Raw genomic sequence first — 51,444 nt, 5'->3', positions numbered from 1 at the left:
AAGACCAGTAAATGGGAGTACGACGAACTGGGGCGCCTGGTGCAGGCCAGTAATGCGCTGGGCGAGAGCATCCAGTACGCCTACAAGGCGGGGCAGTTGAGCAAGGTCACCCATGCGGACATGACCGAGGAGCGTTTCGAGCGCGATGCCGAAGGCCGGTTGCTGGCCCATGTCGATGCGCTGGACCGTTGCACAACCTGGAGCTATACCCGCGCCGGGATGCTCGCCGAGCGTGTCGATGCGCTGGAGCACAGGCTGCGCTACCGCTGGGACAAGCTCGGCCGGTTGGTCAGCCTGGAGAACCAGAACGAGAGCCGCGCCAGCTTCGTTTACGACCTGGCCGGGCGCCGCCTGGAAGAGACCGGCTTCGATGGCCTGACCACCCGCTACCAGTACGACCCGAGTAGCGGTCGGCTGGCGAGCAGCCAGGTCGGCCAGCGCCGCATCGACCTGCGCTTCGATGCCATGGGGCGCCTGGTCGAGCGCTGCGCGAGCCAGGGCGATCAGCAACAGAGCGAAACCTTCGCCTACGATGGCAACGGCAAGTTGATCCAGGCACTCAATGCCGTCAGCAAGCTGCAGTGGTTCTACGATGACGCCGGCAACCTGACCCGCGAACATCAGCACTACCTGATGACCGGCGACCCCATGGTGGCCGTGTGGCGCCATGAGTACGATGCGCTGAACCGCCGCACCGCCACCATCCGCCCCGACGGGCACAAGGTCAGCTGGCTGACCTACGGCAGCGGCCACCTGCTGGGCATGACCCTCGACCAGCACGAGATGCTCGCCTACGAGCGCGATGACCTGCACCGTGAAGTGGTGCGCCACCAGGGCAACAAGCTCATGCAGATGCAGCGCTGGGGCAAGACAGGGCTCCCCGAAGAGCAATGGCTCGGCAGCCATGACGGCAAGACCGCCCTGCTCAAGCGCCAGTATGAATACGACACGGTGGGGCAGTTGACCGATATCCACGACAGCCGCCGTGGCCAGCTGGCGTATCAATACGACCCCCTTGGGCGCCTGCTGCAGGCCAATAGCCGCCTCGGTGTCGAAACCTTTGCCTTCGACCCTGCGGGTAACCTGCTGGATGAAACCCAGCAACTCAACCGCCCGCTTGAGCAGGACGACAGGCGCAACAAGGTGATGGACAACCAGTTGCGATCGTATGCTGGGAGCCATTTCAAGTACGACGAACGCGGCAACCTGACCCATCGGTTGGCAGACGGTGTCCAAGCGCACTTCACCTGGGACATGTTCAACCGTTTGGCCAGCTACAACGACGACAGGCTCAAGGTCGAGTACAGCTACGATGCGCTCGGCCGCCGCTTGCATAAACACTCGGTCGCGCACTATTGGAACAAAGCGGAGGCGGGCACTGGCTGGAACGACATGCAACGCGCCAAGCGCCAGCGCGAACTCGGCTGCGGCTTCACCTTGTTCGGCTGGGATGGCGACACCCTGGCCTGGGAAAGCTCTCCACCACGGGATGAGGGCGACACTGGCCGCACCGTACATTACCTTTACGAACCCGGCAGTTTTGTACCGGTCGCCCAGGCCCTGCGCAAAGGCCCGATCCGCCTGCACAAGCAGCCAGACTGGAGCTTGCGCGAATACGATTTCGACCAAGACCCGCTGTGGCACACCGAGGTCAAACCGCAGGCCTTCGATGCCATTGCCTGGTACCACTGTGACCATCTGGGCACGCCACAAGAGCTCACCGATGAGCAGGGGAACGTGGTCTGGAGTGCGCAGTACACGGCGTGGAGGAAAATACGCGAGGAGCGTACGGTGCAAGCCAGATTGCAGGGGCTGAGCAACCCGATTCGCTTCCAGGGGCAATACCAGGACCCGGAAACGGCGCTGCACTACAACCGCTATCGGTATTACGAGCCGAAGATGGCGCGGTATGTGTCCAGGGATCCGATCGGGATGCAGGGTGGGATGAACGTCTATAGCTACGTGAGTAACGCGCCTGTCATGCGCGCGGACCCATTGGGGCTGTGGGATGCACCATTTGCCAACATGCCGGGCGTGCAAGAGCGTGCTTCGTTGGGCACTCATATGATGAAAAATGGCGAGACGCCCGAAGCGATTGCTAAAGCGATGGCGCCACCACCCCCCAAACCCATAGCGACAGGCGAGTGCCGTGCAGCTGGTACCGCCGCGGTGGGAGCAGGACTCTCCGTGGGGTTAAGCGAGAATGAAGTTTCTGGATTTGGCTCGCAGCTCAGTGTTCCCGTGTCAACGGTTGCGTTGCGCGCGGCTGCGAGTTGTGGTTTGAAAATCGCAGATCCTGACGCTAAGCCGCTTAAGGCCGGTGCCGGAGTAGGTATGAGTTTTGGAATCATTTCAGTAGAGGTCGGGCAGACGTCTACATGGCCGGAGATTTACTTTGGTATTGGACTAGGTGCTGGGCCAGAGTTGAAGATTCCTGTGCACCCCAATATCTCTATTCCACTTAATAAGTAAGGATGCGTTATGTGTGTTTGGCTGAATACTGTGATTCAGGTGTTTTTTTGGGGCGCATTTTTTACGTTATTTTTCACGGTTTTTTACGCGAACGCCTATTGCAAGAGAAACGGAATAAATATGAACACGTTTCCAGGTCTTTTTGAGATGTATCGTCGGGTCTTTAGGTTTGAGAACAAAAGGCTTTCTTGGATAGTTCTTTTGACTGTTTATGGGGGGGCGCTTGTTGGGATTTTTATGATATTTTTGGTTTTTTATGCTAGGTCGCAAGGGTGTGTGGTAGATATGCGGGTTGGTTTTAGTTGATCACTTAATGGCGCGGTATGTGTCCAGGTACCCGATTGGGATACAGGGTGGGATGAACGTCTACAGTTATGTGAGTAACACGCCTGTTATGCGCGCGGATCCATTGGGACTGTGGGATGCACTCTTTACCAACATGCCGGGCGTGCAGGAGCGTGCTTCGTTGGGCACTCACATGATGAACAATGGTGAGTCGCCGGAGGCAGTTGCTCGTGCGATGGCGCCGCCGCCGCCCAAGCCGATTGCGACGGGCGAGTGTAAGGCGTCGGGGGCGTTAGCAGTAGGGGCCGGCTTGGCTGGACATGTGGCTATTAACGAAGAGTCAGGTATGTCTAAATGGGGTAGCTTTCAAACGTCTGCAGTGGCTGCACGGGCAAGTTTAAGTTGCGGCCTGAAATTTTCCTCATCAGGTAAGGCGCTGCCAGTTGCGGGCGGGATAGCGTTAGGATTGGGATTTTTGAATTTAGAAATTACACAAGCATCGTCATGGCCAGATATTTATATGGGTATCGGGCCTAGCATCGGGCCGGAATTCAAGGCGCCGATGAATCCAAGTGTCAATATTCAATTTTAAGGTCCTTTATGTGTGATGCTATTTATTACTACAAGGAGTTCGTGTTTTATTTTGCAATGGTTACAATTTTTATTGCAGTGATTTACATGTCTCGATTTGCCAAGAGTCGCGGAATTGATTTTAATTCAATTTTTGGATTGCTTGAAGTGTATCGTTTGGTGTTTTCGTTTAAATATAAAAAGTTATCGGCACTGGTTTTGCTCGTCATGTATGGGAACATGCTGCTGTGGCTGGTAGCGTTGGGCCTTAACCATTGGGGCGGCACTGAAGGGTGCATTTCAAACTAAGTGGAAAGCTAGCTGGCGATTAGAAAACCTGTTGCAATTTTGTTATATACAGCCGCTGTCGTTGTTGCGAGTTCAAGATGGGGCGGAATGTATCTAGGTACCCGATCGGGATGCAGGGTGGGATGTACGCCTGTAGATATGTGGGTAACAAACCGGTTAAGCGAGCGGATCCCCTAGGGTCTGTATGAAAAGTCTTGAGACGAAGGTCAGGCAAGGCGAAAACAGCCGAGGAAGCGGAGTTTACGGGTTGTAAATGAGCATTCCGAGGCTGTTTTCAACGCAGCATCACCGAGTATCAAGGCTTTTCATACAGAGCCTAGGGTTTATCAATATCGAGGCTACCCAGACTTCAACTTATCCTGAAATCTATATCGGTTTTTGGTCGGGTGTTGGTCCAGAAATAAAAGCACCCCTAAATCCTAGTTTGAATGTGGCTTATTAAGGTTTTTGTATGTGTGATGGAATTGATATCTCAAGGGAGTTGTTGTTTGTGCTTTGCATGCTTATGCTTTTTCTGACTATCGTGTATATGGCTACTTATGCGAAAAGGGAGAAAATTGATTTCAATACCGTAGGTGGTTTGCTTGAGGTGTATCGGCGTGCGTTTGCGCGTGAGCATAAAATGCTATTTTGGGTAGTTCTTGTTGGAGTGTATGTGAATACGTTGATTTTGCTTTTTTCATTTGGGCTTTATTACTGGGGGCTCTCTGAGGGCTGTGTCTTCAAGCTGAGCGGTAGATGGTCAAACCTGTAGGACTTCGGTGTATTGCAGGTGCTTTGGGCTGATGATTTCGACCGCGTGGTCCTGTGATAAACCGAATAAATACCACAGGACTTCGACTTCATTGCCTGGTACCACTGCGACCATCTAGGCACGCCACAAGAGCTCACCGATGAGCAGGGGGACGTGGTCTGGAGTGCGCAGTAAACGGCGTGGGGGGAAATACGCGAGGAGCATACGGAGCAAGCCAGATTGCAGGGGGTGAGCAACCCGATCCGCTTCCAGGGGCAATACCAGGACCCGGAAACGGCGCTGCACTACAACCGCTATCGGTATTACGAGCCGAAAATGGCGCGGTATGTGTCCAGGGACCCGATTGGGATGCAGGGTGGGTTGAACGTCTATAGCTATGTGAATAACGCGCCTGTTATGCGCGCAGATCCATTGGGACTGTGGGATGCACTCTTTACCAACATGCCGGGCCGCAGGAGCGTGCTTCGTTGGGCACTCACATGATGAACAATGGTGAGTCGCCGGAGGCAGTTGCTCGTGCGATGGCGCCGCCGCCGCCTAGGCCGGTAGCAACGGGTGAATGTAAGGCGTCAATTGTTATTGCTGCTGGAGCTGGGATGTCAGGAAGCGTGGCTGTGAATGAGAAAAGCGGTGTGTCGAAGTGGGGTAGTTTCCAGACATCGACTGTTGCGAGCCGTGCGAGTGCAAGTTGCGGTTTGAAGTTCTCTGCTGAAGACGCGAAGCCGTTACCTGCTGCATTAGGATTTGCTTTTGGTGTTGGTATCTTTAATGTAGAGGTGACCCAGACATCTTCATGGCCAGATATTTATATGGGTTTGGGGCCAGGGGTGGGGTATGAGGTAAAGTCTCCGCTGAATCCATCCATAAACTTCCAGTGAGTGAGTTTCTAGTGTGTGAATATATACATTATTTTAGAGGGTTTTCATTTTATTTGTTCGTGTTTAGTGGGGCGTTGCTTGTATTTTCTTCTGCTGAATATGCTAGGCGCAAAGGTGTGGATTTCAATTCTTTCTTTGGAATGATGGATATCTATAGGAGGATATTTCAGTTTGAAAGTAAGCGCTTCTCTCTAGTGTTTTTGTTGGTGATGGGTGGAAATATGATTCTATGGTTGGCTTCTATAGCGTTGTATTACTGGGGTGTTAGCAGGGGTTGTGTTTTTTAGGGGGATTCTGAACAACCTCCTCTAATCCCGGAATAACCAACGACCCAACGACGCAAGTCCGATTTTTCAGCCTTCAAACGCTTCAGGATCAGGGATTTTCCCTAGTTCTTGTGCGCTACAGGCGCACCTATCATATCAGCAAGCTGCGGATTAAAGTTGCTAGATCCTGACGCGAAGCCACTGAAATCAAATCTGGGGCAGGGGATAAATATGGGGATTTTTGTTGTGGAAATTGGGCAGACTTCAACGTATCCAGAGGTCTGCTTAGGGTTGGGGGCAGGGGCGGGGCCAGAATTGGAGCTGCCATTGAGTCCGAATGTTTTTATTCCGATTGAGTAATGGGTTTGTTTATGTGTGAAAATCTTAGCAAGTTGGCGTATTTGATATTTTGGCTTTCATTTTTCTGGATTGGCCTGTCTGCGCTGTATGCCAATTCTTACTGTAAGAAGAATGGGGTTGACATGAGTGCGTTTCCTGGCTTGTTTGAGCTATATAGAAGGGTGTTTAATTTTGAGAGCAAGAGACTTTCAGTTGTGATTTTGTCAGCTATTCTGGGTGGGGCAGCACTGGCTGTAGGAATGAGCTTTTTAATATCTTATGCCAAGGGGGTAGGCTGTATTATAAATATAAGAACCTGAAAGGTAGCGGCGGAGCGTGACGCTTTAAGGGGGCTCGAAAATGGAGCAGATTAAATTTGCCTGCTCCCTTTTAGGGGCGAGCAGGGAGAAAGGACAGATTTATTCTTTCACTCTAATTGCTGCCTGCGCGAAGGCGAAGGGTACGGAGTTCATTGTGTATGTGTGATTGGATTGACGTTGCAAGAAAGTTTTTGCTTGCACTTTGCATGCTACCGGCAAAGCATTGCCCGCCGCAGGCGGGATATCGTTGGGATTAGGAATATTGAGCATGGAAATTACGCAAGCCTCTACGAGGCCAGACGTCTACATAGGTATTGGGCCGAGCATTGGGCCTGAGATTAAATCGCCACTCAACCCAAGCATTAATATGCCATTCTGAGGCAGTTCGATGTGTGATGCTATTTATTATTACAAGGAATTTGCATTTTATTGTGCGTTTATTACCGGCGTGTGCACGGTAATTTATATGTCGCGTTACGCCAGAAAAAAAGGCATCGACTTCAATTCTGTGTTTGGACTGCTTGAGGTTTACAGGTTGGTTTTTGCGTTCAAGAATAAAAAGCTCTCATTTGTAGTGTTGCTGGTTATGTACGGCAATTCATTGTTATTGTTGATGGCTTTTGCTCTTCATTACTGGGGGATGTCTGAAGGGTGCGTATTTAAACTGAGCGGCAAGTGGGCGGATAACTAGGTCTTGTACGAAAAGTGTGGTCATTCAACGTTGTGGGAGCGGCGGTGCGCCAATGCGACTTGCCCCGCGATCTGCCGCGACGCGGCAGCAAAGCCTGAATTCGCGGCATCTTTGACACTATTTGATATCGGGTACAGGAGCGCTTCGCACTCCATCGCGGGGCAAGCCCGCTCCCACAAAACTTTTCGTACAGAGCCTAAGAGCACAGCCACGAAGGCCGTCCGCCGCTGCGATTTGCCGACGATGGGCCGGCACAGGCAATTCCGGCCAGTCACTCCCACTCCGATCATATCGACCTCAAACCATGCGCAATCCTTGGTTAGCCAGCAATCCCCCTCACTTGCTCACCAACAACTCCGGCCCCAGGTAATCGTTGATCTGGTCGATATCATCATCCCCCAGGCTACCCACCGACGAGGCCAGGCGAAGGCGCGACATCAAGTAGCGCAACTTGGCCTCGAACAGGTCATGCCTGGCCACGAACAACAGCTCCTCGGCATTGAGCACATCGGAGTTGGTGCTGATGCCCCCCTCCTTGAAGCCCTTGCGGGTCGACAGCAATGAGCGCTCGTTGGACACCACGGCCTTCTCCAGCGCGCGGATGCGCAGGGCGCCACTCTGCACGCCGCGAAACTCCCGGGTGGTGCCGGTGATGACCTCCTGGCGGGTGGCGTCGAGTTCGTCCTGGGCCTTGGCGCTGTTGGCGCTGGCCTGGCGGCTGAGGGCGCTGACACCGCCGCCGCTGTACAACGGGATGTTGATTTCCAGGCCGATCGAGCTGTAGTGGTTGCGCTGGTTCAGCTCCGACAGCGACTGGCTTTCGCCGGCGGTATAGCCAGCGACGAAGTCCAGGGTCGGCCAGTGGCCGGCCTTGGCCCGTTTCACTTCCTCTTCGGCGATCTCCTGGCTGTGGCGGCGTGCATGGATCAGCGGGCTGTCGGCCTGGGCCTTGACCAGCCAATCCTGCAAGTTGCCGGGCAGCAGCGGCGGGGTGGCGAAGCCCAGTTGCAGGGTGGTCAGCGATTCTGGGGTTTCACCGATGTACTCGGCGAGCTGGCGGCGGGCGTTGACCAGGTTGTCCTGCGCCTCGATCAGCTCGGCCTCGGCCAGGTCGCGGCGCGCGGCCGACTCGTCGATGTCGGTGATGGTGCCGTCGCCCAGTTCCATGCGCCGTTTCGCCGAGGCCAGCTGCTCGTCGAAGGCGCTCAGCTTGGCGTGGGCCAGGCTGATGGTCTCGCTGGCCAGCAGCACGTTGAAGTAACTCTCGGCCAGGCGTACCGCAGCGTCCTGGCTCTTGGCATCGAACACCGCCACGCTGTAGTCGGCACGTTGCTGGCCCTGGCGGTACTCGGCCATCTTCTGCTTGTTGAACAGCGGCTGGCGCAGGCGCAGGTTGGCGCCGGTGGAGTCGTAATCGAGGTCGTTGTTGATGCCGTTCTGGCGCTGGTTGCCGTTGACCTTGTTGGTATAGGCCGAGGCGTTGATCTGCGGCAGCAGGCCTGCTCGGCCGATGGCACGGTTTTCCATGCCTGCCTCTTGTTCATGCACGGCGGCGCGGTACACCGGGCCCTGGTATTGCAGCAGGTCCCAGGCTTGCTTGAGGTCCATGGCGCCGGCGGGCAAGGCCAGGCCCAGCAGGCACAGGCACAGGCAATGACGGTTCATATCATTGCTCCTTGAAGGCGCTGTCGACGCGCTCGATCATCGGCTTGAGCAGGTAGCTCAGCAGGTTGCGTTCGCCGGTCTTGATGGTGACGCTGGCCGGCATGCCGGGGCGGATATGGTTGCTGCCCAGCAGGGCCATGCCGTCCTGGGTCACCTCGACCTGGGCCAGGTAGAACGGCTGCTTGCTCTCTTCGTCCAGCAGCCGGTCGGCCGAGACGGTCTTGACCCGTCCGGGGATGTTCGGGGTCTGGGCGTGGTTGAACGCCGGGAACGACAGGTCCACCGCAAGCCCCGGGACCATCTTGTCGATAGCCTGCACCGGGATCATCGCGTCCACCTGCAGCGGTTCGTCGAGCGGGACCACCTCCATGATCTTGGCGCCGGGCTGGATGATCCCGCCGACCGTGGCGATGCTCAGGGCCTGGACCATGCCGTTGATCGGCGAGCGGATCACCGTGTGCGCCACTTCATAATCCAGCGCGCGCAGGCGGTCGGCCAGGGTGGTGCTTTCCTTGGCGATGTCGGTCAGCTGCGATTGCACCTCTTTGCGGTAGTCATGCTGGCGCTGCAGGATGCGCAGGCGAATCTCGCTGGTCTGGCTGCGTACCCGGGCGATGTTGTTGAGGTTCTCGGCCTGGCCGGCGGACAGGTCGGCATGGCTGCGTTCCAGTTCCAGCAGACGGTTGCGCGGCACGTAGCCTTCGGCGGCGAGGGTGCGGGTGCCGTGCAGTTCCTGGTCGAGGAAGCCGATCTGCGAGGCGCGCGCGCCATACACCTGCTGCAGGCCTTTGAGCTGCACTGCCGAGGCCGTGAGGTTCTCTTCGAGGATGTCGATCTCGCCGGCCAGGCCCGCGCGGCGGGTATCGAGCAGGTGCTCCTGCAAGTCCATCGCGGCCAGCAGGCGGTGGTCGCCGGCGAAGCGGGCCAGCAGATCAGGGTCGTAAGTCACGGTGTCCTCGCCGTCACGCTCGGCCTCCAAGCGGTTCTCCACGGTCTTGCTGACGATGTACTGGGCGCTGACCGCGCCTTGTTCGGACACGGCGCGCAAGGCATCCAGGCGCACCACTTCCTGGCCTTTCTTCACCAGGTCGCCTTCGCGCACCAGAATCGCTTCGACGGTGCCGCCGGTCAGGTGCTGTACCGCCTTGCGGTTGCTGGTGACCTTGACCGTGCCAGTGGCCACCACGCCGGCATCCAGCGGCGCCAGCCACGACCACATCAGAAAACCGCCAAAGCCGGCGAGCATCAGCCACAGGCCGCAGCGGGCGGGGCGAGTGACGTCCAGGTCGATGCCGTGGTCGGGGGCGTTACGGGTGGTTTCAGTGGGCATGTTCATCTGCATGATCTGTCACTCCCGTGCCTTGACCGAGGCCAGTGGGGTCGGTGCCGCCGCGCCTGCCGGCATCACGCTGGCCTTGCGCAGCGCGGCGAACACTTCGTCGCGGCTGCCGAGCATCTGCACGGTGCCGTCGCGCAGCATCAGCACCTTGTCGACGGCGCACAGCACATTGGGCCGGTGCGAAACCAGGATCACCGTCGCGCCCCGGGCCTTGAGCTCGGCCATGGCGTCCACCAGGGCCTTTTCGCCGAGGTCGTCGAGGTTGGCGTTGGGCTCGTCCAGCACGATCAGGTTGGGCTCGCCATACAGCGCGCGGGCCAGGGCGATGCGTTGCTTCTGGCCACCGGACAGCGGGCTGCCGTCGTTGCCCAGGCGGGTGTCGTAGCCCTGGGGCAGGCGCAGGATCATCTCGTGCACGCCGCTGATTTTGGCGGCGCGGATCACCGCGTCACTGTACACCTCGCCAAACCGCGCGATGTTGTCGGCGATGCTGCCTTCGAACAGCTCCACGTCCTGGGGCAGGTAGCCGAGCCAGGGGCCCAGCTCGGCCTTGTTCCAGGTGAACAGGTCGGCGCCGTCCAGGCGCACCTTGCCAGCCTGGGTTGGCCATACGCCGACCAGCAGGCGGGCGAGGGTGGACTTGCCCGAGGCGGACGGGCCGATGATGCCGAGGCTTTCGCCCGGCACAAGGCTGAAGCTCACCCCACGCAGGATGGTGTTGCCGGTGCCGGGGGCGCCGGCAAACACATTCTCTACCGCGAGCATGCCCTGCGGGCGCTGCAGCGACATGCTCGGTGGCCGCTTTGGGTAGTCGTGCAACAGCGCGTTGAGCCGGCCCCAGGCCAGGCGGCAGGCGAGCAGTTGCTTCCACGAGGCGATCACCTGTTCCACCGGGGCCAGGGCGCGGCCGGTGAGGATCGAGCAGGCGATCATCATTCCCGGGGTGATCTTGCCTTCGATCGCCAGCAGCGCGCCGCTGCCGAGGATCAGCGACTGCAAGGTGATGCGCACGAAGCGCCCGGTGCTGCTGATCAGCGCGGCGCGGTCGGAGGCCAGGGTCTGCATCTGCAGGATGCGCAGGTGGCCCTTGAACCAGCGCTGGCTGATGGCCGGCAGCATGCCCATGGCCTCGATCACCTCGGCGTTGCGCAGGTTGTTGTTGGCGTAGTTGGCCGATGACAGCGCCGCCTGGTTGGCTTCGGCCAGCGGCTGGTGGGTGGCCTTTTCGGTGAGCCAGGCCAGGCCTACCAGGATCATCGAGCCGATCAGCGTGACCAGCCCCAGCAGCGGGTGGATCAGGTAGGCGACCAGCAGGTAGATCGGCGTCCAGGGGGCGTCGAAGAAGGCGAACAGGCCATTGCCGGTGAGGAACTGACGCAGCTGCGCCAGGTCCTGCAGGGCCTGGCCGGGGCTGCCGCCGGCGCGGCTGAGGTTGCGCTCGAAGGCGGCGCTGAAGGTGCGCCGGTTGAGGGCCATGTCCAGGCAGTTGCCCACCCGGATCAGCACCCGGGTGCGCAGCATCTCCAGGGTGGACATCAGCAGGAACAGGCCCACCACCAGCACCGTCAGCATGGCCAGGGTGGTGACGTTGCGGCTGACCAGTGCGCGGTCGTAGACCTGCAGCATGTACACGGCAGGTGTCAACATCATGACGTTTATCACCCCGCTGAAGCCTGCCAGGGCATAGAAACTGCGTCGCAATTGAAACAGTGCGTCGGCGAGCTCGGAGCGGGTGGATGTGTGCTTGGGCATGAGGCCTCCCTCCAGAAAACCGGGTGCCTTTGCGGCAGCCCAGGTAGCAGTAGGTGTGGAAGCTGATTGGCACGCAGGCTGGTCGCTCTTTTGGCGGGTAATCCGAACTCGCTGCAGTGCCCCACAAGCAGGAGCGTAGGTTGTGAGAAATATTTTGTAATACGTTTTTGCTCTATGGATTCCTCGCAAATTTCATTAAAAACAGCCAGTTGAGAATGATTAGCGGGATCCAATCTTTTTTATCGACGTAATATTGACAATTTTTTTGCCTACAACTTTAGTCTTATTCAGTTCGTCGGAACTTTGCCCGAAGCCCTGTTGTCGCCACGGCCCCGCGAGCCCCCGCTGACATTCCTGTGGGAGCAGAACATGACCAGCCCTCTGTTCTTGTACCGAGTGAATGGGCTCTACAGGACGTTATCCCCCACCTCTCGTAGTCACGGCCCACCCAGGGCCTGGGTCTGTCGCGCCTGAGCGCCCGACGAACCTGAACCTGTGCGAACTCCAGGCACGTAGCCCGCCCGGCGGGTAACGGTTTTGCGCGCCCCGTTTCGCGCCAAGAAAACGCTGCAAACCGTGCACGCCTATGAACGGGCGCGACGGGCGCCTGCGCCCCGCGCTCGCCCCCCCTACCGATCGAGGTCAACCGAAAATGGCCAATTTCAGCAAGTCCGACCTGGAGTTCATCCTCAAGCAGATCTTCATCGCCGAAGCCCATGCCAACGGCGCCAGCCTTATCGAGCTGCTGCCCAACAGCCAGGTGCCGTTCGGCCTGCGCACCGTCGACGGCAGCTACAACAACCTGGTGGCCGGGCAGAGCGAGTTCGGCGCCGCCGACAATTCGTTCCTGCGCCTGCTCGATGCCCAGTACCGCGCGGCCTACGCCGCCAGCGGCACGGTGGTCGACGCGCAGCCGCGCACCATCAGCAACCTGATCGTCGACCAGACCGCGCACAACCCGGCGGCGGTCGAGGCCAATGGCGGCGCCGCACCGGTGATCAGCCCCGGTGTGGACGGCGTGTTCGGCACTGCCGACGATAAAGAAGTGTTCTTCATCCCCAACGAGTCGCCGGATGCCGGCCTGACCGCCGGCTTCAACTCCTGGATGACGTTCTTCGGCCAGTTCTTCGACCACGGCCTGGACCTGGTCACCAAGACCAGCAGCGCCATCGTGTTCATTCCGCTGCAGCCGGACGACCCGTTGTACGTGCCGGGCGGGCAGACCAACTTCATGGTGCTGCCGCGCGCGGTGCACACTGCCGGCGCCGATGGCGTGCTCGGCACCGCCGACGATGGCCAGCTCAACACCACCTCGCCGTTCGTCGACCAGAGCCAGACCTACAGCTCGCACCCCTCGCACCAGGTGTTCCTGCGTGAATACACCCTTGATGCCGGCGGCGACCCGGTGGCCACCGGCCGCTTGATCACCAACCGCGACCTGGGTGCCGACGGCAAGTTCGGCACCGCCGACGATGGCAGTGGCGAGAACGGCGGCATGGCCACCTGGGCGGTGGTCAAGGCCCAGGCCCGCGACATCCTCGGCATCGACCTGACCGACGCCAACGTGCACAACGTGCCGCTGCTGGCCACCGATGCCTATGGCAACTTCATCAAGGGCCCCAACGGCATGCCCCAGGTGGTGATCCGCATCGGCAATGGCGCCGACGGCATCGCGGGTACCGCCGATGACCTGACCCAGCTGGTCGAAGGCAACCGCGCCGCGCCGATCAGCCTGGCCAATGCGGTGAGCACCGGCCATGGCTTCCTCGACGACATCGCCCACAACGCCGAGCCGGTCTCGATCGGTGGCGTGCTGCAGGCAGATGCCGACAACAGCATCGGCAACGCCCAGACCCCAGGCCCGGGCGGCAGCAACCTGACCTACGACAACGAACTGCTCGACGCCCATTACATCGCCGGCGACGGCCGCGCCAACGAGAACATCGGCCTGACCGCCGTGCACCATGTGTTCCACTCCGAGCACAACCGCCTGGTGCAGCAGTCGAAGGACACCATCCTCGCCTCGGGCGACCTGGCCTTCCTCAATCAATGGTTGGTGGACGATGTGGCCGCACTGCCGACCACGCCGGCCCAGGTGGCCGCCCTGGTATGGGATGGCGAGCGGCTGTTCCAGGCCGCCAAGTTCGGCACCGAGATGCAGTACCAGCACCTGGTGTTCGAGGAGTTCGCCCGCACCATCCAGCCGCAGGTGGACGAGTTCCTCGCCCCCAACGGTTACGACACCTCGATCAACCCGGCGATCCTCGCCGAGTTCGCCCACGTGGTGTACCGCTTCGGCCACTCGATGCTGACCGAGACCGTCGACCGCTTCGACCCTGCGTTCAACCCGGTGCTCAGCGACCCGAACAATCCCGACCAGCAACTGGGCCTGATTGCCGCCTTCCTCAACCCGCTGGCCTTCGCCGGCAGCGGCGCCACCGCCGACGAAGCGGCCGGGGCGATCATCCGCGGCGTGACCCGCCAGCTGGGCAACGAGATCGACGAGTTCGTCACCGAGGCGCTGCGCAACAACCTGCTGGGCTTGCCGCTGGACTTGCCGGCGCTGAACCTGGCCCGTGGCCGTGACACCGGCATCCCCAGCCTCAACCAGGCGCGCCGCGAGTTCTACCATTCCACCGGCGACAGCCAGCTCAAGCCGTACATCAGCTGGGTCGATTTCGCCGAGCACCTCAAGCACCCGGCCTCGCTGGTCAACTTCATCGCCGCCTATGGCAGCCACAGCAGCATCACCTCGGCGACCACCCTGGAAGACAAACGCGCCGCCGCCCTGGCGCTGGTGTTCGGCGGCAGTGGGGCGCCGGGCGACCGCCTGGACTTCCTCAACGGCACCGGGGCCTGGGGCAACGTCACCCTGGCCGGCAAGGACGGCGTGATGAACACCGCCGACGACGTCAGTGGCGTGACCATCACCGGCGTCGACAGCATCGACTTCTGGGTCGGCGGCCTGGCCGAGCAGAAAATGCCCTTCGGCGGCATGCTCGGCTCAAGCTTCAACTTCGTCTTCGAAACCCAGCTCGAAGCGCTGCAGAACGGCGACCGCTTCTATTACCTGTCGCGCACCGCGGGCCTGAACTTCGGCACTGAGCTGGAGAACAACTCGTTCGCCAAGCTGATCATGCTCAACACCGATGTCACCCACCTGTCCAACACGGTGTTCCTCACCCCGACCTTCACCCTGGAGGTCAACCAGGCCAACCAATACACCGGCCTTGGCGCAGACGGCCGTGCCGACCCCACCGGCGGGCTGATGATCAACGGCGTCGAGATCGTGCCGCTGGTGATCCGCGACAACCCCGACACTGTGGGCGGCGACAGCAACTTCCTGCACTACACCGGTGAGGACCATGTGGTGCTCGGCGGCACTGCCGGCGACGACATCATCATTTCCGGCGACGGCGACGACACCCTGTATGGCGACGGCGGCAACGACCGCCTCGAAGGCGGTGCCGGCAACGATGCGGTGCTGGGTGGCGCGGGCGACGACATCATCACCGACTCGTTCGGTGACAACCGCCTGGAAGGCAACGCCGGCAACGACGTGATCATCGCCGGCAGCATGCTGGCCGCCGGCAACCTGATCCTCGGCGGCGACGGCCAGGACTTCATCGTCACCACCGAAGACATCACCACCACCTTCGGCGGCCAGGGCGACGACTTCATCCTCGGCGCCAAGACCAACCTGCCGCCCACCGGCAACGAAGGCGACGACTGGATCGAGAAGGGCACCCAGGACGGCGCGCCGGGCGACAACTTCGCGCCCCTGCTCACCGATGACGTGGTCGGCAACGACATCTTCGTCGGCGGTGGTGGCTTCGATGAAATGATCGGCGAGGGCGGCGACGACATCTTTGTCGGCAGCGATGCCCAGGACAAGATGGACGGCATGTCCGGTTTCGACTGGATCACCTACAAGAACGACCAGGTGGGCGTCACCGCCGACCTGAGCCTGGCCGCGCTGGCCCAGCCCCACGGCAATGCGCCGAACCAGAACGCTGGGGTGTTCAACCCGGTCGGCGCCTCGCCGGCCTCGATCCTCGACCGCTTCGCCGAAGTGGAGGGGTTGTCCGGCTCGAAGTTCGCCGACGTGCTCAAGGGCGATGACGTCGATGCGGTGACCATCCTCAACCACGGCGGCGCCACCGGCGGTGCATTGACCAACGTCCAGCTGATCCGTGGGCTGCAGCAGTTCCTGGCCGATGCCGGGCTGCCGACCACCGGGTTTGCCACCGGCAACATCATCCTTGGCGGTAACGGCAGTGACCTGATCGAAGGCCGTGGCGGCGATGACCTGATCGACGGCGACAAGTGGATCAACGTGCGCATCGCGGTGTATGCCCCGGGCGACGTCAACCACACCGGCCCCGAGATCGCCAGCTTCGACAGCATGGTCGAGATGATCCCGTTCATGCTCGACCGCACCTACAACCCCGGCCAGCTCAAGGCGGTGCGCGAGATCCTGCCCGGCACCTCCACCGGTGGCGCGGCCTTCGACACGGCGATCTTCTCCGGGCTGCAGAGCGAGTACCTGGTCACCCAGAACGACCGTGGCACCGCCGACACGGCGGATGACGTATGGACCGTGGCCGACAGCGTGGCCGGCCGCGACGGCACCGACACCCTGCTGCACATCGAGCGCCTGCAGTTCGCCGACGGCCAGCGCGTGCTGGTGCCGGGGGCGAATGCGCAACCGACCGGCAGCCCGACCATCACCGACGGCAACGGCGGCGCGATCACCGTGGGCGACACCCTCACCGTGAGCGTGGCCGGGGTGCGCGATGCCAACAACATCGGCGCCGGCAACCCGCTGGGTACCCTGGCCAACAGCTCGGTCTCGTACTACTGGCAGTTCGAGGCCGACCCGGGCAGTGGCGTGTTCCAGGACATCATCCTGCTGCCGGCCGGCGACCTGGCGTTCCAGAGCGCCGACGGCACGGCGTTCAAGGTCTCGCCGGACCTTGCCGGGCTGTCGCTGCGGGTCAAGGCGATCTACCAGGATGGCCATGGCACCACCGAAATCCTGTTCTCCCAGCCCACCACAGTGGTAGAGCCCGGCGCGCCGGTCGTGCCCACGGCGCCAACCCCGGTGGTGGATGCCGCCGACGGCGGCGCCGGCCTGCACATGGTACGCTCGGACCTCAACTTCATCCTCGCGCAGATCAAGATTGCCGAGGCCGACGCGGCCGGGCAGGACATCCTCTCGCTGATCCCCAACATCCGCGCGCCGCTGGGCCTGCGTGCGGTCGATGGCTCGAACAACAACCTGATGAACCTCAACGGCAACAACCACACCGAATACGGTGCCGCCGACAACGTGTTCCCACGCCTGAGCGACCCGGTGTTCAATTCGGCCGAAGGCGCCCCGGCCGGCTTCTTTGGCCCAGGTTCGCCGGCCAGCCCGGCGACCTCGTACCAGCAGACCAGCGGCAACGTATTCGACTCGCAGCCGCGCACCATCAGCAACCTGATCGTCGACCAGACCTCGAACAACCCGGCCGCCTATGCCACCGCCTATGACCCCGGTGCCAACGGCCACCTCGACTTCGGCGCGCAAGGCAGTGACGACGTGCTCAAGGATGGCGTGCGCATCGTCGCCAGCCCCGGCCTGGATGGCCAGTTCGGCACCAATGACGACCACGACGTGTATCTGTTCGAGAACACCGCGCCGGATGCCGGCCTGTCCGCGCCGTTCAACGCCTGGATGACCTTCTTCGGGCAGTTCTTCGACCACGGCCTGGACCTGGTGACCAAGGGCGGTTCGGGCACCATCTTCATTCCGCTGCAAGCGGACGACCCGCTGTACGTGCCGGGCGGGCATTCCAACTTCATGGTGCTGACCCGCGCCACCAACCTGCCCGGCGCCGACGGCGTGCTGGGTACTGCCGACGATGTCCACGAGCACACCAACACCACCACGCCGTTCGTTGACCAGAACCAGACCTACAGCTCGCACCCGTCGCACCAGGTGTTCCTGCGCGGCTACCAGCTGACCGACGACGGCCCGATCGCCACCGGCCGCTTGATCACCAACCGTGACCTGGGCGCCGACGGCAAGTACGGCACCGGCGACGACAGCGAGATTGGCGGCATGGCCACCTGGAAAGTGGTCAAGGCCCAGGCCAACGATGTGCTGGGCATCCACCTCACCGACGCCGACGTGGACAACGTGCCGCTGCTGGCCACCGACGCCTACGGCAACTTCATCAAAGGGCCCAACGGCTACCCGATGGTGGTGATGAAGGGGAGTGACGGCCTGGGCGGCACCGCCGACGACGTGCTGGTCGAAGGCAACCCGCTGGCGCCGATCGACCTGAGCAATGCCGTGCGCACCGGCCACCAGTTCCTTGCCGACATCGCCCACAACGCCGTACCGGTGTTCAGCGGCGGCGTGCTGGCGCCGGATGCCGGCGATGCGATTGGCAACGCGGTGCCGTTCAACCCGCAGACCGGTGCCAACACCGCCTACGACAACGAACTGCTCGATGCCCACTACATCGCCGGTGACGGCCGGGTCAACGAGAACATCGGCCTGACCGCCGTGCATGCGATCTTCCATTCCGAGCACAACCGGCTGGTGGCGCAGACCAAGGACACCGTGCTCGACTCCCACGATGTGGCCTTCCTCAACGAGTGGCTGCTCAACCCGGTGGCGGCGTTGCCTGCCACCCAGGCCGAGATCGACGCGCTGGTGTGGAACGGCGAGCGGCTGTTCCAGGCCGCCAAGTTCGGCACCGAGATGCAGTACCAGCACCTGGTGTTCGAGGAGTTCGCCCGCACCATCCAGCCGCGGGTCGACCTGTTCTTCGCCCCGACCCAGGTGTATGACGTCGACCTCGATGCCTCGATCGTCGCCGAGTTCGCGCACACCGTGTACCGCTTTGGCCACTCGATGCTGACCGAAACGGTCGACCGCTTCGACGTCGACTTCAAGGTGATCGGCGACCCGGCCAGCGCCAACCCCGACCAGCAGATGGGCCTGATCGCGGCGTTCCTCAACCCGCTGGCCTATGCCGCCAGTGGCGTGACACCCGAGGAGGCGACCAGTGCCATCGTGCGCGGGGTGACCCGCCAGGCCGGCAACGAGATCGACGAGTTCGTCACCGAGGCGCTGCGCAACAACCTGCTGGGCCTGCCGCTGGACCTGCCGGCGATCAACATCGCCCGGGGCCGCGATGTCGGCATCCCGTCGCTCAACGCCCTGCGCCGCGACATCTATGGCCAGACCGGTGACACCCAGCTCAAGCCGTACACCAGCTGGGTCGACCTGGTGCAGCACCTCAAGCACCCGGAATCGCTGATCAACTTCATCGCCGCCTACGGCACCCACGCCAGCATCACCGCAGCGACCACCCTCGAGGGCAAGCGTGACGCCGCCATGGCCCTGGTGTTCGGTGGCAGTGGTGCGCCCAGCGACCGTCTGGACTTCCTCAACGGCAGCGGTGCCTGGGCCAACGTGACCAAGGCCGGCAAGGATGGCGTGCTGGGCACCGCCGACGACCTCAAGGGGGTGACCATTACCGGGGTGGATGCCATCGACCTGTGGATCGGTGGCCTGGCCGAAGAAAAGACGCCGTTCGGCGGCATGCTCGGCAGCACCTTCAACTTCGTGTTCGAGAACCAGCTGGAGAAACTGCAGGACGGTGACCGCTTCTATTACCTGGAGCGCACCGCCGGCCTGTCGATGAACGCCGAGCTGGAAAGCAACTCGTTCGCCAAGCTGATCATGGCCAACACCTCGGCCACTCACCTGCCGGGCCTGGTGTTCTCCGACCCTGGCTTCTACCTGGAAGTGGACCGCTCCAAGCAGTACAACGACGGCCTGGGCAACGCCGACCCGCTGGACGATAACGGCCATCAGGTGGTGTTCCGCGACAACCCGCTGACCGCCGGCCCCGACGGCAACTACATCCGCTACACCGGTGACGAGCACATCGTGCTCGGTGGCAGCAACGGCGATGACATCCTCATCGCCAGCGAGGGCGATGACACGGTGTGGGGCGATGCCGGCAACGACCGGATCGACGGTGGCGACGGCAACGACCAGCTGCGCGGTGGTGCCGGTGACGACATCATCAGCGACACCGGCGGCGACGATAACATCCAGGGCGGCGACGGCAACGATGTGCTGCACGGCGGCAACGGCATCAACCTGATCATCGGCGGCTTCGGCAACGACTTCATCGTCACCGGCGAGGATGCCAGCGAAGCCATCGGCGGCCAGGGCAACGACTTCATCCTGGGCAGCAAGGCCAACGAGCAGGACATGGGCAACGAAGGCGACGACTGGATCGAGAAGGGCACCTCGGACGGGGCGCCCGGCGACAACTTCGACCCGCTCGGCAACGACCCGATCATCGGCAACGACGTGTTCATCGGCGGCAACGAGAACGACAAGTTCAACGGTGAAGGCGGCGATGACATCATGGTCGGCAGCCTCGGCTTCGGCGACCGCTACATCGGTGGCTCAGGCTATGACTGGGCGACCTTCAAGGACCTGGCCCAGGGCGTTTCCATCGACTACAGCGACCGCTTCTTCGATGTGCCGCTGGTGCCGGGCTCGGGTGCTTCGGCGCTGGTGCGCTTCGACATCATGGAAGGCCTGTCGGGCTCGGCCCATGGCGACTTCCTGCGCGGCGACAACGAGGATGCCACCTCGCTGCCCACCGCCGGGGCCACGGGCAGCGTGCTGACCAACATCGGCCTGATCAACGGCCTGGTCGACCTGCTGGCGGCCGGCGCGACCTTCTATGATGGCGGCAACATCATCCTGGGCGGCAGCGGCAGCGACCTGATCGAAGGCCGCGGCGGCGACGACATCCTCGACGGTGACAAGTGGCTGAACGTACGCATCAGCGTGCGCGCCAACCACGATGGCACAGGCCCGGAAATCGCCACCTTCGACAGCATGGAGCCGATGGTGCCGCTGATGCTCAACGGCACCTACAACCCCGGGCAGCTGGTGATCGTGCGGGAGATCCTCAGTGGCGACAACAGCTACGACACCGCGGTGTTCAGCGGCATCGCCACCGACTACCGCATCAGCATCGAGGGCGACACGGTCATCGTCACCGATACCGTGGTGGGCCGTGACGGCGTGGACCGCCTGACCGGCATCGAGCGCCTGCAGTTTGCCGACAGCGCCCAGGCCTCGGGTGTGGGGACCGCCGTCAACAATGGCCCTGCGGGCCACCTGGCGATCCTCGACGACGCCAGCGGCGCGCGGGCCGATGCCCCGGTGGCCGGCCAGTTGCTGCGGGTGAGCAACCGTGGCGTGCACGACGCCGACAACGTCGGCGCAGGCAACGCCAGCGGTGCGGTGACCGGGCCTGTGGCCTACTACTGGCAGGTCGAGACCATCCCCGGCACCGGTGTCTATGAAGACATCACCTTTGTCGCCGCCGGCGAAGTGTCGCGGGCGACCGGCAGCACCTACCGGGTGGCGGACGATGTGGCAGGGCTGAACATCCGCGTGCGGGCGGTGTACCAGGACGCCAAGGGCACGCTGGAAATCGTCGACTCCTCGGCCAACAGCGCCCCCAGCGCAGGGCCGACCGTGACCGGGCTGGCGGCGCAGAACCAGGTGCTCACCGCGAACCTTGCGGCCATCGCCGACGCCGATGGCCTGAGCAACCCGCAGTTCAGCGTGCAATGGCAGTCGAACGTAGGTGTGGGCTGGGTGAACATCGCCGGTGCCACCGGCACCAGTTTCACCCTTGGCCAGGCCCAGGTCGGCCAGCAGATACGCGTGCTGGTGCACTACATCGATGACTTCGGCGTGGCCGAGGTGGCGACCTCCGACCCGACGCTGCCGGTGCTCAACGTCAACGACGCGCCAACCGGCGCGGTGCTGATCAGCGACACCACGCCGGACCAGGGCCAGCCCCTGACTGCGCTGACCGGTAGCATCGCCGACCTCGACGGCCTGGGCGCCTTCAGCTTCCAGTGGCAGCAGGGGCTGGGCGGTAACTTCAACGACATCGCCGGCGCCACGACGGCCAGCTTCACCCCAGGCCTGGCCCAGGGCAATCAGCAACTGCGGGTGATCGTGCGCTACACCGACGGCTTCGGCAAACAGGAGGTGGTGATCTCGGCGGCAACGGCAGCGGTGGCGGTGATACCGGGTATCGTGCTGCAAGGCACCAACGCGGCCAACACCCTCAACGGCACGGTGGGCAACGATGTGCTGCTGGGCCTGGGCGGTAACGACACGCTCAATGGCCTGGCCGGGTTCGACCAGTTGTTCGGCGGTGTCGGCAACGACACCCTCAACGGCGGCGACGGTGACGACGTGCTCAATGGCGAGGACGGCAACGATGTCCTCAACGGCGGGCTTGGCGCCGACACCATGAACGGCGGTGCCGGCAACGACACCTTCGTGGTCGACAACCTCGGCGACAGCGTCACCGAAGCGGCCGGCGGCGGTGTCGACCTGGTGCAGACCAGCCTGGCCAGCTACCTGTTGGGCAACGAGATCGAGAACCTGACCTACACCGGCAGCGCCAACTTCACCGGTACCGGCAACGCGCTGGCCAACACCATCACCGGCGGCAGCGGCAACGACACGCTCAATGGCGGTGCCGGTGATGACCGGCTGGTGGGCGGCGCCGGCAACGATACCTACGTGATCGATGCCGGCAACGATGTGGTGGTCGAGGCCGCCGGCGGTGGTATCGATACCGTGCGCACCTCGCTGGGCAGCTACGCGCTGACTGCCAACGTCGAGAACCTGACCTACACCGGCGTGGGCAACTTCATAGGCTTGGGCAACGACCTGGCCAACGTCATCAGCGGCGGTGCCGGCAACGACACCCTCACTGGTGCCGGTGGCGACGATACCCTCAACGGCAACGCCGGCAACGACACGCTCAATGGCGACGCCGGCAACGACCAGCTGTTCGGCGGCCTCGGCAACGACACCCTCAACGGCGGTGGCAACAATGACACCCTCGACGGCGGTGCCGGCGACGATGCGCTAAACGGCGGCAATGGCGATGACACCTTGCTGGGTGGGGTGGGCAACGACAACCTCGATGGCGGCATGGGTGTCGACCGGCTGGAGGGCGGTGACGGCAACGACACCGTGCTCGGTGGTGGCGGCAACGACACCTTGTTGGGCGGGGCCGGCGATGACTTCATCGATGGCGGTGCGGGCAACGACACGGTCACCGGCGGGGCCGGCAACGACTCGCTGGTGGCGCTCGACGGCAACGACGTCTTCGTGTTCGCCGCAGGCTTCGGCACCGACCAGGTGTTCGGCTTCGATGCTGCCCCGGCAGGCGGCCAGGACCGGCTGGACATCTCGGCGATGAACATCACGGCGGCGACCTTTGCCGCCAACGTGACCATCGCCGATGTGGGGGCCGATACCCTGGTCAGCTTCGCCGGTGCCACCGACACCATTCGCCTGGTGGGAGTAGGGGATGCGACCAGTGTGACGGCGGCGGATTTCCTGCTGACGTGAGAGGGCGCGGGAGAACAGGGATGTACTCCTGAGCGACTGGGGCTGCTGCGCAGCCCATCGCCGGCAAGCCGGCTCCCACAGGTACAGCGCATGTCTTGAGATCGGCGCTTGTGGGAGCCGGCTTGCCGGCGATGGGCCGCACAGCGGCCCTACTGCAGGTTGTGGTATCAGGCAAACGCCCCTTCGATGAACGCCTCCAACGCCTGAGCCTCGATGATCTCGATGGAAAAATGCCCAAAGCGCTTGGGCAGCCAGATGATCCGCGCCCCGGCCGGCGATTGCAGGTCACTGCGTGCCAGCGGCTGGCCATTCTCGTTCTCTGGCTGCACGCCGTTGGCCAGCAACTGGTCATAGGCCACTTCGATGTCCGGCGTCGAGTAGCAATGGCGGTAGATCATGCCTTCGCCGTGCTCGTCCAGCAGCACCTTGAGGTTGCCCGCCAGCGGTTGCACCAGCATGAACCGCTCCTGGCCCATGCGGGCGATGGCGTAGCGCACGTGCAGGCCGCCGCGCTCCCACACCTGGGTGGTGGAGATCTCGGCGCCGAGGATCTGCTGGTAGTAGGCGCAGGCCGGTTCGAGCTGGTTGACCAGTACATCCACGTGGCTGAACGTGAGTTGCATCGTGACACTCCCCTGGCTGAGGGGGTGGAGCATAACCCAGCCTATGGGCTCAATGGCGGACCAGGTACGCGCCCAATGGCACCCGGCCTTTGAGTTTCTTGCATTTCACCGGCGCGGGTTGATGGCCTGGCGGGCGGTCGGGGAACCAGATGCGGCATTTGCCGGGAGGTGGGCGCAAACCTCGCGGTATCTCGTTTGGCTCGCTACCCAGAGCGGCAATGGGCTGCAGCGGTGGAGCGGATGGCCTCGCGGCGATGGCGTCTTGCACGGGAACCGTCACCGCCCTGGTTGGCACAACGCCTGTGCGCTGGGCAGTCTGTGCCGCTGCGATCAATTGCAGGTTGCGGTTGCGCAACGCCTGGTTGGCGCCTATCCGCAGGTTGGAGCGGGCCGCCAGGGTTTCGGCCTGCTGGAACTGGCCCTGTTGAAGACGCAATACACCGAGGTAGTGCAGGGTGGCGGGATTGTTCGGCTGGATATGCAGGGCACGCTCCAGGGTTGCCGCCGCCTGGTCGGGATGGCCATCGGCGTACTGCTGCGAGGCGGTTTCGATCAGCTGGGTAGAGGCGTTGTTGCTTCTGGCGGTGGCTGAGCGCTCGCTGGCCAGGGGGTAGGGCGATGTGGTTGCACTGAGCAACAGCAGCAAGGCCGACAGCGTGCGGGGGCTTGGCATCAGGGATGGGCTCGACAAGGGGTTGGCTGCCGGTTGGGGGAGGGATTGGGCAGACAGGCTGGGCTGTCTGACTTGGTGGATACAGAGACGTAATCGACAGTGCGGAAGGGATGAAGTTCTGGTTTGCAAGGCGCGTTTAGGCGTGTTTGCGATGGGCTGCTTTCGACCCTGAATGGCCGACAGCACAGGCCTAATGGAGAGCATTGTTCCTGTGAGCCAATCAGCGTCTTTCGGTCCGAAATGAGGTAGGGTGCTTGAATCAGCAGGCTCAAACGCCACCCATTAAGACGTGGATCAAATAAATGTCAGTAGACCCTTTCCGTATACCTACAGACGCCGATATCGCAGAAGCTGAACGCGTACTCAAGTTTCGCTTTCCAGATCAGTATGTCCGCTTCTTGAAGGGAGGTAGTAACGTCGAAAATGCCGTGCTGGATGCTGCGTTGATAGTGAGAGGGTGTAGCTACTTAGATATATTCGAAATCTCAGCGTTTGCTTGGGATCACGCAGGTGTACCACGTGATTGGCTACCTTTCATTGAAGACAATGGTGACTACTTTCTAATTTCAGAATCTGGCGCTGTTCGATACTGGTCGCATAACGGAAGCACAGATGAGCATTGGCCTTCATTCTCTGCATGGTTTCAACAAGTCTGCATAGAGTGCCGGTAGGAATGAAATTTCGCTGTGTCTTGTTTTTACGTCTTGCTGCCCTGAGTGAAAGGCAGCTTTGGGACGAAAGCAGCCCGTGACGAGTGTCTACCTCCGACCCGAAGCAGTCATTCACGCGCTGCTATCGGCTGGGTGTGGTCAGCCGCCTTTCCTTCCGGTAAGTCCGTCCACCTTCGTCTCGGCAGCTGTCCTGCACAGCGCACAGATCCCCCAGTCATCAAAGCACACGTGCAACAATGCTGTGATTGAGCAGGCCCAGCGCGACCAGACACTGAAGCTGCTCCTTTAAAGCCGCCTGCTCCGCTTTCGATGTGAATGGATCTATGATCTGGTATTGGCGATCACACCAGTGCGTTATCTCCGACAACCAATACGTCTGCCTTGCGGGCTCGTTACCTAAAGACTTCAGCAAATACGCTACCTGCTGCCATATCGCTAACAGCTGAAGTAGTTTTTGACGACGCATGTCTGAAAGCTCGTGCCATTGATCATCCAGTCTGGCGCCCACGCCCACACTTATCGCAGCCCAGGGCAGATCGCCCAAACGGGCGATCAATACATTGAATACCTTGTCAGACGTATCATTCAGCGCGTCGAGTAGGTCACATGAACGCCACTCACCCGGTAAACACATGGCCGAAATTCGAACGGATGGATAGCCAGACGCTAGTGCCGCCCTCAACCAAGCTTCAGGGAGTTTGACACTGAGATCCCTGGCTAGGCCCAACACACCCAGCCAATCTGCCTTGCGGTTTGGTTTTTGCTGTGTCAGTTGCTCTGCCAGCACACCCGATGCATCAACCCCATATCGGGGAGCTGCCCAGAGGGCCAAATTGCGTACTGCAGCAGAGCCATTGAGCAATGCTTGTTGCAATAGAGGCTTCGGGTCCTCAAGAACAGGCAACAGTGCCCGCATTATTAGTGTACGGACTCTGGCAATCGATCGGGGAAGAGCGTCGAGTAGCAGGGCGTGGGCTGGTGTCGTCGCCAACGCCTCGCACGCATCGACAGCAGCCAGACGAACATTCAATTCACGATGGGACAGAGCCTCCCGCAGAAGGGGCTCCGGAGAATCGCTGGCATCCAAAAGCAACGCGAACAAATAGCATGCCGCTTTACTTTGTTGCGCCAGAAAGCTGGCATGGACTTCACTGCGCACATCGGGCATTTGCAGCAACGCTTGCACCTTGGCCAAGGTGACCTCGTGATCGCCCCGTCGGCGCACGGCAAGTGCCATCAGCGGGCCCAATGCAAATAACAGGGAGCTGACATGCTCACGCTTCAGATACGCTTGCATACCGATTTCGGCCAGATGGCGAACTTGAGGAACCCAGTCATTGAGTCGCTCGATCAGCGCCAGTAAGGCTTCGGGAGAAGGGCTGTTTGATAACTCTCTGACTGCCACTTCACGAACGAAACCGTTGGGATGCTGGCTAAGATCTGACCATGCGCCGCTTCCTGCGGTGCTCGCAATCAGTTCCAACGCGTGGTTACGCTGCTGATCAGCCCAAGAGGAGCTACTAAGCGGCTTGGCTTTGATCCAATTCAGCCAACTGAGAGCGCTCATTGACACAACCCTTCCATGAATATCGGCTAATGATTTTAGATATTGTGCAGTGGTACTGGAAGGCTATTAGCTCGACCTAAAATCTACAGATCTACTATTTTCTGCGTCCAGGTGAAGCCAAGCGATCTTGGTATGAATCGGCGACCACAGTCGTCGGCGGCTCTGAAGTATGGTGAGATGACCACATCTGGCCGATAGCAGTTCGCGAAGGGTAGCTACGGGTCGAAAGCGGTCAATCACAACCGGCAGCTTTCGACCCAACGCGGACACCCGCAGCTGTGCTGCAGCCCATAGCAGAGCTTAGTTCCCCATCACTTCACCCAGCGCCTGCTCAAGGGTACTGACCGTGCGCTCGATATTATTCAGTTTTTCCAGCCCGAACAGCCCGATACGGAAAGTCTGGAAGTCGGCCGGCTCGTCACATTGCAACGGCACGCCGGCAGCTATCTGCAGGCCGTGCGCGGCAAATTTCTTACCGCTCTTGATGTCGGCATCATCGGTGTAGCTCACCACTACGCCCGGGGCCTGAAACCCGGCCGCAGCCACGCTTTTGATGCCTTTGCCGGTCAACATGGCACGTACCCGATCGCCCAGCGCCCACTGTTCGTCGCGGAGCTTGTCGAAACCACAGGCTTGCATCTCGTTCATCACGTCGTTGAATCGCGCCAGAGCATCGCTGGGCATGGTCGCATGGTAGGCATGCCCGCCCTGCTCGTAGGCCTGCATGATCTGCAGCCACTTTTTCAGGTCGCAGGCAAAGCTGCTGCTTTGCGTGTGCTCGATGCGCTCGAGGGCCAAAGCACTGAACATCACCAGGGCGCAGCAAGGGGAGGCGCTCCAGCCTTTCTGCGGTGCGCTGATCAGCAGGTCGACGGCGCACTTGTGCATATCGACCCAAAGCGTGCCTGAGGCGATGCAATCCAGCACGAACAGGCCGCCCACCGCATGCACGGCGTCGCCGACGGCCCGCAGGTAATCGTCGGGCAGGATGATCCCGGATGAGGTTTCAACGTGGGGGGCGAAGACCATCTGCGGCTTGTGCGTTTCGATGGCCGCCAGCACTTCGTCCAGTGGCGGGGGCGCGTAGGCTGCCTGGCGGCCGGCGTCGACCGGCCGGGCTTTGAGCACCGTGGTGGCCGCCGGGATGTTGCCCATCTCGAGGATCTGGCTCCAGCGATAACTGAACCAGCCGTTGCGGATCACCAGGCATTGCTGGTCGGTGGCGAACTGTCGCGCTACCGATTCCATGCCGAAGGTACCGCTGCCCGGCACTACCGCAACTGCCTGGGCGTTGTAGACCTGCTTCAGGGTCTTGGAGATGTTCCTCATCACCCCTTGAAACGTCTGCGACATGTGATTGAGCGAGCGGTCGGTATAGACCACCGAGTACTCGACCAGCCCCTCGGGATCAATACTGGGATAAAGCTTCGACATGCGGTGACTCCTTTACCAGAGATGTCATTGGTATGGACCCTGTACCGAGCCCTGGCAAATGACAATGTTGACCGGGACTGCAGTCTCGGACTGCTGCCTGCGGGGCTGGACGTTCAAGTTAGCAGCCTGGCAGCTCAGATGCTTGTGGGGGCGGGTTTAACGGAACGCCGAACCACCGAGCTGTCTTTCTTGTAGCCAGGTGATTGCTCCAGGAAAGCTGCGATCAGCGACGCAACTTGCTGCTGAATAGCATCCCGCGCCCGGCCGTTCTCGCCATCCCGGCAAATGATGCCATCCCCCGGGACTTCTGCCTCGAGCACGGACTGCGCGCCCGGTTTGCACATCGACATGAAGGTGAAATGGCTGGCATCGCTGATCTCGACGTAACGACTGGACGCAGCGGGCAGGCGTTTGGCCAGGTTGGCCGACTCCAGTTCCGCGGGAAGTTCACGCGACGGTACGCCCGCTGCGATCACCAGGGCGGGTACCGGCAGGGCGGCCAGGCTTCGATCGGTCAGCCCCCGCGAAAGGCCCAGGTCCAGCGTGACCACGGCCGTGACGCGTTGGTCGCGCCAATCGGCGCCCAACGCAGCCTTGGACTCTATGGAGCCTGCAGGTTTCATCTGTGCGTAAACGGTGCAACTGGCTAACTCTGGATGGGTGTTGCAGTCCTGTTCGAAGCGCTCTGGGTCGAAGCGCGCCCCGGCGATCTCCAAGGCGGTCCAGCCGCCGAGCGAGTGGCCCACGGCTGCAATTCGGCCATCGGCAACCGCACCGAATTTTTCAGGTTGAGCGATGACCCCATCAATGGTCCGACCCAGATCAAGAGGGCGCTGCCATAACTGTGCCGCTGCTTGCGGGCTGCGGTCATGGGTCGTGCTGCCAGGGTGATTGACTGCGGCGACGATATAGCCTTTGCGAGCCAGGGCGCTGGCCAGCCAGACCTGATTGCGCCAGTTGCCCTGGTAGCCATGGGACAGCACCACCAACGGATGTTTACCGCCAGCAGGCGGTGCGTCAGGCATGGCAGAAGCACCGACAAACACCTGATTGTCGCCGATCAGTTGCGTGTCGGTGATGGCTTTGCTCGGGTACCAGACCACCACCTCCAATGCACGGTCATTGTGCGGATCCGTCAGCGTGGAGGCGCGAAAGCCGACGGAGTTGCCGTCGGCCCATACGCTGGTTGTCAGGCAGGCCAGCAACAGTGCGGCGAATGTTGTTTTCAATGTCGTCTCTTCCTTGATCAGACGCGTGCATGGCACTCGAATCCGCCACAGGGCGTATCTACCCTCCAAGGGCGTCGTAGCTAATGTGGTGGTCCTCGAAGGTGGACATTAAAGCCCGGATTCGAACCACGTCCAGGCAAAATGCGCTAACCCTTTCAGGCGGGCTGGGCCGCCAGGCTGTTGCTGACGTTACGCCCCAGCACCAGCACCGTGACGAACCCGCAGCCCACCAGTGCCGTGGCCAGGCTCAACAGCACAGAGCTGCCCAGCTGGTCGACGATCCGCCCGCCAAAGAACGAGCCCAGCGCGATGATCACCTGGAACATGGCGACGAACAGCGGCATGCCGCGTTCGACATCCTTGGGCGCCACCACGAACATCCAGATGCTGGCGCAGGCCGGGAAGGCGCCAAAGGCGAAGCCCCAGAGCGCGATCAGCATCGCCGCGCCGGTCATGCCGGTGGCGAAGTAGGGGAACAGCGCGGTGCTGATAGCGATCATCAGTGCCACCAGCATCAGCGTGTGGCGCACGCTGCGGTTGGCGGCGAAGCCGGCGAACAGGTTGCCCAGCACCCCGGCCACGCCATAGAGCAGCAGCAACGAGCCAATGGTCGGCCCATCGAAGCCGGCACTCTGTTTGAAGAACGGCGCGACATAGGTGTACGCGGCAAAGTGCGCCAGGCCGATCAGCAGTACCGCGATCAAGCCCACCCGTGCCTGTGGGTTGATGAACAAGGCCGGCAGGTCGCTGACGCGGATCGCCCGGTCCGGGTTGAGCCGCGGCAGCAGGAAGACCTGCGCCAGCAGCACCGGCACGCCCACCAGCGCGGTGGCCAGGAAAGTCATGCGCCAGCCCATCAGGCCGCTCAGCCAGGTGCCGACGGGCACGCCCAGCACGGTGGCCAGGGTCACACCGACCATGATGATCGAGGTGGCCTGGGCCACGCCCACGCCCTTGGGCGCAAGGCGGCCGCTGAGGGCAATGGCAGTGGCCCAGAAGCCACCGATGCTGATGCCCAGCAACACGCGGCCGAACAGCAGCAGGCTGAAGTCGCTGGCGTAGGCCACGACGGCGTTGGCGATGATCATGACCAGGGTCAGGCCGATCAGCAGGTAGCGGCGGTCCAGGGCGCCGATGCCCACCGACAGCAAGGGGGCGGCGAGGGCGGCCATGATGCCGGGCAGGGTCACCATCAGGCCGGCCTGGCCGGCGCTGATGCCCAGGTCGCTGGCGACATCGTTGAGTACGCCCACCGGGAGAAACTCGCTGGTCACCAGGGCGAAGGCGCCCACGGCGACCGAGAGAATCGCCAGCCACTGCTGGCTGACGCTCTGTTGATCATGTTCGGGAAGGCCCTGAGGGGCCTGGCTGGCGCTTGGCATGGTACTGGGTTCCAAGGGGGAAGGTCGCCTGAAGGCAGGCGCGGGGAGCGGGAGGCAATTGGGAGGCGATTATAAGAGCCGGTTTTGCCAACCCGACAGACGGGGCCTTCGATAGTAATCATCAGTGCAATCGATAAGACACGCCGGGCCGCCGTACGCGACCGGGCAGTGAGTTGCTATGCTGCCGGCCTCATCGGCAACGACAAGGACGTTTGGAGATGACCGCAACCCTGCGTCAGGCTTCGCCTGGTGATATCGAGCTGCTGTTCGATATCCGCACCAGCGTGAAACAGAACCACCTCTCCCGTGAACAACTGCATGCCATGGGCATCACGGCGGCCACACTCGCCGACGCCATCGGCAGTGGCCCCTGCGCCTGGATTGCCGAATGGCATCAGGAGCCTGCCGGATTTGTCATGGTCGATCACGAAGAAGGGGAGGTATTCGCCCTGTTCGTGCGCCCCCGGCATGAAGGCAAAGGCTTGGGGCGCTTGCTGTTGCAGCGGGCGGAACAAGCGCTGTTCCAGCGCCACGAGCGGATCCATCTGACCACTGACGGCAATGAGGTCATTCGGGCGAATGGTTTTTACCGGCGATTGGGGTGGACCTGCACCGAGGCGGTGGATGACCGGGATGTGCGCTATGAGAAGCTTCGCGTAGAGGGCTGATCGCAGAGACCGAGCCACTTACAGGGCGTATTGCGCGATCCCATGACCAAACGACCAGTTCTCCTTGCGCACCTCGACCAGGTTGATGAACACATCCTCCAGGCGCACCCCCGCCTGCTGGTTGAGCCCTTCGGCAATGGCCAGATACAGCGCCTTCTTCTGCTCGACGGTGCGCCCTTCGCTGAGGGTGATCTGGATGAACACCTGGCCGTCCGTGCGCTGGATGCCCAGGTACTGCGGGTCGTTCACCAGGCGGTCAGTGTCGTGCTCGGTCAAGACCTGGAAGTTGTCGTGGTCGGGCACATTGATCGTGCTTTTCATGGCGGCATAGACAACTTGGCCGATCCTCGGCAGATGGCTGGCGTCGGGGTTTCGTTTGATATCGATGCGGACCAGAGGCACGAGCGGCTCCTTGGCGAGTGGGCAGGCTGTACAGCAGCGTAGACAGGATCGCGCCGATTCACCTGCAGGATAAGCGGCCGTGCCTGCTGTATGATGCGCGCCCGCTAACGGAGCAGCCCATGGCCAAAGACATCGATAACCCCTGCGTCTCGCTGTGCCAGCTCAACAGCGAGTTGTGCGTGAGCTGTGGCCGCACCCGCGAAGAAATCCGCAAATGGCGCGGCATGAAGCGCCCGGAGAAGATGGCGACGGTGCAGCGCGCCGCCACCCGGATGAAGGCCATCGTCAAGAAGAACGCCAAACGCCAGGCGAGCGAGTAGCGCCGCGTTCAGAAGCTCTCCAGGCCAGCCTCGATGCCGGCCTGCTGCGCCAGTTCGATCATGCTGTCGACCTGGTCGGCCGCGACGATGCAGCCCACATACTCGTCGTCGCCGGTGTCCAACTGCAGGAAGCGTTTGCCCTGGCCCGCCAGCCAATGGTCGAAGCCGCTCAGCACCTGGGCCATGGTCTGTGTGCCGTTGTGTTCATAGACATAGTGTTCGGTCACACCGCTCGCCTTGACCAGGTGAGGGGCCAGGTACTCGAAACTGTCGAAACCGTTCCAGTCGACGGCCAGCAGCGCCCGCTGTTCAAGCGGCAAGGCTTTGTCCGGGGCCAGCAAGGCCAGGCTCAGCGCGCTGGCCGGCTCCTCGCCCTGGCCGTAGATGCGCAGCACCCGCCTGACCAGCCGGGCGCGCTCCTGCTCGGGCAGGTGCGCCAGCAGGGCTTGGGTGAAGGCCTTGAGGCCTGGGCGGTAGGGGTGCAGCTCGCGCATGATCGCGGCATCGCTGAGCGTCGGCTCATCCGGTGGCGGCTGGGTGAAACGGCCGCCGAACAAACGGTCGAAAAGTCCCATTCTGTGTCCTGTGTTCTCCGTGACGGGCTCAACAGAGCATAGCCACTGCCATGTACCAAGGCAGGCGCCGGTACTTTCACAGGAATAATTGGCCCGGAACAAACTGTGGGAGCTGGCTTGCCAGCGATGCGCCACGCGGGCGGCGCTCGATCTCATAGGCGCTACAGAAACACCGGCAGGCACCTGGTGGCCTTCACCCAGTCTCCCGCCATGCACCGCATGAAGTCGCGATCATGTCTCAATCAGTCGACAGCGGGTTCCCGGCCAGTGCCTGGTTGACCGCCAGCCAGCCATTGACCGCCGCTTCCCCGGCCTCGGCAAACACCCGCTCCAGCAGCTTCACCTGCTCACGGCGCAGGGCCTGTTCCAGGCGCGCGCCTTCTTCGGTCAGTTGCAGCAGGCGCATGCGCTTGTCGGCCTCGGACGGCAGGCTGTCCACCAAGCGCATCTCCATCAACTGGCGCAGCGGCATGTTCAACGCCTGTTTGCTCACCCCGAGCACGGCCAGCAGTTCCTTGACGCTCAGGTTCGGGTAACGGGCGATGAAAAACACGATTCGCTGGTGCACCCGGCCCAGGCCCCGGCGTTCGAGCATTTCGTCAGCCTTGGCGGTGAACGCCTGGTAGCCGAAGAAGAAAGCCTCCATGGCTTGTTGCTGTGAAGTTGGGTTCTTAAGGTCAAGCATGTTGACTTATCCGTGAGGGTCGTCGTAATTTCGGTCAAGCAGTTTGACTTATTTCTTCCACGCCCCGCTACCGGTGATCCCATGGCCTTTTCTGAACGTGTCACACGCTTAAAGAGTTCCCTGATCCGTGAAATCCTAGCCGCGGCCCAGCGCCCGGAGGTGATGTCGTTCGCCGGCGGCCTGCCGGCCGAGGCCATGCTGCCCAAGGTGGTGTGGGATGAAATGCCGGTCGCCATGGGCCAGTACGGCATGAGCGAGGGCGAGCCGGCCCTGCGCGAGGCCTTGGCGGCCGAGGCGCGGGCGTTGGGTATCGAGTGCCAGGCCAGCCAGGTGCTGGTGGTCAGCGGCTCGCAGCAGGCGCTGGACCTGGCGGCCAAGCTGTACCTGGACAAGGGCACCGAAGTACTGCTGGAAGCCCCGACCTACCTGGCCGCGCTGCAGATCTTCCAGCTGTTCGGCGCCGATTGCCTGGCCGTGCCGATGCAAGCCGACGGGCCGGACCTGGCCGCCTTGCGCCAGCGCCTGCAACAGCATCACCCGGCGTTCATCTACCTGATCCCGACCTTCCAGAACCCGTCCGGCCTGCGCTACAGCGAGGCCAAGCGCGACGCAGTGGCAGCATTGCTGGACGAGTTCGGCGTCACCTTGATCGAAGACGAGCCTTACCGCGAACTGAGTTTCGACGGTGGCAGCGCCACACCCATCGTCAGCCGCCTGCGCAAGGCCAGCTGGATCTACACCGGCACCGTGTCTAAAACCTTGCTGCCGGGGTTGCGGGTCGGCTACTTGATCGCCAGCCCTGATCTATTCCCATACCTGCTGCGGCTCAAGCAGGCCGCCGACCTGCACACCAACCGTGTCGGCCAGTGGCAGGTGCTGCAGTGGTTGGGCAGCGAGCAACATCAGCAGCACCTGGGGACCCTGCGTAACTACTACCGCGAGCGCCGCGATGCGTTCCAGGCCGCGCTGCAAACGCACTTCGCCGACCTTGCCGACTGGCAGCAGCCCGAGGGCGGGCTGTTCTTCTGGCTGACCCTCAAGCAGCCGCTGGATACCCGCACCTTGCTGGCGGCTGCATTGGCGGTGGATGTGGCGTTCATGCCGGGCGAGCCGTTCTTCCCAGAGCCGGACCAGCATCATGGGCATTTGCGGCTGAACTTCAGCCATGTGGCGCCGGGGCAGTTGGAGGAAGGGTTGCGACGCCTTGCGCAGGTGGTGCGGGAGGGGCAGCGGGCGAGGGCGGCGTGAATCTTCGCTGACGCTAATGGTCTCGTGGGAGCGGGCTTGCCCCGCGATAGAGTGTTGCACTTGCCATCAGGCATTTCTCGACCATCCTTCTTTCTGGCGCTCCCCCACGCTGCCCAAGGAGATTCACGGATGTTCAAGCATCGCTTCGTCCCCGCCATGCTGCTGGGCGCATTGGCCCTGGCCCTCACGGCCTGCAGCAGCATCGACGCCCGCACCACTGAATATGTCGGTGCGCCGCACCCGGCGCCAACCCTGCCGGGCAACGTGGAGATCCTGCGCAGCGAGCCGACCCGGCCCCATGTGCGCTTGGGCGAGATCGTGGTTGATGCCGGTACCGATGGGTCGGCTTCGGTCAGTGAAATCGAGCAGAAGTTGCGCAGCGAGGCTGCAGGCATTGGTGGCGATGCCGTTGTGGTTGTGTATGACCGCATCCAGCCGGTAGCGGCTTATGTCAGCGGGCCGTTGTGGGACCGCGATATCCGCTCCATCGAGGGGCGCAAGTTGAAGGGCATTGTCATTCGCTATAACCGCTGAATCGGGAGCGCGGACCATGCGCAGGCTGTGGCGAAAGTACCTCGACCTGCTTGAGGCCGACCTGAGCACCAAAGTCTTCGACAACTTCAAGAACTTGCTGGTGTGCGCGCTGCTGTTTGCGGCGGGGACCGAGGCTATTCATGGCAATCAGCAGGTTTTGCTCGGGCTGTGGGTTTCCAGCTTTACCGGGTGGGGGTTGATCCTGGTGTCGGCGTTGTTGTTGCTGCTCAATGTCAGCGATACCTTGCATCGATTGGCCAAGTTGCCCTATCACACGGTGTTGCAGGTGATCTTGTGCGTGCTTTATCTGGTGCTGGCTTCGCGGGTGGTTGAGATTGTGTGGAGTTTTCGGGCGGAGTAAGCCTTGAGTCTGGCGCAGCGTCATCAGCGCGCACCTCTGAATCGAGGTGAACTAACAAGGCGGACAGTGATGACCTTGCAGGAGTGACTGGCCCGAAACAGATGTGGGAGCTGGCTTGCCAGCGATGCGCCGCGCGGGCGGTGCTCGATCTCATGGGCGCTGCAAAAATACCGGCAGGCACCTGGTGGCCTTCACCCAATATTCCGACATGCACCTGGTGGCCATTACCCAATCCTGATTACCCAAGGCTGGCGGTGTGACGCCCAAAGGCCTGTCTTGGGGTCGCATGCGGGCCACCAGGTGCACGCCGACAAATTTGCAGCGCTCTCAAGATCGAGCGCCGCCCGCGCGGCGCATCGCTGGCAAGCCAGCTCCCACATCTGTTTCGGGCCAGTTATTCCTGATGTTTCGCCGATATATGCCTTGGTGGCATGACACGGAATCTCGGTGCGCGCTGACGGCCCCATGTCCTACATGAATGAATCGGATTTTCCCTCTTCTGCGTAGGTCCTTTCCGAAGCATGCTTCCAAGGCTTTTGCGCCATCGAACTGAGGTCTAGTCTCGCCCAGCCGCTGCAAATTCAGCGGCCGGGTCTGCAAGCCCGTGCGGGACAACTAGATCAGCAACACCATCAGTCTTCGGCTTCTGGCACCTGACTGTGCTTTATGGTGGCTGCGTGCGGGTGACCTTCGGGTCAGCCGGGCTTTCTCTAGTTGCCCCGGTCTTGCAGGCCCGTACGTAGCCGCCACCTCTTCACCTGCAAGTGATTGGGCGGCGGTCCGATAAGCACAACTAGAGACTGTCGCCATGCTCAAAATCGTCCCCGACCCACCCCATTCCCCCGATACCCCCCAATACCTCGAAGACACCCTGGTCGAAGCCATGGAGCACGCCCTGTGCGGCCTGGCCGTGGCCCATCAATCCATCACCTACCTGCCCCGATCACCGGCCACCGTCATGCTGATGACCGTGATGCACGAACTCGAAGCCCTGCGCACCCTGATGGAATGCGCGCTGGCCCAGTTGCAGCGCAGGGCACAGCCCAGCGAGCACAGGCTGCACTGAGCGCCTGCACTCACTCCCCAATCGAGGCATTCACATGAATAACGACTTACCCGAAGGCATCGGCAAACTCGGCTACACCGTCGGCTCGGCCACTTGCATCGCGGGCGTGGGCGAGGGCAAGCGGCTGTTTCGCGTAGAGCCCGGCAACTGCGCCGACCACGCCCTGGACCAGGCCAGCGAACTGCTGGACAGCGCCCGCCGGGCGTCATTCATTGGCGTGATGGACAACGACCCGGTGCTGGTCTGGGCCGGGTATTTTCTCGGCGATCTGGCCAAGGCCCTGATGGATGACGCACACATGGGCATGCGCAAAACCCCATGAGCAAACGGCCGGGCGGCCCGTTAGCGGTCGCCCGGCGGCATGCCAAGACATTCGCTGGCGAATCCCGGATAATACCCGCCATTTTCCGCCCCGCTTCCTGGTACCCCCTCGCATGGAAATCAAGGTCAATTTTCTCGACAACCTCCGTCTCGAAGCCAAGTTCGACGACTTCACGGTGATCGCCGACCAGCCGATCCGCTACAAAGGCGATGGCTCGGCCCCGGGGCCGTTCGACTACTTCCTGGCGTCCTCGGCGCTGTGCGCGGCGTACTTCGTCAAGCTGTACTGCCAGACCCGCGACATCCCCACCGAGAACATCCGCCTGTCGCAGAACAACATCGTCGACCCGGAGAACCGCTACAACCAGATCTTCAAGATCCAGGTCGAGCTGCCCGAAGACATCAGCGACAAGGACCGCCAGGGCATCCTGCGCTCCATCGACCGCTGCACCGTGAAGAAAGTGGTGCAGACCGGCCCCGAGTTCATCATCGAACAGGTCGACAACCTCGACGCCGACGCCCAGGCGCTGCTGATGCCGGTGTCGGACAGCACCACCTACATCCCCGGCAAGGACCTGCCGCTGGAGCAGACCATCGCCAACATGTCGGCGATCCTCGCCAACCTGGGGATGAAGATCGAGATCGCCTCGTGGCGCAACATCGTGCCCAACGTGTGGTCGCTGCACGTGCGCGACGCGCAGTCGCCGATGTGCTTCACCAATGGCAAGGGCGCCACCAAGGAAGCCGCGCTGGCCTCGGCGCTGGGCGAGTTCATCGAGCGCCTGAACTGCAACTTCTTCTACAACGACCAGTTCTGGGGCGAGGACATCGCCAACGCGCCGTTCGTGCACTACCCCAACGAGCAGTGGTTCAAGCCCGGGCCCAAGGATGCGCTGCCAGAAGAAATTCTCGACCAGCACTGCCTGGCGATCTTCAACCCCGACGGCGAGCTGCGCGGCTCGCACCTGTACGACACCAACTCGGGCAACAAGGAACGCGGCATCTGCTCGCTGCCGTTCGTGCGCCAGTCCGACGCTGAGACGGTGTACTTCCCGTCCAACCTGATCGAGAACCTGTACCTGAGCAACGGCATGAGCGCCGGCAACACCCTGGCCGAAGCCCAGGTGCAGTGCCTGTCGGAGATCTTCGAGCGGGCGGTCAAGCGCGAGATCCTCGAAGACGAGCTGTGCCTGCCGGACGTGCCGCAGGAGGTGCTGGCCAAGTACCCAGGGATAGTCGCCGGTATCCAGGGGCTGGAAGAGCAGGGCTTCCCGGTGCTGGTCAAGGACGCTTCGCTGGGCGGTGAATTCCCGGTGATGTGCGTGACCCTGATGAACCCGCGCACCGGCGGCGTGTTCGCCTCGTTCGGCGCCCACCCAAGCTTCGAAGTGGCGCTGGAGCGCAGCCTCACCGAACTGCTGCAGGGCCGCAGCTTCGAAGGCCTGAACGACCTGCCGCAGCCGACCTTCGACAGCCTGGCAGTGGCCGAGCCGAACAACTTCGTCGAGCACTTCATCGACTCCAGCGGCGTGGTGTCGTGGCGCTTCTTCGGCGCCAAGCCCGACTACGAATTCGTCGAGTGGGACTTCAGCGGCCATGGCGAGGACTCCAACGTACAAGAGGCCGACACCTTGTTCGGCATCCTCCAGGACATGGGCAAGGAAGTGTACATGGCCGTGTACGACGACCTCGGCGCCACCGCTTGCCGCATCCTGGTGCCGGGCTACTCGGAGATCTACCCGGTCGAGGACCTGATCTGGGACAACACCAACCGCGCACTGGGTTTCCGCGCCGACATCCTCAACCTGCACAGCCTCGACAACCGCTCGCTGAAGCTGCTGCTCAAGCGCCTGGACAATGCCGAGGTGGATGACTACACCACCATCACCACGCTGATCGGCGTGGAGTTCGACGACAACACGGTGTGGGGCCAGTTGACCATCCTCGAGCTCAAGCTGCTGATCCAGCTGGCGGTGCAGCGCTTCGAAGAGGCCAAGGAACTGGTGGAAATGTTCCTGCAGTTCAACGACAACACCGTTGAGCGCGGGCTGTTCTACCAGGCGCTGAACGTGGTGCTGGAGGTGGTGCTGGACGACGAGCTGGAGATGGAAGATTACGAGCACAACTTCCGTCGCATGTTCGGCAACGAGCGCATGGACGCGGTGCTGGGCTCGGTGGATGGCAGCGTGCGCTTCCACGGCCTGACCCCGACCAGCATGAAGCTCGAAGGCCTGGACCGCCACCTGCGCCTGGTGGAGAGCTACAAGAAGCTGCATGCGGCGCGGGCGAAGGCGGCAGGGTTGCAGGGCTGATCAGCGAAAGCTGGCGCGATCGCCGGGTTTGGTCTTAGCTGTCCCGGGGCCGGCGGTTCATGCGTCGGCCATACCGAAGGACAGACCAGGACCAAGGAGGTCATGTTGAAAGGCAAACTGCTGGCGGCATCGCTGTTGCTGTGGATGTGCTCGATGACGGCGTACGCCGATTGCGCGGTGCTGGGGCCGCAACCGGACCCTTGCGCGGGGCCAGTGCTCGGCCCCACCGAGTGCGTCTGCCCCTGAGGCAAACAAGGAATGTTCGAAAAAGACCAGGAGGTCGAAAATGAAGAAGGTGCTGTTGGCTGTGCTGTTTTCCCTGGGTTTCTCGCTGACCGCCCAGGCCTCGTGCCCGGTGTTCGGGCCGGGTAAGGATCCGTGCGCAGGGCCGGTATTCGGGCCGTCTACCTGCCAATGCCCGTGAGTTCTGCATGGTAAGAATGGGGCTGCTTCGCAGCCCTTTTCTGGATGGTCCAATATTCCTTGGCAAGTTTGTAAAGCGTCCCAGCATAGCGCTCACCCTCAAAGCAAACCCGCCTACAATATTCAATTATTTGTGGCGTGCCGAAATAGACCATGCATGAAAGAAAATCATAATCAGTGTGCCGGCATTTAGCACTATTAGGTCCCGATAAAAATTGTCACCATAATCAATTTCCACGAAAAATGTCTTATCATCTTTCAAGATCAACATATAAAATGCCCCCATTGCAAAGCCATGCAAATGAGCTAGCACTTCCCGAAATACACTGCTATTTGCAGAGTGCAAATGCCGTCGAAGAAGTAGCGTTGATGCTACATCCGCCAGGGTCACTAGCGCAAATTCAAAGATGCTCACTTCTTAAGCTACTCATTGAGCTATTGTGTGGTCGCGCCATTTGTAAGTCCCTCCATAAAAACTGCAAATATACTCATCTGTTCCACTGCCATCTTTTTAGCAACGGAATAGTACTTGTAGAGCCTCAATGCATCCGCTTTTAGAGCAGGCCGAAGCAACGCCCCACCGACAGCGCTGCATCGGCAGACAATTAGGCTGGCGTACCCTCCCGCTCGGTACGCCCTAAACTTTTATAAACTTCACGATAGTCTTTTCTGGGCGGTCCCTGCATGCCATCTCCTCCTTCGTGGAATTATCTTGCATTCCCACGAAACGCCACCATGTCCTTGCTATTCGGCTGTGCCCAAAACTTTGGGTCAGTCAACGTTTCGTGAGGTCAAAGCCCAAATGTGGAAAAGGAACATTGCCGCAGTAAGGAAAACCACAAGCCAGAAACCGAAATCAGTTATAGAGTTATAGGGGAATCGGATAAGTCCCTCTCCGCTCATCATTTCAATATAAATGCCCCCCATGAAACCATTGAATAATGATGACCCTAAAAACTGCAGAAATTTGTCCAGCTTCTTGAAAATGAATCTATTAAGCAGCAAGCTGATTGCGATATCGCATGTCGCAAAAAGCCCCAGAAGCAGCAGCTTCATTCTTTGTACTCATCCACCCATTGCTTAATGGTCAGGCCAGATGTGGAAAGCTCGACTCCAAGCCCTCCCTTACCTAGCTGTCTTATTTTTCGCTCTTTGTCAGCATCCATATATCGATATAGCCGCCATGCATCTCGCTTTGGAACCTTTCGCCACAACGCCCGCCCCGACAGGAAAAGATCCGCCGTGTAGTAAGCGAGATTGCCATCCCGCTCGCTGTACCCCAGGCTCTTGGCCGCATTCTGATAGAACTCCCTCACAGGCCCGACCACATCAGTTCGACCTTCGTAGAGACCCCGGGCATTTTCGTAAAGGTTGTTACCTCCATGCATGATCAACGGAGCCCCGTGAATCACGCATGTGGAACCAAGACTCCCTATGCAGCTCCCTAACCCCTCAGCAAATTGCGAGACACCGCCAGCCATGCCTCCCAACTGGGTAAATATCCGCGACGCCTGCGAGTAAAGACTCTTCTTCTCGGCCTGAATCCGCTCAAGCCCTTGCTCCGGGGTGATGCGTCGCTCGTACACATCGTCCATCACCCGCCGCGCGTAATAAGCCAGTTCACGATTGAACTGCATCCGCAACCGCCGATCGCTCAGGTGTTTAGCACTAATCCCACAGCCATAGCTGATCAACCGAGACGCCGCCGCATTCACCTCCCAATACGCCTCATCCAGCCGCCCACCATATTCTTCGGCACGCTGGCTCATAGCTGCTCACCCCAGCTGGCGTACCCGGTGGTACCGGCGGCGTGGTGAATCCAGCTGATGGTCCGATAGCTGATCAGCAGCCGCTCCTCGGCGTCCTGATCGGTCAAGAGCACCGCATGGGGCACATCCATTTCCTGGCTGACGATCACCGCGCCCTCCAGCCTCACCGAGAAGTACTTCTCCCGATGGCCCGCCGGATGAATGCGGTACAGCTGGATATCGCAGTCGAGCACTTCCCGGCTGTCCACGGCCTGGGCCAGCAAGGGCGTGGACTTGTCGATGAGCTTGGTGACCTCAACGGGCTGGTGGGTGCCGCGCTGGGTGTTGTCCGGGTTGGAAATGCCGTGGCTGAACGACATCACCATGATCTCGTCCTGGTGCGCGACCTGGCACCTGTTGCCGATGGACGCCTGGGTATTGCAGCCTGACGAAATCAAACCTTGCCGCTTGCCGGTGATGCTCATGTATCCGTTGAAAGCCATGGGCTGCACTCCTTGTAGAGAAAGGATTGCAGCCTACGAAAACACTCAGGGCGTGTATGCCGGGCGCCTCTGAATTATTCGGCCTTCGCGGAACGCTTTGTTTATCGAGCCTGGGTGCTGCGGGCTTCGCCCGTGTTCGCGGGTCAAGCCCGCTCCCACAGGGATCGCGCTAGCTTTAGCAGTTGAGCAAGACAGTTGCTCCTGCAGGGGGGCTTCTGGCCAAGGGTTATGTCGCTCCCCGTCACCGCGCACGTCGCATTCAGACAAGCACGCGTCTTTGCCAATCTGCTCCCGCCACCGGCAAAGCCGAATAATTGATCCATCGGTCAACCCTGCGCCACGGGCTGGCTGGCGCGACACCTACGAGTAAGCAGCCTCGTCTCACAATTCCAACGCTGCGGCGCCCCGTGCCCCGGACCACCGGCAGGCATACATAACTAGAAAACCCGAACAACCCCCAACGTGTGCCTTGCCGTCGACGGCCTGCGTGCGCGTGCTTGTGAGACTTGACTGCCATGATCGCTACCACCGTTTCTGCCGCCGATTCGTCGGGCGGCCACCGCAATGCGTTGCTCGTCGCCCATATCGCTGCCGTGCTGTTTGGCCTTACCGGCATCCTTGGCGCACTGATCGAGGCCGATGCCAGCCTGATCACTTTCGGCCGCGCCACCTTCGCCTTCATCGCCCTGGGCTTTGTCGCCGGGCTCAAGGGCACGCGCCTGCTCGATGCGCTGAAGTGGCGCAATCTGCCGGTACTGGCCGTGACTGGTGGCTTGCTCGCCGCCCACTGGCTGACCTTCTTCGTGGCGGTCAAGGTCGGCGGCGTGGCCGTGGCCACGCTTGGCTTCGCCAGCTTCCCGGCGTTCATCGCGCTGATCGACGTGGCGGTGTTCCGCGAGCGCATCGGTGCGGTCGAGACCCTGTTGCTGCTGATGGTCACGGCCGGCCTGGTGCTGGTGGTGCCCTCGTTCGACCTGCTCGACAGCGGCACCGTCGGCCTGCTGTGGGGCCTGGCCTCGGGCCTGGCGTTCGCCCTGCTGGCGGTGGCCAACCGCCGTCGCCCGGCGGGCATGAACGCCCTGCAGGTGTCGTTCTGGCAGAACCTGGTGGTGGCGATCGTCGTGGCGCCGCTGGCCTTCAGCCACCTGGCCACCAGCAGCCTGAGCGCCTCGGACTGGATCAACCTGGCGCTGCTGGGGGTGTTCTGCACCGGGCTTTCGCAGTTCCTGTTCGTCAAGAGCCTGGACGGGCTCCAGGCGCGCACCGCGGGCATGATCATCGCCCTGGAGCCGGTGTACGCCATTGCCTGCGCCTGGTGGCTGTTCGGCGAACAGCCGTCGCTGCGCATGGCGGCGGGCGCGGCGCTGATCGTGCTGGCCACGGTGTGCTGCGCCTGGCGCAAGGCACCTAGCCACTGAGCCGGCAATACCCTCTACCTGCCCGGGCGCGCATGGTTTATGGTGCCAGGCTGCAATCTGGAGGGTAACGACATGGACATCGACAAACTGCACGGCCGCCTGGAGTTCCTGCGCCAGGCGGAGCAACTCAAAAGCGTGCTCAGAAGCGCGCACACTTCGTCCGGGCGGGCCGAGAGCACCGCCGAGCACACCTGGCGCCTGTGCCTGATGGCCATGACCTTCGCCGACGAACTGGCCGGCCTGGACCTGCTCAAGGTGCTCAGGATGTGTGTCATCCATGACCTGGGCGAAGCCATCCATGGTGATATCCCGGCCATCAGCAAGCATGCGTTCCCCGACAAGAGCGAGCAGGAACGCACCGACCTGAAGACGTTGCTGTCCAGCCTGGACGCGCCGCTGCAGGCCGAGCTGCTGGCGCTGTGGGAAGACTACGAAGCCGCCGCCTCGCCGGAAGCCCAGGCGGTGAAGGCGCTGGACAAACTCGAAACCCTGCTGCAGCACAACCAGGGCCGCAACCCGCCGGATTTCGACTACGCCTTCAACCTGAGCTACGGCAAGCGCTACACGGCGGCCACCCCGCTGTTCGCGGCACTGCGCCAGCTGATCGACGCCGACACCCGCTGCAATCTGCAGCTGAACCTCAACATCCGTGACGAGCAGCCCGGCGATATCGACGCCATCAGCCGGCTGACCGAGGCGGCTTTCGCCAACGCCGAACATAGCAGCCACACCGAGCAGTTCATCGTCACGGCGCTACGCAAGGCCGGGCAGCTCACGGTGTCGCTGGTTGCCGAGGAGGGTGGGGCGCTGGTCGGCCATGTCGCCATTTCCCCGGTGACGATTACATCCGGCGCCAACGGTTGGTTCGGCCTGGGGCCGATTTCCGTGGCGCTGTCGCGCCAGGGCCAGGGCATTGGTACGGCCTTGATGCAGGCCGCGTTGGCCGAGCTGCGGCGTCTGGGCGGCCAGGGCTGTGTGGTGCTGGGTGATCCGGCTTACTACGGGCGTTTCGGCTTCAAGGCCGAGCCGGCGCTGGTGCTGCCCGGTGTGCCGGCGCAGTACTTCCAGGCCCTCGCCCTGGCCGGGCCGGTACCCAGCGGTCAGGTGAGCTATCACCCGGCGTTCGAAGCACAGGCCTGAGCGCGCCCGCGCAGGGTGGCACGGGCTTCGCCCGTGTTCGCGGGGCAAGCCCGCTCCCACAGGGATCGCGCTAGCTTTAGCAGTTGAGTAAGACAGTTGCTCCTACAAAGAACATGCAATGCCTGCGAGCGATCAGCTGCTTCCCATGGCCGATTGCTGCAACCACTCGATCAGCACCTGCAACCGCCGTGGCATCGGCTCGTGGGGCGGGTGCACCAGGTAATAGCCGCAGCGGTCCGCCGCGACGAAGTCGCCAAACGGCAATATCAGCTCGCCGTTGCCGATACGTGTCTTGACCAACTGTTCACGGCCAATGGCGATGCCGGCATGGTTCACCGCCGCCAGGCTGCACAGGTCGGAGCGGTCGAAGGTGAGGAAGCGCTCCGGCAGCGGCACATCCAGCGCCATGCGCTGTAACCACGCGCGCCACTCGGCATCGTGCGCCGCGTTGTCCCAGGCCGCGACATCGTGCAGCAAGGTACAGCCGCCCAACCCCTGGATACCGCCCTGCAGCCCATGGCGCCGGGCGTATTCGGGCGAGCACACCGGCGCGATGCGCTCCGCCATCAGCGGCGTGCTGACCAGCCCCGGGTAATGCCCGTCCGAATAGCACAGCGCCAGGTCGACCTTGCGGGTGCGGTAGTCGATGCTCTCGTTGCCGACGCGGATGTCTAGCTGGATATCCGGGTACTGCACCGTGAACTCGGCCAGCCGCGGCACCAGCCAGCACTGCGCCACCGATGGCCGCACATACAAGGTCAGTTGCCCGGCCACCTGGCCATGGGCGCGCTCGCGTACGGCTTCAGACAGCGCATCCATGGTGCGCTGCATGATCTGGAACACGCGCTCGCCATCCTCGGTAAGCGTGACCTTGCGCGGCAAACGGTGGAACAGCTTGAGCGCCAGCTGTTGCTCCAGCCGGCCGATCCGATGGCTCACCGCGCTGGCGGTCAGGCACAGCTCGTCGGCCGCCCGGGCAAAACTCAGGTGCCGGGCCGCCACCAGAAAGGTGTGCAGGTTGGCCAGGTGCGCGCCATTGAGTTTCGGCGCGAGCGGGTGGGCGGGGGCGGGCATGGGCGTTCCTCTTCAGCTGCGCGCTTTGGTGAGGTAAGCGGCATATTCGTCGGCAGGCACCATGCTGCCGCCAGTGCCCCAGACCAGGTGCGTGGCCTTGGCCATGCGTGCAGGCGTCAACCCATTGCACTGCAGGTACTGCGCCGCGCCCAGCACCTGCAGCAGGCCCGGCACGCCGGCCAGCGCCGAGGGCTCCAGGCGCGCCTGCTCAAGGTCGTGGGCCAGGGCCAGCAGGCGATACAGTTCTTCATCGGTGACGGTGTAGTAGCCATCGATCAGCCGCTGCATGGCCTTGCCGACGAACCCGGAAGGCCGGCCCACCGCCAGGCCATCGGCGGCGGTGAGGTTGTCGATGCCGAAGTCCTGCACGCTGACCGCGTCGTGCAGCCCGGTGTACACCCCCAGCAGCATGCACGGCGAGTGGGTCGGTTCGGCGAACAGGCAATGCACATGATCACCGAATACCAGCTTCAAGCCGAACGCCACGCCGCCAGGCCCGCCGCCCACGCCGCAGGGCAGGTAGACGAACAGCGGGTGTTCGGCATCCACGCAGATTTGCGCTTGTGCGAACTGCCTGGCCAGGCGCTCGGCGGCTACGGCGTAGCCGAGGAACAGGTGCGGCGAGTTCTCGTCGTCGACGAAGTAGCAGGCCGGGTCAGCTTCGGCTTGTTGCCGCCCTTGCTCCACCGCCACGCTGTAGTCCGAGGCGTATTCGATCACCGTCACGCCATGGCTGCGTAGTTTGTCCTTCTTCCACTGACGGGCATCGGCCGACATATGCACGGTCGCCTGGAAGCCCAGCCGGGCGCCCATGATGCCGATGGACAGACCCAGGTTGCCGGTGGAGCCGACGGCCACTTTGTACTGCCCGAAGAACGCCCGGGCTTGGTCACTGGCTAGCGCCCGGTAGTCGCTGTCCAGGGTGATCAGCCCGGCAGCCAGTGCCAGGTTTTCGGCATGCTTGAGCACTTCGTGGATACCGCCACGGGCCTTGATCGAACCGGAAATCGGCAGCTCGCTGTCGGCCTTGAGCCACAATGCGCCGCTGGGCGGCAGGCCGGCCTCCTGCAGCAGGGCGCGCTGCAGGTTGGGCAGCGGGCGGATCGGCGACTCGATGATGCCGCCGCTGGCCGCCGTTTCCGGGAACACCGTGGCCAGGTAGGGCGCGAAGCGCGCGAGGCGGGCGCTGGCGGCGGCAACGTCGCTGGCGTCCAGGCCGACATCGTGCAGCGCCTGGGCGGCCGGGGCGATGCCGGGGTTGAACCAGCGGGTCGGCTGCAAGGCCACCAGTTCGCGGATCAGGGGGTGGCTCTGGCACCAGGCTTCAAGCGTTTTTCCGAGAATCATGGGTAGTTCCTGGGTTGTTCCGTGCGAGGTGTCGTTATTCTCGCGAATTAGAGCGTAGCGCCACGGGGCCGGACAAACGATCGATCGTCAGGCCATGCATGACCGGGTGTCATGTGTCAGTGGTGGTCAAACCACCGCCTTGCGTAGCGGCACTTCACGCAGCAGCCAGCTCAGTGCGAAGGCCAGGCAGGTGACCAGGCAGGCAACGAGGAACACCCCATGCATCGCCCCGGAGAAGGCGGCGAGGTAGGCCTGTTGCAGGGGCGCGGCCAGCGCATGCACCTGCTCGGGGGACAGGCTGGTCGGCGCCGGGCTATCGGCCGGGAACGCCTGCGCCAGGCGTTCGAGCAGCGCATGGGAGAACAGGGCGCCGAACACCGACACGCCGATGGCGCCGCCGATCGACCGGAACAGCGTCGCCCCCGAGGTGGCCACGCCCATGTGGCGCGGCTCGACGCTGTTCTGCACGGCCAGCACCAGCACTTGCATGACCATCCCCAGGCCCGCGCCGAGCAAGCCCATGTACAGGTTCATCACCGCCATCGGCGTGTGCTCGTCGAGCCGGCTGAGCAAGGCCAGGGCAATCGCCTGCAGCAAGGTGCCGAGGATCGGGAACATCCGGTAGCGCCCCCAGCGGCTGATCAGCCGCCCGGTGATGGCCGACACCACCAGCAGCCCGCCCATCAGCGGCAGCATCTGCAGCCCGGCACTGGTCGGCGTGGCGTTTTTCACCACCTGCAGGTACAGCGGCAGGAAGGTCACCGAGCCGAACAGCGACATGCCGACGATGAAGCCGATCAGCCCGGCCAGGGCGAAGGTGCGGTGACGGAACAGGTGCAGCGGCATGATCGGCTCGGCGGCCCGGCGCTGTTCATGGATGAAGCCCACCAGGCCGATCAGCGCGAACAGCGCCAGGCACAGGATGTCGAGGGAGCCCCACGCCAGCAGGTTGCCGCCAAGGCTGGTGATCAGCACCACGCAGGCCAGGGTCAGGGTGAGGAAGCACGCGCCAAGGTAGTCGATCACATGCTTCACCCGCGCCACGTGCGGGCGGAACACGCTGCCGATCACCAGCAGCGCCAGCAGGCCCAGGGGCAGGTTGATGTAGAAGATCCAGCGCCACGACAGCTGCTCGACCAGAAAACCACCGATCAGCGGCCCGACCACCGTGGCCAGGCCGAACACGCCGCCGAACAGGCCCTGGTAGCGACCACGCTCGGCGGGTGGGATCACATCGCCGATGGCCGCCATCGCCACCACCATCAGCCCGCCACCGCCCAGCCCCTGCAAGGCGCGCAGCAGCACCAGCTCGGTCATGTTCTGGGCCATGCCGCACAGTGCCGAGCCCATCAGGAACAGCACGATGGCCACCTGCAACACGCGCTTGCGGCCATACAGGTCGCCGAACTTGCCGTAAAGCGGCACCACCACGGTGGAGGCCAGCAGGTAGGCGGTGACCACCCAGGACAACCAGCGCAGCCCGCCCAGTTCGCTGACGATGGTGGGCAGGGCGGTGGAGACGATGGTCTGGTCCAGCGCAGCGAGGAACATCACCAGCAGCAGGGCGCCGAGCAGCAAGGGGATCGGCGGGTGGGCATCGCGTTCGAGCGCAGTGGATGAGGTGGTCATGGGTTGGCCTGGGCGAGGGGAGATTGGCATGGGCATCGGTTCAGCGACCTTGGCCGGCATCGCGCAGGCCGGCGAGGGCGAAGCGGTAAAGCTGCTCGCAGACTTGGGCGGGGGGCATGCCGAGGATTTCCTGCACGGCCCCGGAGCCGCCACGCGGGCCGATCAGCAGCATCGCCCAGGGGGCGGTGACGCAGAGGATGCAGCGGGTCAGGGCTGGGTCGTCGAGGGCGAGGCCGCTGATCTCGCTGAACAGCCCCTTGAGCAGCATGAGTTTTTGCGGCGCCGTGCCCTGCAAGGCCTGGCCATGGCTGCTGGGGGTGAGCAGTTCGGCGGCAAGCACCCGCAGGTGCCAGCTGCCCCGGCCTGAACTGGCCTTGTGCACCACCTGCTCGATCAGTGCGCGCAGTTTGTCCGTGGCCGGCTGAGGTGCCTGGAGGATGCGTTGCAGGTTGCTGATGTCGAGGAAGCGCCGGCGCGCTTCGTCGAGCACCGCCAGGTACAGGCCGTTGCGGCTGCCGAAGTGGTAGTTGATCGAGGCCAGGTCGACCTCGGCCTTGGCGGCCACCGCCTTGTTGCTGGACTCGGCGAAACCCTGGGCGGCAAACAGCTCGCCGGCGGCTTCGAGAATGCGCGTGCGGGTGGCTTCACCGTCCTTGCGTGGTTCGCGGGGGGCTGTGGCCATGGTCGGGCTCCGAGGGTGGGTCGTGGGCGGAGCTTGCGCGGGTCTAAATTTAAATTCAATTTAAATTTATTTCAGGGTGACGAGAGGTCGCTGCCCGGCGGCCTTGCAGGGTGCAGACGGGCCTATTCTGTCAGTCGGCACTTCAATCGAGTGGAGGTGGAACATGCGATCAGTCACATGGGGCTGCCTGCTGTTGCTGCTGGCGGCAGCGGCCCAGGCCCAGACCGTCACGCCGCTCAAGGGCCAGAGCAGCCAGCAGATGCAGCAGGACATGGCCGACTGCAATAGTGTCGCCAGCAGTTCGACGACTGGCAGTGCGCATGTCGGTGGTCGGGTCAAGGGTGCCGCCGCCGGGGCGGTGGCGGGCGCTGCGGGTGCCCAGGTGCGCGGCAACCAGCACGACGAGGTATACGACCGCATGAGCGACGACGCCAAGCAGCAGTACCGGCAGAATCGTGCCGGCGAAACGGCTGCCGCCGGTGCCGCGGTGGGTGGCATGCGTCAACGCCAGGAGCGTCGTCAGGACCGCCGCGGCCAGGGCGAGGCCCAGGCGAGTGCCTATAGTGGTTGCCTGCAGGGGCGGGGGTATCAGGTCAGCCCTTGAGCCCGGCGATCACTTCGGCGGCGGTGGTGACCTGGCCAAAGTGGTGTTGCCACAGGCTGATGCCCAGCTGCCCCGAGCGGTCCAGCGAAGAGCCCATGGTGAGGTCGGTGATCAGGGTCGGGCACAGCCCCGCATCGAACAGGGCGAAGCCTGCGGCCAGCACGCAGGTTTCGGTCTGCAGGCCGCACACCAGCACGCGCTCGACACCCAGGCCCTTGAGGTACTCGAGGGTTTCGGCGGTTTGCCCGTAGCCGTGCTTGACGAACACCTTGTCGGCCTCGACCAGCGCCACGTCCTCGCTGGCCGGGTGCCAGCCGAGCTGGCGCTGGAACGGCGTGGCCTGTTCGTCGTGCAGTTCGATCGAGGCGACGGTGGGGATGTGTGCCGACAGCGCGCGGATGCCGTCCACCAGCTTTTCCGAAGGGCTGAAGGTGGATTGCACGTCGACGATGAGCAGGGCTTGCCGCATGAATGGGTCCGGTCCGGGTTGCAGGGGCGAGGAGTATAACGTCGTGCCGCGATCACCGCCGAAGGCTTCTATGCTGATCCTATTCTGTGGCAAAACCCTGTGGCTTCACCTGGCATTTCGCGAGCAACGGCTTCTGCCAGCCGCTGTGCGACGGCATGCCCCGGCGTTACACTCGTCGGCTTTTTTGCAGCGAGGGAATGCATATGCAGCGCATCGTGATACTGGGCAATTCCGGTAGCGGCAAATCGACCCTGGCACGGGCCATCGGCGAGCGCTTTGGGTTGCCGGTGGTGCACCTGGATCGGTTGTTCTGGTCGCCGGGCTGGGTGGAGCCGGAGGCCGAGGTGTTCCGTGAGCAGGTGCGCTCGGCGCTGGCGCAGGATGCGTGGGTGTGCGAGGGCAACTATTCGCGGCGAACGTTCGACCTGCGGTTGCCGCGGGCGGACTTGATCATCTGGCTGGATACGCCGCGCTGGGTGTGCCTGAAGCGGGTGGTGCTGCGGTCGTTGAGCCGGCGGCCGCGGGCTGACTTGCCGGCTGGCTGCAGTGAGCGGTTGAACTGGGAGTTCGTGCAGTTCTTGAAGTTTGTCTGGGGGTTCGATGGGGCCTACCGGCGGGGGATCGAGGCGATGCGGGTGGCGATTGGGCCTGGGGTGCCTGTGGTGCATTTGCGGGGGCGGCGGGAGATTGCGGGGTTTCTTGGGGAGGTGGATGGGGCTGGGGGGAGGGGGGTAATTAGTGATGGGATGCAGGGGCGGCGTTCGGTTTGATGGCGAGATTTTGTCGTTAGATATTTTGCGGTTAGGTTGTTAATCAGTTAATTAGTTAATTAGTTAATTAGTTAATTAGTTAATTAGTTAATTAGTTAATTAGTTAATTAGTTAATTAGTTAATTAGTTAATTAGTTAATTTGTTAATTGGTTAATTGGTTAATTGGTTAATTGGTTAATTGGTTAATTGGTTAATTGGTTAATTGGTTAATTGGTTAATTGGTTAATTGGTTAATTGGTTAATTGGTTAAATGGTTGATTGGTTGTTCTGTCGTTTGGTTGGTTGGCTGTTTTTATATTTGTATGTGCATTCATTTGCGATGTCGACGTGTAGTCACCTTTCCGCCCTTACGGCGGGTTACTTTTTTTCTTGGAAAAAAGTAACCAAAAACCGCTCGCTCCATTCATACGGCCCTCCGCTGCGCTCCGGGTCCCTTCGCTCCGGCT

41 protein-coding genes and 2 pseudogenes are annotated in these 51,444 nt (G+C 62.1%); 23 read left to right on the top strand and 20 right to left on the bottom strand.

What is annotated here, in order from left to right; all coding sequences use genetic code 11:
• The 6 genes and pseudogenes from ACQ4N9_RS19555 to ACQ4N9_RS19530 all read left to right on the top strand — a co-directional run.
• The coding region (locus tag ACQ4N9_RS19555; RefSeq protein ID WP_430933525.1) for an RHS repeat-associated core domain-containing protein at positions 1-2,472 on the top strand (2,472 nt) is incomplete at its 5' end.
• Positions 2,473-2,830: 358 nt separating this feature from the next.
• A complete protein-coding gene (locus ACQ4N9_RS19550) occupies positions 2,831-3,349 on the top strand; it encodes a hypothetical protein (RefSeq protein ID WP_390967905.1) in 519 nt (172 codons plus the stop codon).
• A gap of 1,110 nt (positions 3,350-4,459) precedes the next feature.
• Positions 4,460-4,564 carry an RHS domain-containing protein gene (locus ACQ4N9_RS19545; protein ID WP_430933528.1) on the top strand — a complete coding sequence of 35 codons (105 nt, stop codon included), beginning with the start codon at positions 4,460-4,462 and terminating at the stop codon, positions 4,562-4,564.
• A 12-nt stretch (positions 4,565-4,576) separates the two neighbouring features.
• A pseudogene (locus ACQ4N9_RS19540) lies at positions 4,577-4,873 on the top strand (RHS repeat-associated core domain-containing protein); the annotation flags it as partial.
• Positions 4,870-5,268: a hypothetical protein gene (locus ACQ4N9_RS19535; protein WP_390967906.1), complete on the top strand. Its 399-nt coding sequence runs from the start codon at positions 4,870-4,872 to the stop codon at positions 5,266-5,268. The pseudogene ACQ4N9_RS19540 and the gene ACQ4N9_RS19535, both read left to right, overlap by 4 nt.
• A gap of 1,391 nt (positions 5,269-6,659) precedes the next feature.
• Complete coding sequence (locus ACQ4N9_RS19530; RefSeq protein WP_390967907.1) at positions 6,660-6,884, top strand: hypothetical protein; 225 nt, start codon at positions 6,660-6,662, stop codon at positions 6,882-6,884.
• Positions 6,885-7,220: 336 nt separating this feature from the next.
• Here the strand turns inward: ACQ4N9_RS19530 and ACQ4N9_RS19525 are convergent, their stop codons facing one another.
• The 3 genes from ACQ4N9_RS19525 to ACQ4N9_RS19515 are packed head-to-tail and all read right to left on the bottom strand — an operon-like array spanning position 7,221 to position 11,640.
• Positions 7,221-8,549 carry a TolC family outer membrane protein gene (locus ACQ4N9_RS19525; protein ID WP_390967908.1) on the bottom strand — a complete coding sequence of 443 codons (1,329 nt, stop codon included), beginning with the start codon at positions 8,547-8,549 and terminating at the stop codon, positions 7,221-7,223.
• A gap of 1 nt (position 8,550) precedes the next feature.
• On the bottom strand, positions 8,551-9,879 hold the full coding sequence (locus tag ACQ4N9_RS19520) for an HlyD family type I secretion periplasmic adaptor subunit (protein WP_390967909.1): 1,329 nt from the start codon (positions 9,877-9,879) through the stop codon (positions 8,551-8,553).
• An 18-nt stretch (positions 9,880-9,897) separates the two neighbouring features.
• The gene (locus tag ACQ4N9_RS19515) at positions 9,898-11,640 is read right to left on the bottom strand and encodes a type I secretion system permease/ATPase (RefSeq protein WP_390967910.1); all 1,743 of its coding nucleotides are present in this window, start codon (positions 11,638-11,640) and stop codon (positions 9,898-9,900) included.
• Positions 11,641-12,292: 652 nt separating this feature from the next.
• Between ACQ4N9_RS19515 and ACQ4N9_RS19510 the strand changes: the two genes are divergently transcribed.
• Positions 12,293-23,119, top strand: a complete 10,827-nt coding sequence (locus ACQ4N9_RS19510; protein WP_390967911.1) for a peroxidase family protein — start codon at positions 12,293-12,295, stop codon at positions 23,117-23,119.
• A gap of 167 nt (positions 23,120-23,286) precedes the next feature.
• On the opposite strand, the gene ACQ4N9_RS19505 is transcribed toward ACQ4N9_RS19510, so the two are convergent.
• A complete protein-coding gene (locus ACQ4N9_RS19505; protein ID WP_125858265.1) occupies positions 23,287-23,742 on the bottom strand; it encodes a VOC family protein in 456 nt (151 codons plus the stop codon).
• 49 nt (positions 23,743-23,791) lie between these two features.
• The gene (locus ACQ4N9_RS19500; protein WP_390967912.1) at positions 23,792-24,415 is read right to left on the bottom strand and encodes a tetratricopeptide repeat protein; all 624 of its coding nucleotides are present in this window, start codon (positions 24,413-24,415) and stop codon (positions 23,792-23,794) included.
• Between the two features lie 302 nt (positions 24,416-24,717).
• On the opposite strand from ACQ4N9_RS19500, the gene ACQ4N9_RS19495 reads away from it, so the two are divergent.
• Positions 24,718-25,086, top strand: a complete 369-nt coding sequence (locus ACQ4N9_RS19495; protein ID WP_390967913.1) for an SMI1/KNR4 family protein — start codon at positions 24,718-24,720, stop codon at positions 25,084-25,086.
• Between the two features lie 217 nt (positions 25,087-25,303).
• On the opposite strand, the gene ACQ4N9_RS19490 is transcribed toward ACQ4N9_RS19495, so the two are convergent.
• The 4 genes from ACQ4N9_RS19490 to ACQ4N9_RS19475 form a co-directional block, all read right to left on the bottom strand.
• Positions 25,304-26,653: a PBS lyase gene (locus tag ACQ4N9_RS19490; RefSeq protein ID WP_390967914.1), complete on the bottom strand. Its 1,350-nt coding sequence runs from the start codon at positions 26,651-26,653 to the stop codon at positions 25,304-25,306.
• A gap of 300 nt (positions 26,654-26,953) precedes the next feature.
• Positions 26,954-28,087, bottom strand: a complete 1,134-nt coding sequence (locus tag ACQ4N9_RS19485) for an aminotransferase class V-fold PLP-dependent enzyme (RefSeq protein ID WP_390967915.1) — start codon at positions 28,085-28,087, stop codon at positions 26,954-26,956.
• A gap of 134 nt (positions 28,088-28,221) precedes the next feature.
• Positions 28,222-29,316 (bottom strand): alpha/beta hydrolase family protein, encoded by a 1,095-nt coding sequence (locus tag ACQ4N9_RS19480; protein ID WP_390967916.1) that lies wholly within the window; start codon positions 29,314-29,316, stop codon positions 28,222-28,224.
• A 155-nt stretch (positions 29,317-29,471) separates the two neighbouring features.
• A complete protein-coding gene (locus tag ACQ4N9_RS19475; protein ID WP_323833580.1) occupies positions 29,472-30,698 on the bottom strand; it encodes an MFS transporter in 1,227 nt (408 codons plus the stop codon).
• Between the two features lie 218 nt (positions 30,699-30,916).
• Here ACQ4N9_RS19475 and ACQ4N9_RS19470 point away from each other — a divergent pair, with 218 nt between their 5' ends.
• A complete protein-coding gene (locus tag ACQ4N9_RS19470; protein WP_390967917.1) occupies positions 30,917-31,366 on the top strand; it encodes a GNAT family N-acetyltransferase in 450 nt (149 codons plus the stop codon).
• Positions 31,367-31,384: 18 nt separating this feature from the next.
• Here ACQ4N9_RS19470 and ACQ4N9_RS19465 read toward each other — a convergent pair whose 3' ends face one another.
• Positions 31,385-31,768, bottom strand: a complete 384-nt coding sequence (locus ACQ4N9_RS19465; RefSeq protein ID WP_390967918.1) for a tautomerase family protein — start codon at positions 31,766-31,768, stop codon at positions 31,385-31,387.
• A gap of 119 nt (positions 31,769-31,887) precedes the next feature.
• Here ACQ4N9_RS19465 and ACQ4N9_RS19460 point away from each other — a divergent pair, with 119 nt between their 5' ends.
• Positions 31,888-32,088 (top strand): DUF1289 domain-containing protein, encoded by a 201-nt coding sequence (locus ACQ4N9_RS19460; protein ID WP_258706262.1) that lies wholly within the window; start codon positions 31,888-31,890, stop codon positions 32,086-32,088.
• 8 nt (positions 32,089-32,096) lie between these two features.
• On the opposite strand, the gene ACQ4N9_RS19455 is transcribed toward ACQ4N9_RS19460, so the two are convergent.
• Together ACQ4N9_RS19455 and ACQ4N9_RS19450 are read right to left on the bottom strand one after the other, a co-directional pair.
• Entirely contained in the window at positions 32,097-32,663 is a 567-nt protein-coding gene (locus ACQ4N9_RS19455) for a DUF6630 family protein (RefSeq protein ID WP_390967919.1), read from the bottom strand.
• 238 nt (positions 32,664-32,901) lie between these two features.
• Positions 32,902-33,348, bottom strand: coding sequence for a MarR family transcriptional regulator (locus tag ACQ4N9_RS19450; protein WP_390967920.1), 447 nt, complete (start codon positions 33,346-33,348; stop codon positions 32,902-32,904).
• A gap of 81 nt (positions 33,349-33,429) precedes the next feature.
• Here ACQ4N9_RS19450 and ACQ4N9_RS19445 point away from each other — a divergent pair, with 81 nt between their 5' ends.
• The 8 genes from ACQ4N9_RS19445 (at position 33,430) to ACQ4N9_RS19410 (ending at position 39,614) form a co-directional block, all read left to right on the top strand.
• Positions 33,430-34,596 carry a PLP-dependent aminotransferase family protein gene (locus tag ACQ4N9_RS19445; protein ID WP_390967921.1) on the top strand — a complete coding sequence of 389 codons (1,167 nt, stop codon included), beginning with the start codon at positions 33,430-33,432 and terminating at the stop codon, positions 34,594-34,596.
• Positions 34,597-34,725: 129 nt separating this feature from the next.
• Positions 34,726-35,130, top strand: coding sequence for a hypothetical protein (locus tag ACQ4N9_RS19440; RefSeq protein ID WP_110995235.1), 405 nt, complete (start codon positions 34,726-34,728; stop codon positions 35,128-35,130).
• Between the two features lie 16 nt (positions 35,131-35,146).
• Positions 35,147-35,491, top strand: coding sequence for a hypothetical protein (locus tag ACQ4N9_RS19435; protein WP_125463653.1), 345 nt, complete (start codon positions 35,147-35,149; stop codon positions 35,489-35,491).
• Between the two features lie 808 nt (positions 35,492-36,299).
• A complete protein-coding gene (locus ACQ4N9_RS19430) occupies positions 36,300-36,557 on the top strand; it encodes a hypothetical protein (RefSeq protein ID WP_390967922.1) in 258 nt (85 codons plus the stop codon).
• A gap of 34 nt (positions 36,558-36,591) precedes the next feature.
• Positions 36,592-36,879 carry a DUF3077 domain-containing protein gene (locus tag ACQ4N9_RS19425; RefSeq protein WP_390967923.1) on the top strand — a complete coding sequence of 96 codons (288 nt, stop codon included), beginning with the start codon at positions 36,592-36,594 and terminating at the stop codon, positions 36,877-36,879.
• A 112-nt stretch (positions 36,880-36,991) separates the two neighbouring features.
• Entirely contained in the window at positions 36,992-39,190 is a 2,199-nt protein-coding gene (locus tag ACQ4N9_RS19420) for an OsmC domain/YcaO domain-containing protein (RefSeq protein ID WP_430933515.1), read from the top strand.
• Between the two features lie 105 nt (positions 39,191-39,295).
• Positions 39,296-39,436 carry a PA0050 family protein gene (locus ACQ4N9_RS19415; protein ID WP_110995256.1) on the top strand — a complete coding sequence of 47 codons (141 nt, stop codon included), beginning with the start codon at positions 39,296-39,298 and terminating at the stop codon, positions 39,434-39,436.
• A gap of 40 nt (positions 39,437-39,476) precedes the next feature.
• A complete protein-coding gene (locus tag ACQ4N9_RS19410; RefSeq protein ID WP_167409849.1) occupies positions 39,477-39,614 on the top strand; it encodes a PA0050 family protein in 138 nt (45 codons plus the stop codon).
• Positions 39,615-40,384: 770 nt separating this feature from the next.
• On the opposite strand, the gene ACQ4N9_RS19405 is transcribed toward ACQ4N9_RS19410, so the two are convergent.
• From ACQ4N9_RS19405 to ACQ4N9_RS19395, 3 genes are read right to left on the bottom strand one after another with little or no spacing between them, the layout of a single operon-like run.
• Positions 40,385-40,669, bottom strand: coding sequence for a hypothetical protein (locus ACQ4N9_RS19405; RefSeq protein ID WP_390967926.1), 285 nt, complete (start codon positions 40,667-40,669; stop codon positions 40,385-40,387).
• Positions 40,666-41,382, bottom strand: a complete 717-nt coding sequence (locus tag ACQ4N9_RS19400) for a DUF4225 domain-containing protein (RefSeq protein ID WP_390967927.1) — start codon at positions 41,380-41,382, stop codon at positions 40,666-40,668. The genes ACQ4N9_RS19405 and ACQ4N9_RS19400 overlap by 4 nt, the downstream gene beginning before the upstream one ends.
• Entirely contained in the window at positions 41,379-41,864 is a 486-nt protein-coding gene (locus ACQ4N9_RS19395; protein WP_390967928.1) for an Hcp family type VI secretion system effector, read from the bottom strand. The genes ACQ4N9_RS19400 and ACQ4N9_RS19395 overlap by 4 nt, the downstream gene beginning before the upstream one ends.
• Positions 41,865-42,379: 515 nt before the next feature.
• Between ACQ4N9_RS19395 and ACQ4N9_RS19390 the strand changes: the two genes are divergently transcribed.
• The 3 genes and pseudogenes from ACQ4N9_RS19390 to ACQ4N9_RS19380 all read left to right on the top strand — a co-directional run bounded on the left by ACQ4N9_RS19390 (position 42,380) and on the right by ACQ4N9_RS19380 (position 44,422).
• On the top strand, positions 42,380-43,282 hold the full coding sequence (locus tag ACQ4N9_RS19390; protein WP_390967929.1) for a DMT family transporter: 903 nt from the start codon (positions 42,380-42,382) through the stop codon (positions 43,280-43,282).
• A 72-nt stretch (positions 43,283-43,354) separates the two neighbouring features.
• A pseudogene (locus tag ACQ4N9_RS19385) lies at positions 43,355-43,912 on the top strand (HD domain-containing protein); the annotation flags it as partial.
• Positions 43,913-43,915: 3 nt separating this feature from the next.
• On the top strand, positions 43,916-44,422 hold the full coding sequence (locus ACQ4N9_RS19380) for a GNAT family N-acetyltransferase (RefSeq protein WP_390967938.1): 507 nt from the start codon (positions 43,916-43,918) through the stop codon (positions 44,420-44,422).
• A 132-nt stretch (positions 44,423-44,554) separates the two neighbouring features.
• Here ACQ4N9_RS19380 and dsdC read toward each other — a convergent pair whose 3' ends face one another.
• The 4 genes from dsdC to ACQ4N9_RS19360 form a co-directional block, all read right to left on the bottom strand.
• Positions 44,555-45,496, bottom strand: a complete 942-nt coding sequence (gene dsdC, locus ACQ4N9_RS19375; RefSeq protein WP_390967930.1) for a DNA-binding transcriptional regulator DsdC — start codon at positions 45,494-45,496, stop codon at positions 44,555-44,557.
• Positions 45,497-45,508: 12 nt separating this feature from the next.
• The gene (locus ACQ4N9_RS19370) at positions 45,509-46,843 is read right to left on the bottom strand and encodes a D-serine ammonia-lyase (protein ID WP_390967931.1); all 1,335 of its coding nucleotides are present in this window, start codon (positions 46,841-46,843) and stop codon (positions 45,509-45,511) included.
• Between the two features lie 126 nt (positions 46,844-46,969).
• Positions 46,970-48,472 (bottom strand): MDR family MFS transporter, encoded by a 1,503-nt coding sequence (locus ACQ4N9_RS19365; protein WP_390967932.1) that lies wholly within the window; start codon positions 48,470-48,472, stop codon positions 46,970-46,972.
• A 40-nt stretch (positions 48,473-48,512) separates the two neighbouring features.
• Positions 48,513-49,154 (bottom strand): TetR/AcrR family transcriptional regulator, encoded by a 642-nt coding sequence (locus ACQ4N9_RS19360; protein WP_390967933.1) that lies wholly within the window; start codon positions 49,152-49,154, stop codon positions 48,513-48,515.
• Positions 49,155-49,317: 163 nt separating this feature from the next.
• Here ACQ4N9_RS19360 and ACQ4N9_RS19355 point away from each other — a divergent pair, with 163 nt between their 5' ends.
• Complete coding sequence (locus ACQ4N9_RS19355) at positions 49,318-49,758, top strand: YMGG-like glycine zipper-containing protein (RefSeq protein ID WP_258706271.1); 441 nt, start codon at positions 49,318-49,320, stop codon at positions 49,756-49,758.
• Here the strand turns inward: ACQ4N9_RS19355 and ACQ4N9_RS19350 are convergent.
• Entirely contained in the window at positions 49,748-50,227 is a 480-nt protein-coding gene (locus tag ACQ4N9_RS19350; protein ID WP_110995253.1) for a cysteine hydrolase family protein, read from the bottom strand. The genes ACQ4N9_RS19355 and ACQ4N9_RS19350 overlap by 11 nt on opposite strands.
• 203 nt (positions 50,228-50,430) lie before the next feature.
• Here ACQ4N9_RS19350 and ACQ4N9_RS19345 point away from each other — a divergent pair, with 203 nt between their 5' ends.
• The gene (locus tag ACQ4N9_RS19345; RefSeq protein ID WP_390967934.1) at positions 50,431-50,997 is read left to right on the top strand and encodes an AAA family ATPase; all 567 of its coding nucleotides are present in this window, start codon (positions 50,431-50,433) and stop codon (positions 50,995-50,997) included.
• Positions 50,998-51,444: the final 447 nt, after the last annotated feature.

This window comes from Pseudomonas sp. ES1 (assembly GCF_050586605.1).
GTDB lineage: Bacteria > Pseudomonadota > Gammaproteobacteria > Pseudomonadales > Pseudomonadaceae > Aquipseudomonas > Aquipseudomonas sichuanensis.
The sequence above is the reverse complement of the archived record's forward strand: the minus strand, read 5'-3'. Positions and strand labels throughout refer to the sequence as shown.

What these genes read in the sequence shown, in the direction of transcription:
- ACQ4N9_RS19550 (WP_390967905.1), top strand. Translation starts at nt 2,831, where the DNA reads ATGAACGTCTACAGTTATGTGAGTAACACGCCTGTTATGCGCGCGGAT.
- ACQ4N9_RS19535 (WP_390967906.1), top strand. Translation starts at nt 4,870, where the DNA reads ATGATGAACAATGGTGAGTCGCCGGAGGCAGTTGCTCGTGCGATGGCG.
- ACQ4N9_RS19530 (WP_390967907.1), top strand. Translation starts at nt 6,660, where the DNA reads ATGTCGCGTTACGCCAGAAAAAAAGGCATCGACTTCAATTCTGTGTTT.
- ACQ4N9_RS19525 (WP_390967908.1), bottom strand. Translation starts at nt 8,549, where the DNA reads ATGAACCGTCATTGCCTGTGCCTGTGCCTGCTGGGCCTGGCCTTGCCC.
- ACQ4N9_RS19520 (WP_390967909.1), bottom strand. Translation starts at nt 9,879, where the DNA reads ATGCCCACTGAAACCACCCGTAACGCCCCCGACCACGGCATCGACCTG.
- ACQ4N9_RS19515 (WP_390967910.1), bottom strand. Translation starts at nt 11,640, where the DNA reads ATGCCCAAGCACACATCCACCCGCTCCGAGCTCGCCGACGCACTGTTT.
- ACQ4N9_RS19510 (WP_390967911.1), top strand. Translation starts at nt 12,293, where the DNA reads ATGGCCAATTTCAGCAAGTCCGACCTGGAGTTCATCCTCAAGCAGATC.
- ACQ4N9_RS19505 (WP_125858265.1), bottom strand. Translation starts at nt 23,742, where the DNA reads ATGCAACTCACGTTCAGCCACGTGGATGTACTGGTCAACCAGCTCGAA.
- ACQ4N9_RS19500 (WP_390967912.1), bottom strand. Translation starts at nt 24,415, where the DNA reads ATGCCAAGCCCCCGCACGCTGTCGGCCTTGCTGCTGTTGCTCAGTGCA.
- ACQ4N9_RS19495 (WP_390967913.1), top strand. Translation starts at nt 24,718, where the DNA reads ATGTCAGTAGACCCTTTCCGTATACCTACAGACGCCGATATCGCAGAA.
- ACQ4N9_RS19490 (WP_390967914.1), bottom strand. Translation starts at nt 26,653, where the DNA reads ATGAGCGCTCTCAGTTGGCTGAATTGGATCAAAGCCAAGCCGCTTAGT.
- ACQ4N9_RS19485 (WP_390967915.1), bottom strand. Translation starts at nt 28,087, where the DNA reads ATGTCGAAGCTTTATCCCAGTATTGATCCCGAGGGGCTGGTCGAGTAC.
- ACQ4N9_RS19475 (WP_323833580.1), bottom strand. Translation starts at nt 30,698, where the DNA reads ATGCCAAGCGCCAGCCAGGCCCCTCAGGGCCTTCCCGAACATGATCAA.
- ACQ4N9_RS19470 (WP_390967917.1), top strand. Translation starts at nt 30,917, where the DNA reads ATGACCGCAACCCTGCGTCAGGCTTCGCCTGGTGATATCGAGCTGCTG.
- ACQ4N9_RS19460 (WP_258706262.1), top strand. Translation starts at nt 31,888, where the DNA reads ATGGCCAAAGACATCGATAACCCCTGCGTCTCGCTGTGCCAGCTCAAC.
- ACQ4N9_RS19455 (WP_390967919.1), bottom strand. Translation starts at nt 32,663, where the DNA reads ATGGGACTTTTCGACCGTTTGTTCGGCGGCCGTTTCACCCAGCCGCCA.
- ACQ4N9_RS19450 (WP_390967920.1), bottom strand. Translation starts at nt 33,348, where the DNA reads ATGCTTGACCTTAAGAACCCAACTTCACAGCAACAAGCCATGGAGGCT.
- ACQ4N9_RS19445 (WP_390967921.1), top strand. Translation starts at nt 33,430, where the DNA reads ATGGCCTTTTCTGAACGTGTCACACGCTTAAAGAGTTCCCTGATCCGT.
- ACQ4N9_RS19440 (WP_110995235.1), top strand. Translation starts at nt 34,726, where the DNA reads ATGTTCAAGCATCGCTTCGTCCCCGCCATGCTGCTGGGCGCATTGGCC.
- ACQ4N9_RS19435 (WP_125463653.1), top strand. Translation starts at nt 35,147, where the DNA reads ATGCGCAGGCTGTGGCGAAAGTACCTCGACCTGCTTGAGGCCGACCTG.
- ACQ4N9_RS19430 (WP_390967922.1), top strand. Translation starts at nt 36,300, where the DNA reads ATGCTCAAAATCGTCCCCGACCCACCCCATTCCCCCGATACCCCCCAA.
- ACQ4N9_RS19425 (WP_390967923.1), top strand. Translation starts at nt 36,592, where the DNA reads ATGAATAACGACTTACCCGAAGGCATCGGCAAACTCGGCTACACCGTC.
- ACQ4N9_RS19420 (WP_430933515.1), top strand. Translation starts at nt 36,992, where the DNA reads ATGGAAATCAAGGTCAATTTTCTCGACAACCTCCGTCTCGAAGCCAAG.
- ACQ4N9_RS19410 (WP_167409849.1), top strand. Translation starts at nt 39,477, where the DNA reads ATGAAGAAGGTGCTGTTGGCTGTGCTGTTTTCCCTGGGTTTCTCGCTG.
- ACQ4N9_RS19405 (WP_390967926.1), bottom strand. Translation starts at nt 40,669, where the DNA reads ATGAAGCTGCTGCTTCTGGGGCTTTTTGCGACATGCGATATCGCAATC.
- ACQ4N9_RS19400 (WP_390967927.1), bottom strand. Translation starts at nt 41,382, where the DNA reads ATGAGCCAGCGTGCCGAAGAATATGGTGGGCGGCTGGATGAGGCGTAT.
- ACQ4N9_RS19395 (WP_390967928.1), bottom strand. Translation starts at nt 41,864, where the DNA reads ATGGCTTTCAACGGATACATGAGCATCACCGGCAAGCGGCAAGGTTTG.
- ACQ4N9_RS19390 (WP_390967929.1), top strand. Translation starts at nt 42,380, where the DNA reads ATGATCGCTACCACCGTTTCTGCCGCCGATTCGTCGGGCGGCCACCGC.
- dsdC (WP_390967930.1), bottom strand. Translation starts at nt 45,496, where the DNA reads ATGCCCGCCCCCGCCCACCCGCTCGCGCCGAAACTCAATGGCGCGCAC.
- ACQ4N9_RS19370 (WP_390967931.1), bottom strand. Translation starts at nt 46,843, where the DNA reads ATGATTCTCGGAAAAACGCTTGAAGCCTGGTGCCAGAGCCACCCCCTG.
- ACQ4N9_RS19365 (WP_390967932.1), bottom strand. Translation starts at nt 48,472, where the DNA reads ATGACCACCTCATCCACTGCGCTCGAACGCGATGCCCACCCGCCGATC.
- ACQ4N9_RS19360 (WP_390967933.1), bottom strand. Translation starts at nt 49,154, where the DNA reads ATGGCCACAGCCCCCCGCGAACCACGCAAGGACGGTGAAGCCACCCGC.
- ACQ4N9_RS19355 (WP_258706271.1), top strand. Translation starts at nt 49,318, where the DNA reads ATGCGATCAGTCACATGGGGCTGCCTGCTGTTGCTGCTGGCGGCAGCG.
- ACQ4N9_RS19350 (WP_110995253.1), bottom strand. Translation starts at nt 50,227, where the DNA reads ATGCGGCAAGCCCTGCTCATCGTCGACGTGCAATCCACCTTCAGCCCT.
- ACQ4N9_RS19345 (WP_390967934.1), top strand. Translation starts at nt 50,431, where the DNA reads ATGCAGCGCATCGTGATACTGGGCAATTCCGGTAGCGGCAAATCGACC.